Here is a 54,948-nt window from a genome sequence, read left to right as displayed (position 1 = left end):
TGATCGCGAAGTCGCGCCCCCCCACCCCAAGCGTGCCGCTGCGTTCCGCGACCAGTTCGGGCGCGACCTCGTCGCCGGTCGTTTCCGCCGCCACGTCCTGCACGACCGGCACGTCGGCGCCATAGATGCGCAGGCTGATGCGGCTGCCCTTGGGCAGGTCCAGCACCTCGCCCTCGGGCAGGGCGTTCAGATAGATCGCGGGACGGCGGGTATAGGCGGGGGGCTCGGCCCATCCCTCCCATTCGGGGCCGGTGGGTGCGGCATCGGTCAACGCGGCGCGGGGAAGGACGGTCGCGGCCATGGCGCGGATGCCCTGCCCCATCTGGTCGGCACCGCCGAAGATCAGCGCCATCGCAAAGGCCAGAAGCGCCGCCAGCCGCAGCGCGAAGGGGTCGCGGCGCGACAGGCCCGCATCGGGCGGCACGGCGCGGGCGCGGGCGGCAAGGTCGCGCATCTGGTGCAGGTGGGCCTGCCACAGCGGGCCCGCATCACCGATGGCGGGCCGGTCGGACAGCGCAGCCAGCGGGCGCCCCGGCAGGCTGCGGTCAAGCCGTTCGCGCGCGTCGGGCGCGCGCACGCGGCGATGGCGCAGCCCGCCATGCACGGCGGCGGCCAGCGTCGCGGCCAGCCACGCCCCGCCGATCCACGGCAGGGCGGAAGGCTCGATGCCCGCCACCAGCCCGCCCCACATCGCGGCGAAGGCAAGGCCAAGCAGGCAGGCCAGCGGCCAGAAGGCCGAAATCGCACGTTCCCAGACCAGCCCCATCCGGGTCAGGCGCAGGGCGCGGCGCAGGCGGGTATCGGGGGGAAATTCGTCATCGGTCCGGGGGCGCGCGGCCCCCGGCCCGTATCGGGCAGCAAGGCGCCGGATCAAAGCCATTCCGGGATCGTATCCCGGGCCAGCATCTCCTCATATGTCGGGCGGGCGCGGATAACGGCGAATTGATCGCCATCGACCAGCACCTCGGGGACGAGGGGGCGGGAATTGTATTCCGACGCCATCACGGCCCCATATGCCCCGGCCGAGCGGAAGGCGATCAGATCGCCCGCCTCCATCGCGGGCAGCTGCGCGCCCTTCTGGAAGGTATCGCCGGATTCGCAGACCGGACCCACCACGTCATAGGGCCGGACCTGCGCACCCACGTCCGGTTCGCGGACCGCGACGATGTCGTGATGCGCGCCGTACATGGCCGGGCGCAGCAGGTCGTTCATCGCCGCGTCCACGATCAGGAAGTCGCGATCCTCGCCGTTCTTGACATAGACGACCTCGCTCAGCAGCACGCCCGCATTTCCGACGATGTTGCGGCCCGGCTCGATCTCGATCTCGCAGCCCAGATGGCCGACGGCATCGCGGATCACCTGCCCGTATTCGATGGGCAGGGGCGGCGCGTTGTTGTCGCGGCGATAGGGGATGCCCAGGCCGCCGCCCAGGTCCAGGCGCGTGATCTCGTGCCCTTCGGCGCGCAGCATGGTCGTCAGTTCGGCCACCTTGGCATAGGCGGCTCGGAACGGGTCCAGATCGGTCAGCTGGCTGCCGATATGCACGTCCACGCCCACGACCTTCAGCCCCGGCAGGGACGCGGCCTCGGCATAGACCTCGCGCGCGCGGGAAATCGGAATGCCGAACTTGTTCTCGGACTTGCCGGTCGCGATCTTCTCATGGGTCTTGGCATCGACATCGGGGTTCACGCGGATCGCCACGGGGACGGTCGCGCCCATGCTGGCGGCCACCTCGGACAGGACCCGCATCTCGGGCTCGCTCTCGATGTTGAACTGGCGGATGCCGCCCTCGATGGTCTGGCGCATCTCGGCGCGGGTCTTGCCCACGCCCGAGAACACGATCCGGTCGCCCGGCACGCCCGCCGCGCGGGCCCGCGCATATTCGCCGCCCGAGACGACATCCATGCCCGCTCCCATGTCGCCCATCAGCTTGAGCACGGCGAGGTTGCTGTTCGACTTGACCGCGAAGCAGACGAGGTGGTCCGTCCAGTCCAGCGCCTGCCGGAACAGGCCGAAATGCCGCCGCAGCGTTGCCGCGGAATAGACATAGACGGGGCTGCCCACCTCGGCCGCGATGCGGCTCAGGGGCACGTCCTCGGCGTGAAGCGCGCCGTCGCGATAGAGGAAATGATCCATGGACTACTCGGTCGCGATGCCGATACGGGCATCGCCGCTGATGGTGATGCCGGATTGCGCCGGCTTGTCGGCGGGACGCTTCGGGGCGCCGTCGACGCCGCAGGCCGCAAGGGCCAGCAGCGCCATGATGCAGGTGATGCGGGTCATGCCAGCGTCTCCTTCCAGCGGGCGATCTGGGCGCGGACCTGGTCGGGTGCCGTCCCGCCATAGCTCTGGCGCGAGGCGACCGAGTTGTGGACCCCCAGCACGCCGAACACGTCCTGCGTGATGCCGTCATGGACGGAGCGCATGTCCTCCAGCGTCAGGTCCGGCAGGTCGATCCCGCGCGTCTCGGCCATGGCGACCAGCGATCCGGTGACGTGATGGGCGTCGCGGAAGGGCAGCCCCAGTTCGCGCACCAGCCAGTCGGCAAGGTCGGTCGCGGTGGAAAAGCCCGCGCTTGCGGCCCCTTCCAGACGGTCGCGATTGGCGGTCAGGTCGGTGATCATGCCCGACATGGCGGCCAGCGACAGCAGCAGGTTGTCGGCCGCGTCGAAGACCTGTTCCTTGTCCTCCTGCATGTCCTTGGAATAGGCCAAGGGCAGGCCCTTCATCACCGTGAACAGCGCGACCGTCCCGCCCAGGATGCGCCCGATCTTGGCGCGGATCAGTTCCGCGGCATCCGGGTTGCGCTTCTGCGGCATGATCGACGACCCGGTCGACCACTTGTCCGACATCGACACGAAGCGGAACTGGGCCGAGGACCAGATCACCAGCTCCTCGCTCAGGCGCGACAGGTGGACGGCGCAGATCGAGGCGCAGGACAGGAACTCCAGCGCGAAATCGCGGTCGCTGACGGCATCGAGGCTGTTGGCCATGGGACGGTCGAAGCCCAGGTCGCGGGCGGTCGCCTGACGGTCGATGGGGTATCCCGTGCCCGCAAGCGCCGCGGCACCCAGGGGCGATTCGTTCATCCGCGCCCGCGCATCGCGGAAGCGCGACAGGTCGCGGCCGAACATCTCGACATAGGCCATCATGTGGTGGCCCCATGTGACCGGCTGGGCGGTCTGCAGATGGGTGAAGCCCGGCATGACCCAGTCGGCGCCCGCCTCGGCCTGGCCCAGGCAGGCGCGGATCAGGGCCTGAAGCCCCTCGATGGCGGCATCGCACTGGTCGCGGACCCACAGGCGGAAATCGGTCGCGACCTGGTCGTTGCGCGACCGGCCCGTGTGCAGACGGCCCGCGGGTTCGCCGATGATCTCCTTCAGGCGGGCCTCCACGTTCATGTGGATGTCCTCCAGCGCGGTGCGGAAGGGGAAATTCCCGGCCTCGATCTCTGACAAGACGGTGAGCAGGCCTTCCCTGATGGCCTCGGCATCGGTATCGCTGATGATGCCCTGCGCCGCCAGCATCGCGGCATGGGCCCGGCTGCCACGGATGTCCTGGGCATAGAGGCGCCGGTCGAATCCAATCGAGGCGTTGATCGCCTCCATGATCGCATCGGGTCCGGCGGCGAAGCGCCCGCCCCACATGCTGTTGGCGGCGTCGTTGCTGTCGGGCCGGTCGGTCATCTGTCAGTCCTTCGGAGGTCCAATGCTGCGTTCCGTCCTGCTTTATACGGCACTGTTACTCGGTGCAAATGCCGCCTATGCCGAACCCGACTGGCAGGCCGCGAAGGAAGGCGGCCTGCCCAAGCTGGTCGTGGCCGACGATGCCCCCCCGGTCGGCGACACGGTCTTCACCGATCCCGATGGCGGCGAGCATCGCCTGGGCGACTGGAAGGGCAAGATCGTGCTGGTGAACTTCTGGGCGACCTGGTGCGCCCCCTGCCGCGAGGAGATGCCCGCGCTGGACAACCTGCAGAAGGAGCTGGGCGGCGATGATTTCGAGGTGGTGACCATCGCCACCGGCCGCAACGCCCCCGCGCGCATCGACGATTTCTTCGACGAGGTGGGCGTGACCGACCTGCCCGTCCTTCTGGATCCGCGCCAGCAGCTGGCACGGAAAATGGGCGTCGTCGGCCTGCCCGTGACCGTGCTGCTGGACCGCGACGGCAACGAGGTCGCGCGTTACCTGGGCGATGCGGAATGGGATTCGGACACCGCCAAGACCCTGATCGGTCAGCTTATCGAGGGCTGATCGCGCCGTGCCGGTGGCAGGTGGCGACATGGTCGTCCACCATGCCCGTGGCCTGCATGAAGGCATAGGTGATGACCGGCCCGCAGAAGCCGAAGCCCTCGGATTTCAGCGCCTTGGACATGGCCTGCGATTCGGGCGTCTGCGCGGGCACCTGCGACAGGTCGGCGGGCGAATTGCGGATCGGATCGCCGCCGACGAACCCCCACAACCACGGCGAGAAGCCGCGCTCGTCCTCGATCCGCAGGAAGGATCGTGCGCCACGGACGGCGGCCTCGATCTTGGCGCGGTGGCGGATGATGCCGGGATTGCCCATCGCGCGGTCGATGCGCGCCTGATCCCAGGCGGCGACGCTTTCGGGGTCGAAGCCGTCGAATTCCCGCCGGAACCCCTCGCGCTTGCGCAGGATGGTGATCCAGCTGAGCCCGGCCTGGAACGCCTCGAGGGTCAGCGCCTCCCACAGGGCGCGGGGGTCGCGTTCGGGCACGCCCCATTCGCGGTCGTGATAATCGACATAGAGCGGATCGTCCCCGCACCAGCCGCAGCGTTCAACCATGGGTTAACCCAGTTTCCAGATATCCCTGACGATTCACGCAAGGTTAAGGCATGGTGCGCAGACTGCAAGCCAGACGAAGGACATGAGGCGCACCGTGACCAGATACCCGGAAAACTCTTCGCCGCTGGAAGACGCGATCCGGCACCAGGACAGCCTGACGCTCTCGGCCGTGTCGATGGCGGTGGATCGCGGCAGCGCGGTGCTGGCCTTCCAACCCATCGTCCAGGCGCAGCGCACCAAGACCCCCGCCTTCTACGAGGGGCTGATCCGCGTCATCGACGAAAGCGGGCGACTGGTCCCCCTGCGCGATTTCATGCCCCAGGCGGAAAAGACCGAACTGGGCCGCAAGATCGACTGCCTGTCGCTGTCCCTCGGGATGCAGACCCTGGCCGAGGATCCGGGCCTGCGCCTGTCGATCAACATGTCCGCCCGCTCGATCCTCTATCCCCGCTGGATGGAAACCCTGCGCCGCGGCATATCCGAGGATCCGACCATGGGCGAACGCCTGATCCTGGAGATCACCGAAAGCAGCGCGATGGACATGCCGCAGGACGTGCAGCGCTTCATGTCCGAAGTGCAGTCCCACGGCGTCAGCCTGGCGCTGGACGATTTCGGCGCGGGCTATACCTCGTTCCGCTATCTGCGCGACTTCTGCTTCGACATGATCAAGATCGACGGGCAGTTCATCCGCCAGATCGCGGGCAATCCCGACAACCAGGTCCTGACCCGCGCGCTGCAGTCCATCGCGCATCACTTCGACATGTTCACCGTCGCGGAATCGGTCGAGACCGCCGAGGATGCGGCCTTCCTGATAGATATCGGGGTGGATTGCATGCAGGGCTACTATTTCGGGGCGCCGACCATCGCGCCCCCGTGGAAGAAGCCGCCCTCGCTGGCCACGCGCTAGGCGATCCGGGCCGTCATCCAACTGTTGCCACACAGCGCTTGACGTGGCGTCGGCAACCCGCATCCTGACCCCATCAGCCGGCACCGCCCGGCAACGAAGGGAAGGAGCCCGCCATGACCAAAGCCGTAATCGTATCTGCCGCACGTACCCCCGTCGGCAGCTTCATGGGCGCATTCGCCAATGTCCCCGCGCATGATCTGGGCGCCGCAGTCCTGCGCGAAGTCGTGGCCCGCGCCGGTGTCGACCCCGCCGAGGTCAGCGAGACGATCCTGGGCCAGGTTCTGACCGCCGCGCAGGGCCAGAACCCCGCGCGCCAGGCGCATATCAATGCGGGCCTGCCCAAGGAATCGGCAGCTTGGCTCATCAACCAGGTCTGCGGCTCGGGGCTGCGCTCGGTCGCGCTGGCGGCGCAGCAGGTCATGCTGGGCGATGCGCAGATCGTCCTGGCGGGGGGCCAGGAGAGCATGTCGCTGTCGACCCATGCCGCCTATCTGCGCGCGGGCCAGAAGATGGGCGACATGAAGATGATCGACACCATGATCCGCGACGGGCTGTGGGATGCCTTCAACGGCTATCACATGGGTCAGACCGCCGAGAACGTGGCCGACCAGTGGTCGATCAGCCGCGACCAGCAGGACGAATTCGCCCTCGCATCGCAGAACAAGGCCGAGGCCGCGCAGAATGCGGGCCGCTTCGATGACGAGATCGTCGCCTATACCGTCAAGGGCCGCAAGGGCGACACGGTCGTCGACAAGGACGAATACATCCGCCACGGCGCCACGATCGAGGGCATGCAGAAACTGCGCCCGGCCTTCACCAAGGAAGGCTCGGTCACGGCGGGCAACGCATCCGGCCTGAACGACGGCGCCGCGGCCGTCATGGTCATGTCCGAGGACGAGGCCGCACGCCGCGGACTGACGCCGCTGGCGCGCATCGCCTCCTATGCGACGGCGGGCCTCGACCCGGCGATCATGGGCACCGGGCCGATCCCCTCCAGCCGCAAGGCGCTGGAAAAGGCGGGCTGGTCGGTCGGCGACCTGGACCTGGTCGAGGCGAACGAGGCCTTTGCCGCGCAGGCCTGCGCCGTGAACAAGGACATGGGCTGGGATCCGTCCATCGTGAACGTCAACGGCGGCGCGATCGCCATCGGCCACCCGATCGGCGCATCGGGGGCGCGGATCCTGAACACCCTGCTGTTCGAGATGCAGCGCCGCGACGCCAAGAAGGGCCTTGCGACGCTGTGCATCGGCGGCGGCATGGGCGTCGCCATGTGCCTCGAACGCTGAACGACCGGCGCGTGCGCAATTTAATTGCGCGCACGCCCCCTGCAAAGTAGCAATGTTTTACGATAACGAATGAAGGGGGGAATCATGTCCAAGGTAGCACTGGTCACCGGCGGATCGCGCGGCATCGGCGCCGAGATCTGCAAGGCGCTTCAGGCCGCAGGCTATACCGTCGCCGCGAACTATGCCGGCAATGACGACGCGGCCAAGGCCTTCACCGAGGAAACCGGCATCAAGACCTACAAGTGGTCGGTCGCCGATTACGATGCCTGCAAGGCCGGCATCGCCCAGGTCGAAGAGGATCTGGGCCCGATCGCCGTTCTGGTCAACAATGCCGGGATCACCCGCGACGCGCCCTTCCACAAGATGACGCCCGAGAAGTGGAAGGAGGTCATCGACACCAACCTGACCGGCACCTTCAACATGACCCATCCGGTCTGGCCGGGCATGCGCGAACGCAAGTTCGGGCGCGTCATCAACATCAGCTCGATCAACGGGCAGAAGGGCCAGTTCGGGCAGGCGAACTATGCCGCGGCCAAGGCGGGCGACCTGGGCTTCACCAAGTCGCTGGCGCAGGAAGGCGCGCGCAACAACATCACCGTCAACGCGATCTGCCCCGGCTATATCGCGACGGACATGGTGATGGCCGTTCCCGAACAGGTCCGCGAGGGGATCATCGCGCAGATCCCCGTCGGCCGCCTGGGCGAGCCGTCCGAGATCGCGCGCTGCGTGGTGTTCCTGGCCTCCGACGATGCGGGCTTCGTCACCGGCTCGACCATCACGGCGAATGGCGGCCAGTACTACATCTGATCGAAGGCCCCGGAACGAAGCAGGCCCGCGCTGAACGCGCGGGCCTTTTCATGTGGCTGTCACCGTCGAAGGGATCAGTGGCCGTATCTGGAGATCTGTTCCTTCAGACGCAGTTTCTCGCGCTTCAGCGCCGTCAGCTCCAGGTCGCTGGAGCCGGGACTTTTCTGAGCCCTTTCAACTGCATCCGAAAGCTTTTGATGTTTGCGGCGAAGTTCCTCGACATGCGAAGCAACCGACATCACGTCCTCCATAAGAAGTGGTTCGAACAGGGTCAGTGCAGCACGCTTTGGCGATTCTGTCACGAGACTTTCGCAAATCAAATCGTGATCGGCAGTCCGTCGCGAAGAACCGCCTGCGCGGCGGGGGTCAGGTCCTCTCGGTCGACGTCATGGCGGGGGGCGTCGTGCATCACGAAGGGGGCCAGCAGGCGCAGCGGCGCGCGTGCGCCCTTGCGGGCGGCAACGATGACGCGCCCTGCCTCTCGGCCCTGGCGCGCGGCGACGGGCAGGATGGATATCGCACCCGCCCGCCCCTGCAATGCCGCGATGATCCGGTCCAGCCGGTCGGCGCGCTGGATCACCGTCAGCCAGCCCTTGGGGTTCAGCCGCCGCAGTCCCGCGTCCAGCCAGTCGTCCAGCGGCGTCTCCTCGGTCCGTGCGGTCGCGCGGCCCGGATCGGGCGCGGGAGTGCCCCCAAGGAAATAGGGCGGGTTCATGATGACGTGGTCGAAGCCCCTGCCCCGCAGCCCTGCCGGCGGATCCGCCAGATCGCCCGTCAGCACGTCCAGCGGCAGCCCGCATTCCTGTGCGTTCCGCAGGGCCAGCGCGGCATAATCGGGCTGACGCTCCAGCCCCATGCAGCGCAGCCCCGGCACGCGCGCGGCCAGGCACAGGCTGGCGACGCCCGCCCCGCATCCCAGTTCCAGCACGCTGTCGCCCGGCCCCGCGCGGCAGGCGGCGGCCAGCATCACCGCATCCGCGCCCGACCTGTAGCCGCGCGCGGGCTGCCACAGCTGCAGCCGCCCGCCCAGGAACCCGTCGCGGCGAAGATCACTCATCCAGGCCCGCGTCGCGCAGGATGGCGCGGGCCATGAACTCGTCCCGGTCGGCCACCATGACGCGCTGCGCCAGGATGCCGATCGACCCTTCCAGCACGCTCATGTGCTGGTCCATCTGGAAGGTCGCGATCCCCTCGGCTTCCAGCAGGCTCTGGGCCGCCGAGATGCGCACGGGATCGTTGCTGCGGAAAAGCTCTTTCATGGCCGCGACGTTATGCGGCGGTTGCGCATTTGTCGATGGCATGGCAATGCGAGGGCGCAGACACGGGATGATGTGATGAACGTGCAGGAAGACGTCCGCAAACCACTGGACCGGCTGGCCGAGGCGCTGGCACCCGAGATGGAGGCCGTGAACGCGCTGATCCGCGAACGCATGGCCAGCCGGCATGCGCCGCGCATCCCCGAGGTGACCGCCCACCTGATCGAGGCCGGCGGCAAGCGCCTGCGCCCCATGCTGACCCTGGCCGCGGCCAGGCTGCTTGGCTATGGCGGCCCCTATCACGTGCATCTGGCCGCGACGGTCGAATTCATCCACACCGCGACCCTGCTGCATGACGACGTGGTCGACGAAAGCCGCCAGCGCCGCGGGCGTCCGACGGCGAACCTGCTGTGGGACAACAAGTCCAGCGTGCTGGTCGGCGATTACCTGTTCGCGCGCAGCTTCCAGCTGATGGTCGAACCCGGCAGCATGCGCACGCTCGAGATCCTGTCGAACGCCGCCGCCACCATCGCCGAGGGCGAGGTGCTGCAGCTGACCGCGGCGCAGGATCTGGCCACGAACGAGGACATCTATCTTCAGGTCGTGCGCGGCAAGACGGCGGCGCTGTTCTCGGCCGCGACCGAGGTGGGCGGCGTCATCGCGGGCGTCCCCGATGCGCAGGTCCGCGCGCTGTTCGATTACGGCGACGCGCTTGGCATCGCCTTCCAGATCGTGGACGACCTTCTGGATTACGGCGGCACCGCCGAGGCGATCGGCAAGAATACCGGCGACGATTTCCGCGAACGCAAGCTGACGCTGCCGGTGATCAAGGCCGTGGCCCGCGCCACCCCCGAGGAACGCGCCTTCTGGTCGCGCACCATCGAGAAGGGCGACCAGCAGGACGGCGACCTTGAACACGCGCTGGACCTGCTGGCCCGCCACGGCGCGATGGCCGATGCCCGCCGCGACGCGCTGGACTGGGCGGCCAAGGCCCGCGGTTCGCTGCAGATCCTGCCCGAGCATCCGATCCGCGACATGCTGTCGGACCTGGCCGATTTCGTGGTCGAACGGATCGCCTGACCCCCAGCCCCAAGAACGACGACGAAGGCCCGCCATCACGGCGGGCCTTTCGCATTTCTGGGGGCCCCGAAACGGAAGGGGCGGGCCGCATTGCGCGACCCGCCCCCTCTCCGGGAAGAGACCCGTTATGTCGCGGCGATCACTTCGCCTGGACGAAGTCCGGATAGGCTTCCATCCCCATCTCCGAGATGTCGAGACCGGTGATCTCGGCTTCCTTGCTGACGCGGATGCCCATGGTCGCCTTCAGGATCGACCAGATGATGAAGCTGACCACGAAGACGAAGGCGCCGATGGAGACGATGCCGATGGCCTGCGTGACGAACCTGGTATCGGGGTTCGTCGCCGGCACGATGATCGTGCCCCAGATGCCCGCCACCAAGTGGACCGGGATCGCGCCGACCACGTCGTCGATCTTCATCTTGTCCAGCATCGGGACCACGAAGCAGGCGATCGCACCACCCACGCCGCCGATCAGGATCGAGGCGAAGATCGTGGGCGTCAGCGGCTCGGCCGTGATCGAGACGAGGCCAGCCAGCGCGCCGTTCAGCACCATGGTCAGGTCGATCTTGCCATAGACCAGCTGCGTCACGATGACGGCGGCCACGGCACCGGCCGATGCGGCCATGTTGGTGTTCACGAAGATGCGGCTGACATCGGCCGCGTCATTGACCGACCCGATGGCCAGCTGCGACGCGCCGTTGAAGCCGAACCAACCCAGCCACAGGATGAACGTGCCGAGCGTCGCCAGCGCCAGGTTCGAACCGGGCATCGGCTGCATGCGGCCGTCGGGACGGTACTTGCCGTGACGTGCGCCCAGCACGATCGCGCCTGCCAGTGCCGCGAAGCCGCCTGCCGCGTGGACCAGGGTCGAGCCTGCGAAGTCCGAGAAGCCCATCTCGCTCAGGAAGCCGCCGCCCCACTGCCAGCTGGCCTCGATCGGGTAGATGACGCCGGTCAGCACGACCGTGAAGATCAGGAAGGGCCACAGCTTCACGCGCTCGGCCAGGGTGCCCGAGACGATGGACGCGGTGGTCGCGCAGAACATCAGCTGGAAGAAGAAGTCCGAACCGGACGAGTAGCCGTCATCGGCCACGCCCGCGCCGACGGGGTCGATGCCCTTGGGGCTGAAGATCTCGCCGATGACACCCGGCATGGTCCATTCGCCCGGATACATCAGGTTATAGCCGATCAGCCAGTACATGATGCCCGCGATCGCGAACAGCGAGATGTTCTTGAACAGCTGGGTCGTCACGTTCTTGGAACGCACCAGGCCCGCCTCGAGCATGGCGAAGCCCGCGGCCATCCACATCACGAGGAAGCCGCCGATCAGGAACAGCAGGGTGTTGAAGATATAGACGACATCCGCGCTGACAGCGGCGGCCGCCTCCGCGGGCGCCGCGGCATCCTGCGCGGCAGCAGGATAGGCTGCCAGCGTCGCAAGTGTCGCGATGAGCGGAAGGGTCTTTTGCATGTGTTAAACCTCGCTTCGTGCCACAGCCGCCGGTCCGGCTGCCATCGCCCTTTTCATCGGCAATAGGGGCCAGCGGGCAAAGATGTGCCCGCAAGACAGGCCCACGGAATCGCGATCTGCCGCGATTATGGGCAGAATCCGCGCCCTTTGCCCGCCTTTCGGGCCGGATCGGTCTGATCTTTCCGCAGCGATGCCCGCCATCCGTGCAGCGGCGGCCCCTTGCGCGGCGGAATCCCGCGACCGGCGGGAATCCCCCCGGCCGCGGCGGCCCAGATCACGAATTGGCCAATGGAATTCCCCTGAGGGTCAAACTCATGTAGCTTGCGCACAATCACGCCGGCAGAACCGGCACTGGCAGTCACGCAGGCATCCTTGGCATGAAACGACCCACCGGAACCCCGCCCCGCAAGGGCAAGAGCCCCGTTGCCGAAAGGCGCGCCGCGCCCGAAGGCAAGCCCGCCGCGAAGAAGGTTCGCCGCCACAGGCCGCGCCGCGCGAACCGCGGGCCGGTCGGCTGGATTGTCGGCTTCGTGTCGCTGATCTGGCGGATCGTTTGGGGCTCGATCTGGCGCCTGGCCATGACGGTCGCGCTGATCGTGGGCGCCGCGACGGCCTATTTCTACATCAACCTCCCCGAAGCGCAGGAGCTGTTCGACGGCCGCGCGCGCGGGTCGGTGACGATGCTGGACCGCGACGGCCGCGTCTTCGCCTGGCGCGGCGAGACCTATGGCGCGGTCGACAGCACCGAGATCGCGCCCGTCCTGAAGCATGCCGTCATCGCCACCGAGGACCGCCGCTTCTACGGGCACCTGGGCGTCAGCCCGCGCGGCGTCGCCAGTGCCATCAAGATCAACATGGCCGAGGGCCGCGGCCCGCTGGAAGGTCACGGCGGCTCGACCATCACGCAGCAGGTCGCCAAGCTGCTGTGCCTGGGCGAGAACTTCGACCCCACCCAGTACAAGAACGAGGCCGAGTTCGAGGCCGCCTGCCGCGTCGGCAGCCTGTGGCGCAAGATCAAGGAAGTGCCCTTCGCCTTCGCCATGGAGGCGAAATACGGCAAGGACGACATCCTCAACATCTACATGAACCGCTCCTATCTGGGCGGCGGCGCGCGCGGCTTCGAGGCCGCAAGCCAGCGCTACTTCAACAAGCCCGCAAGCCAGGTGACCCCCGCCGAGGCCGCGATGCTGGCGGGCCTCCTGGTCGCGCCCAGCCGCTATGCCCCCACCGCCAGCATCGAGCGCGCGCAGGAACGCGCCAATGTCGTGCTGGGGCTGATGGCCGAACAGGGCTATATCGACGATCAGCAGCTGGCCGAGGCCCGTGCCAATCCCGCCACCCTGTCGCAGGCCGCCGATGCCCGCGCGGGCGGCTATTTCGCCGATTGGCTGATGGAATCCGGCCCCGGCTTCCTGACCAGCGAGACGACCGAGGACGTGACCATCCGCACGACCTTCGACCAGCGCATCCAGCGGGCCGCCGAACGCGCCCTGCAGCGCGTCTTCGACGAGAAGGTCAAGGACGGTTCCAAGGCCGAGGCCGCCGTCGTCGTCATGTCCGCCGATGGCGCCGTCCGCGCCATGATCGGCGGGCGCGACAGCACCGTGAACGGCGCGTTCAACCGCGCGACCCAGGCCAAGCGCCAGACCGGCTCGTCCTTCAAGCCCTTCGTCTATGCCGCGGCGCTCGAGGCGGGTTACGGTCCCGCCGACCGCGTGGACGACAGCCCGCTGACGATCCGCATTCCGGGCGGCAAGAACTGGTCACCCCAGAACTATACCCGCCGCTTCCACGGCACGGTCAGCATGACCACCGCGCTGGCGCAATCGCTGAACGTCGCCACGATCCGCCTGCAGGAACTGGCGGGCCGCGACCAGGTGATCCGCATCGCCCATGATTTCGGCATCGTCAGCAACCTGACCCGCAGCCCGTCCCTGGGTCTGGGCGCGTCCGAGGCGACGCTGCTGGAACTGACCGGCGCCTATGCGGGCATCCGCAACGGCGGCACCTCGGTCGCGCCCTACGGGGTGATCGACCTGACCATGCGCGGCGACGACCGACCCATGATGGGCCAGACCGGCGGCTTCGGCGAGCGTGTCATCAGCCAGCGCGCGGCGGGCCAGCTGATCTACATGATGCAGAAGGTCATCACCGAGGGCACCGGCGGCCGCGCCAGCCTGGGCAGCCGTCCCGTCGCGGGCAAGACCGGCACGACCAGCAGCTATCGCGATGCGTGGTTCGTGGGCTTCACCGAGCAGTATGTCACCGGCGTCTGGATGGGCTATGACGACAACACGCCACTGTCGGGCGTGACCGGCGGCGGCCTTCCGGCCGAGATCTGGCAGGCCGTCATGTCCGAGATCCACGAGGGTCTGCCGGAACTGGCGCTGTCCACCGTGTCGCCGGACGGCAGCGGCATCATCATGTCGCAGGGCGATTCGACGCCCAAGGTCGTCACCTCGGGTTCGGCGGACGATCCGCTGGCCGCGGCGCTGGCAGGCGTGATGAACACCATCGAGGCCGAGCGTCGGGGCGACCCCGCCCCTGCCGCGCCGACGCCCGCAAGCAACAGCGGCGCCAGCAGCGACGACGCGCTGTCGCGGGCGCTGAACGGGATCCTGGGCGGGAACTGACCCGCAGGTCCGGAAACGCCAGGGGGGCGGGCCATCGCGGCCCGCCCCCTTTTACGTTCAGCCCGCCTGCTGCAGGTCGGCCGTCAGCGCCGCCACGTCGCCGCCCCGGCGTGCCAGCATGGCCGCGATCTCGGCGCGTTCGCTCGCCAGCATGTTCACGCCCTCGATGATGATGTTGAAGAACAGGTCGCGCCCGGACTTGTCCGAGACGTGCCATTCCACCTCCATCGGCGCGCGACCGTTCAGGTAGGCGACCGAGGACACGGCATAGAAGCTTTTGAGCGGACGCGCGCCCGTAACCTCGATCCGGCTGCCGATGAACTCGCGGAAGCGCTTGCCGTACTTGCGCCCGATATAGCCCTGGAACGCCGCCTTGTAGGCCGCGAACTGCGCCGCATCGATCTGGCGCGCGACGGGGCCCATGGCCGACCGGGCGATCACGTCCACATCGGCATGGCGGGCAAAGATCGCCTCGAAGTCGCGATACATCTGCGCGGGGGCCTTGCCGGAATTGATCACGGCATAGACCTCGGCCAGGGACCGGTCGATCAGCGCGCGCGCGCCGTTCGAATCCAGCGCCCATGCAGGCGCGGCGACCAGCGCCGCCCCCGAGGCGATCAGCCCCAGAAAGCCGCGGCGGTCATTCATAGGGGTCGATGACGGCATCGTCGCCGTAGGGATCGATATCTGCACTCTCTTCTCCAAGCTCGTGGCGGCGGTTCATCAGCCAGATCAGCCGCGTCTGGGCATAACTGTCGGCGCTGCCCTGAAGGATCCCGTCGATCGTGTCGCCGAAACGGGCGCGATCTGCGGCCTTGGCCCCCACCCGCAGCGCGAAGGCCGCGCGGCGCTCGGGGGCGTCCAGCACCTGGCCAAGCGGATCGATCGCGATGTCGACCACCCGCCCCGCCGTGTCGCGCAGGGTCGAGGGACCGATCAGCGGCAGTTCCAGATAGGCACCCTCGGGGGCGCCCCAGACGGCCAGCGTCTCGCCGAAATCGGTGTCGCGCTCGGTCCAGCCGAAGCTGTCGGCGGCGGGATCGAACAGGCCCCCAAGACCGACGGTCGTGTTCGTCGCGAAGCGCAGCGCGTTCATCCCCGCATTGCCGGGGCGCCCCTGCAGCAGCCCGTTCAGCGCCTTGCCCGGCAGCGACAGGTTGCGGCCCGCATTGGCCATCATCCGCACCGGCCCGATCGGATCGCCCGGCTGCGGCGCGGGACCGGCATCCGCGCCGTCCCCCTTGAGGCGGTTCGCGACGGGGCCCACCACATGCGCGTCCACGCCCTTGTTGAAGGCGTGGACGCGGCGGTTCGCGGCCTCGTAAGGGTCGTCGATCAGCACGCCGTCGCGCATCTGCGGATCGCTGGCGCAGCCCGCGGCGGTCAGGGCGGCAAGAAGCGCGATGGGAAGGAGGGGGTTCACGTCCGGATGCGCCTTTCGATGCTGCCCGGCCTCGGTTCGCGGCCAATCCGCCGCCAACCGGACAAGACACGGTTTTTTAGTTCATCTCCGGTGATATGGTCGTGATCGATTTCAGACAAGCCCCGCACCCACGGGGCTGCGGACGGGACCGGAAAATGAGCCAAAGACCGCTGCCCCATGATGGGGACAAGGAACTGCGCGCCGCAAGGGCCACGGGCTGGAGGCTGTTCGTAGCGGTCGCCCTGTTCTCGGCGGTGGTGAACCTGCTGATGCTGACGGGTCCGCTGTTCATGCTGCAGGTCTATGACCGCGTCCTTGCCTCGCGCTCGGTCGAGACGCTGACCGCGCTGTTCGTGCTGGTGGCGGTCGCGGGTGCAGGCGCAGGACAGCAACGGGCGGGCGACACGTCCTCCGGGTTCACGGTGTTCTCGCGGACCTTTCAGTTGTTCTTGCAAAGCGCGATGCTGGCCACCGGCGCGTGGCTGGTGCTGCAGTAGCAACTGACACCGGGCGCGATGATCGCCAACTAGATCCTGATGGGGCGTGCGCGGTTTTTCGGGGGGCTGGCGGCCCTTCTGTTCCATCAGCCGGCGGGGAAATCTACGCTGGCCCGTGCGCGGGCCGATCATCGCGGGCACGCTGGCCGTGACGCTTCTGGTGGGCGGCTTCGTGACATGGGCGCTGGCGACCAACATCTCGGGCGCGGTCGTAGCCACCGGCCAGGTCGAGGTCGAGCAGCAGCGCCAGGTCGTCCAGCACCTGGACGGCGGCGTGGTCAAGGCCATCGCGGTCAAGGACGGCGCCAGCGTCGAGGCGGGCGACCTGCTGATCGCGCTGGACGGCAACCTGCTGCAGACCGAACTGGCCATCGTCGAGGGCCAGTATTTCGAGATCCTCGCCCGGCGTGGCCGGCTCGAGGCCGAGCGCGGCGATGCCGACACCGTCACCTTCCCCGAGGAGCTGGCCGAGGCGGCCGCCGATTCCGCAGAACTGCGCGACCTGATCGACGGACAGACCAGCCTGTTCGCCACGCGTCTGGACACGCTGTGCCAATCGCTGGACCAGCTGGCCAAGCAGTCCGAACAGATCGACAGCGAAGTGAAGGGCGTCGATGCCCAGATCGAGGCGCTGGCCACGCAGCGAGAGCTGCTCGGCCGCGAACTGGCCGACCAGCAAAGCCTTCTGGACCGCGGCCTTGCGCAGGCATCGCGCGTGCTGGCCCTGGAACGCGAAGCCGCGCGCATGGACGGCGAACTGGGATCGCTGCAGGCCAACCGCGCCTCGGCCGAGATCCGCAAGACCGAGATCGAGATCCAGCGCCTCGGCCTGTCCGCCGAACGCCGCGAGGTGGCCGAGACCGAGCTGCGCGACCTCGGCTATCGGGAACTGGAGCTGGCCGAACGCCGCCGCAGCCTGATCGAACAGATCAGCCGGCTTGAGATCCGCGCCCCGGCCTCGGGCATCGTCTACAACCTGCAGGTCACGACCCCGCGTTCGGTCGTGCGCGCGGCGGACCCGATCCTGTACATCATCCCGCAGGACCGCCCGCTGGTCATCGGCGCACGCGTCGCGACCATCAACGTGGACGAGGTGCAGGCCGGCCAGCCGGTCGTGCTGCGCTTCTCGGCCTTCTCGTCGCGCACCACCCCCGAGATCGACGGCAGGCTGGAACGCATCTCGGCCGATGCGCTGATCGACGAGGCCACGCAGGTGTCCTATTACCGCGCCGAGGTCTCGATCCCGCAGGACGAGATGTCGAAGCTGGGCGATCTGGCGCTGGTCCCCGGCATGCCGGTCGAGGTCTATATCCAGACCGGCGAACGCAGCCCGATGGCCTATCTGGTCAAGCCGCTGTCGGATTACTTCAACCGGGCCTTCCGCGAAAGCTGAGCGCCTTGCCTTCCCCCTTCGGTTGACGCAGCCTCGCCGCGAAAACCGAAGGGAGGAAACAATGCTGCGAATTCTGTCGCGACCCGCCACGCGCCTCATGGAGCGCTGGCTGCCGGACGCGTTCATCTTCGTGATCGTGCTGACGCTGATCGCCGCCGCCGCGGCCATGCTGACGCAGGGCACGACCCCCGATCAGCTGATCGAATACTGGGGCGGGGGTTTCTGGGAACTGCTGTCCTTCTCGATGCAGATGCTGCTGGTCCTGGTGACGGGCTACATCCTTGCATCCTCGCCGCCGGTGCGGCGGATCCTGGCGCGGCTGGCGGGGCTGGCCCGTTCGGCGGGCGGGGCGATCGTGCTGGTGACGCTGGTGTCGCTGGCGGCCAGCTGGATCAACTGGGGCTTCGGCCTTGTCGTCGGCGCGATCTTCGCCAAGGAGCTGGCACGCCAGATCCGCGTCGATTACCGCCTGCTGGTCGCATCGGCCTATTCCGGCTTCCTCGTCTGGCATGGCGGCCTGGCCGGGTCGATCCCGCTGACCATCGCGACGCCGGGCCATTTCACCGAAGGCCAGATCGGCGTGATCCCGACCTCGCAGACGATCTTCTCGGCCTGGAACCTGGGCCTGGTGGCCGCGCTGTTCGTTATCATGCCGCTGGTCAACCGCGCCATGCTGCCGCGCCGCGAGGAAGAGGTCCTGGTCGATCCCGCCATCCTGCACGACGACAGGCTTGAGCGTCGCCGCGCCGCCACCCCGGCCGAGCGGCTGGAGAACAGCCCCCTGCTGATGTACCTGATCGGCCTGCCGGGCCTTGCCTGGCTGGCGATGCATTTCATCGGCGGCGGGGCCATCAACCTCAACGTGGTGAACTTCCTGTTCCTGTTCGCGGGCATCCTGCTGCATGGCAGCCCGCGCAGCCTGCTGGACGCGCTGGACGATGCGATCCGCGGGGGTGCGGGCATCGTGATCCAGTTCCCCTTCTATGCGGGGATCATGGCCATCATGATCCAGAGCGGACTTGCGGCCTCGATGTCGGAATGGTTCGTGTCCATCTCGACCGCGAAAACCCTGCCCTTCTGGAGCTTCATCAGCGCGGGCATCGTCAACATCTTCGTGCCCTCGGGCGGGGGACAGTGGGCGGTGCAGGCACCGGTCATGCTGCCCGCCGCCGAGGCGCTTGGCGCGGATGCCGCGAAGGTCGCGATGGGCGTGGCCTGGGGCGATGCCTGGACGAACCTGCTGCAGCCGTTCTGGGCGCTGCCCATGCTGGGGATCGCGGGGCTGAAGGCGCGCGACATCATGGGCTTCTGCGTGGTGATGCTGCTGATCACCGGCGTGGTGATCGGCGGGGTGCTGTGGATGATCTGACGGGGCGCCGGGGGTTCGCGCCCCCGGCCACCCTGCTCAGCGCTTGCGGCGGCGCTTGGTCGCGCGCTTGACCTCGGCCAGCCGCGCCTTGGTGGACATGCGCCCAGACGGCCCGCGGCGACGCCCCTTCTGGGAACCGCGCGGCAGGCTGTTGCCCTCCAGCTCCAGCAGTTCCAGCGTCAGGCCGCCGGTCATCGGGATCGCCTCGGTCAGGCGCACGGTCACGCGCTGGCCGATGCCGATCTCCAGCCCCGTATCCGCGCCGATCAGCATCTGCGCGTCGGGGTCGAAGTGGAAATACTCGCGCCCGATGGTGCGGATCGGCAGCAGCCCGTCCGCGCCGCTGTCATCCAGCTTCACGAAGGCGCCGAATTTCTGGATGCCGCTGATGCGGCCCGTCATCTCGGCCCCCACCCGATCCGCCAGATAGGCCGCAAGGTATCGGTCGGTCGTGTCGCGTTCGGCCGTCATCGAGCGGCGCTCGGTCTCGCTGATATGCTTGGCGGTTTCGTCCAGGCGCTCGATCTGGTCGGGGTCCAGCCCGTCCTTGCCCCAGCCATGCCCCGAGATCAGCGCCCGGTGCACCACGAGGTCGGCATAGCGCCGGATGGGCGAGGTGAAATGCGCATAGCTTTTCAGCGCCAGGCCGAAATGGCCGTAATTCTCGGGATGGTAATAGGCCTGCGTCATCGACCGCAGCGTGCTGATGTTGATCAGCTCGTCGAAATCGGTGCCCTCGGCCTGGCCCAGAAGGCGGTTCAGGTGGCTGGTCTGCAGCACCTGCCCCTTGGCAAGGTTGAAGCCCGATGCCTGCGCCACTTCGCGCAGCGCGTCCATCTTTTCGAGGCTGGGTTCCTCGTGGACGCGGAACAGAAGCGGTCGCCCGCGCTGCGTCAGTTCCTCGGCGGCGGCGACGTTGGCCAGCACCATGAACTCCTCGATCAGCTTGTGCGCATCCAGCCGGTCGCGGAAGTTCACCGATTTCACGCGCCCCTCGGGGGTCAGCTCGATCCGACGCTCGGGCAGGTCCAGCTCCAGCGGCTGGCGGCGGTTGCGCGCATCGCGCAGCAGGCCATAGGCATGCCACAGCGGACGGATCACGTTGTCCATCAGCGGTTCGGTCTGCTCGTCCGGATTGCCGTCCGCCCCCGCCTGCGCCTGTTCATAGGCAAGGCTGGCGCGGCTGTTCATGATCCCGCGATGGAAGCGGTGGCTGATCTTGTTGCCCTGCGCATCCAGCCGCATCCGGACGGCGATGACGGCGCGATCCACGCCCTCGTGCAGCGAACACAGATCGGCCGACAGCGCCTCGGGCAGCATCGGCACCACGCGGTCGGGGAAATAGGTCGAGTTGCCGCGCTTCCACGCCTCGCGGTCCAGCGCGCTGCCGGGCGTGACGTAATGGGCGACATCGGCGATGGCGACCCAGATGGTCGCGCCGCCATCCTCTTCGATATGGGCGGCGACGGCATCGTCGTGGTCGCGGGCATCCGACGGGTCGATGGTGACCAGCGGCAGGTCGCGCAGATCCTCGCGGTTCTTTTCCGGGGCGGGCTTGGCGGCCTCGGCCTCGCGCAGGACGGCGTCGGGGAATTCGTCGGGGATGCCGTGCTGGTGGATCGCGATCAGGCTGACGGCGCGCGGGGCCGAGGCATCGCCCAGCCGGTCGGTGATGCGTGCCCAGGGGACGCCCATGCGGCCTCGCGGGCCGATCTGCTCGGCCTGGACCAGCTCGCCATCCTCGGCATGCTGGGTCGCGTCCTCGCGCACGCGCCATTCGCGGTCCTGCCCCTTGTCCACGGGCACGATGCGACCGCCCTGCGTTTCCTTGCGAAAGATGCCGGTGATGCGGTTCGGGCTGGCGGTGATGCGACGGATCAGGCGGGCCTGGTACTGGTGATCCTCGCCCGCGACCTCGATCAGGCGGCCAAGGAAGCGGTCGCCGCGACCCAGTGCCGGATCGGCCTCTCGCGGGGCGAACAGGATGCGCGGCGCGGGGGCGTCGCCGCGCCACTCGATCGGCTTGGCGAACAGGTCGCCCGACCCGTCGGGGGCCAGCAGTTCCAGCACCGTGACGGGGGGCAGCTTCTCGGCGTCCAGGTAATGCCTGCGGCGGCGTTCCAGCTGGCCTTCGGATTCCAGCTCCTTCAGCAGGCGCTTCAGCTCGATCCGGGCGGCGCCCTTGATGCCGAAGGCCTTGGCGATGTCGCGCTTGGAATTCGCCTCGGGGTGGTCGTTCACCCATTCGAGGATCTGGGCCTTGCTGGGAATCGTCTTCATCGCGTCATGCCTTCATCAGTCGCCAACGCGCCTGCGTTGTCAGAGTTCGCGGCTCATGTCACGATGGGGAATGCCGGCATCGTCGTAAACCGGGCCGTGGGCCGCAAATCCCAGTTTCTCGTAAAAGCCGATGGCATGCACTTGGGAACTCAGCTTGGCACGCACAACCCCCGGCCGTGCACGCAGCGCATCCAGCGCCGCCCGCATCAGCGCCGCGCCCGCGCCCGTCCCGCGCATCCGGGGCAGCACGCAGACGCGCCCGATCTTGCCGGTATCGCCCTGCACGAACAGCCGCGCCGTTCCCCAGGGACCGTCCGCATCCTGCCCCAGAAGATGGATCGCCTGGTCGTCCAGATCGTCCATCTCGTCGGCCTCGGGGACGGCCTGTTCGTCGATGAAGACCCTGCGGCGCAGCATGTGGCAGGCGGCAAGATCGTCGGTTTCTTCGATCCTCATGCGAAGAACCTTTCCAGCATGCGGCCATAGATGGTCTTGAGCTGGTTGACCTGGGCTGCGGGCACGCGTTCGTCGACCTGGTGCATGTAAAGGCCCACCAGCCCGAATTCGACCACCGGGCAGTGGTTCTTGACATAGCGCGCGTCCGAGGTCCCCCCCGAGGTGGACAGCACCGGCTGGCGGTTCGTTTCCTGGGTGACGACCTCGCGGATCATGTCGACGAAGGGACCGGGCGCGGTCAGGAACGCCTCGCCCGAGATGTCGGCCGACAGGTCGATCCGCACGCCGGTCTCGGACGTGATGCGGTCGGCATGGGCCTGCAGCCGCTCGGTCAGGGATGCGCCCGTGTGCAGGTCGTTGAAGCGGATGTTGACCACCGCCGTCGCGCGTTCGGGGATGACGTTCGATGCCGGGTTCCCGCAATCGACCGAGGTGACCTGCAACCCCGAGGGGTCGAAATGGTCGGTCCCCTCGTCCAGCGGCTCGGCGGTCAGTTCGAACAGGAACCGCGTCAGCGCGTGCAGCGGGTTGTTGGCCTTGTGCGGATAGGCCGCGTGCCCCTGCTTGCCCGTCGCGCGGATGTTGAAGGTCATCGAGCCGCGACGCCCGATCTTCATCATCTCGCCCATGACCTCGGGGTTCGACGGCTCGCCCACGATGCAGGCATCCATGCGTTCCCCGTTCGCGTCCATCCAGTCCAGCAGCGCGGGCGTGCCGTCCTTCGAGGGGCCTTCCTCGTCGCCGGTGATGGTCAGGATGATCGCGCCCTCGGGCGGCGTGTCGCGGACGAAGTCGATGGCGGCGGCGACGAAGGCCGCGACCCCCGATTTCATGTCCGTCGCGCCGCGCCCCCAGATCGTGCCATCGGCATCGACATGCCCGGAAAAGGGCGGATGCGTCCAGGATGCCGGATCGCCGGTCGGCACCACGTCCACATGCCCGTTAAAGCCGATGGTCTTCGCCCCCTTCGCGCCCCACCGCGCGAACAGGTTCGGCGTGCCGTTGCGGTCCGCGCGGTGGCACTCGAAGCCCGCCTCGGACAGCAGGCCCTCCAGCAGCTCCAGCGCCTCGTGCGCGTCGGGCGTCACCGAGGGGCAGCGGATCAGGCGGGCGGTCAGGTCGGCGGCGTCAATCATCACATGCTCCAGAGTTCAAGCGCGCGGCGGATCAGGTTCAGGCCGGTCAGGATCAGAAGGACCAGCGTCCAGCGGCGAAACTGCCCCACATCCAAGCGGTCCTGCAAGGCGAAGCCCAGCTTCATGCCGACGAAGCCCGGCAGGCACAGGATCAGCGACAGGGGCACCGTCTGCGCGTTCAGCACCCCCGAGAACAGATGCGCCACCGTCAGCACCACCGCGCCGATCAGGAAGACCACGCCCTGCACGCGGACCTGTTCCTTCTTCTCGATCCCGATGGACAGCAGATAGACGATCAGCGGCGGCCCCCAGATCCCCGAGATCCCGCCATAGAGCCCCCCGATCACGCCCGACACGGCCTCGGCCCGCTTCTGGTGGCGCAGGCTCATGGTCATGGGGCGGCCCGACAGCTGCCACAGCGCGAACAGCGTGATCGGCAGGCCCAGGATCGCGTACATCAGCCATTGCGGGATGATGTTGGCAAACCCCGCCGAGACGCAGATGAAGACGCCCACCATCGCGATATGCAGCCGGAACCGCCGGATCGACCCGGCAGCCGCCGGCACCCCGTCACGCATCGCCTGCTGGATATTGGTGAACAGCGTAGGCAGGATCATCGCCGCCAGCGCCGTGGTGGCGGGCATGATCGACCCGAAGACCGAGATCATGATCATGGGCATGGCAAAGCCGATCGCCCCCTTCACGAATCCCGCGAACAGCGTGACCCCGAGGGCCGCGACGAATTGCCAAAGCTCTAATCCGAACATGCGCGCACGCTAAACGCGGGGTTCGGAAAGGAAAAGACAAATACGGCAGCGATTCCGTTGCGACATTTTAGAACCTTATGGGATCACTTGACGCATAATTGTTGCGCTGCGGATGCAAAGGCGCTACCCATGCTGCAACGCCGCAAAGGGGAAAGCGATGAAAGACATGCAGCACCGGTCCGAGGCCGTCCTGTCCGAGCTTGACGATCTGCAGACCCGCGCGACCGAGGCGCTGAGGGCGCTGGTCGCACCTTCGGGCAAACCCGATCCGCAATTGCTGGAGGTGCACCAGCACGCCGCCCACGCGCTGTCCTGGCTGGCCACCTATGTCGAATCCATCCGGCAGTTGCACGCATGGTCGGGCCGCGTCTCGGGCCGGGTCGAGGATCTGATCGCCGCCATCGGCATGGGCGAATACCTGACCCAGATCGCCCATGGCATCCCCATGAGCCAGACCGAGTTCGCCCGCCTGTCGGATCTTGGCATCGACTGGACGCCGTCGGACGCCGCGCGCGACCTGATGGGCGGCAACACCCCCGCCGCGCGGGCCGAGCTTGCGCGCCTGATCGCGGATGCGCAGGGCGCCCCCACCTTCGGGGCCTCGGGCCTGGACGAGGATCTGGAGATGATCCGCGACCAGTTCCGCCGCTGGACCGAGGACAAGGTCGTCCCCCATGCCCATGACTGGCACCTGAAGGACGAACTGATCCCGATGGAGGTGATCGAGGAGCTGGCTGGGCTGGGCGTCTTCGGCCTGACCATCCCCGAGGAATTCGGCGGGCTGGGCATGCCCAAGGCCGCGATGGTCGTCGTCTCCGAGGAACTGTCGCGCGGTTATATCGGCGTGGGGTCCCTTGGCACCCGAAGCGAGATCGCGGCCGAGCTGATCCTGTGCGGCGGCACCGATGCGCAGAAGGCCCAGTGGCTGCCGCGGCTTGCCAGCGGCGAGACGCTGCCCACGGCGGTCTTCACCGAGCCCAATACCGGCAGCGATCTGGGGTCGTTGCGCACCCGCGCGGTGCGCGACGGCGACGACTGGGTCGTGACCGGCAACAAGACCTGGATCACCCACGCGGCCCGCACCCATGTCATGACGCTGCTGGCCCGCACCGACCCCGACACGACGGATTATCGCGGCCTGTCGATGTTCATCGCCGAAAAGACCCCCGGCACGGATGCCGACCCTTTCCCCACCCCCGGCATGACGGGCGGCGAGATCGAGGTGCTGGGCTATCGCGGGATGAAGGAATACGAGCTGGGCTTCGACCGCTTCCGCGTGGCGGGCGACAACCTTCTGGGCGGGCAGACGGGCCAGGGCTTCAAGCAGCTGATGCAGACCTTCGAATCCGCGCGCATCCAGACCGCCGCCCGCGCCATCGGCGTGGCGCAGAACGCGCTGGAGCTGGGCCTGCGCTATGCGCTGGACCGCAAGCAGTTCGGCAAGCCGCTGGTCGAGTTTCCCCGCGTGGCCGACAAGCTGGCGATGATGGCTGTCGAAATCATGATCGCAAGGCAGCTCACTTATTTCAGCGCGTGGCAGAAAGATCACGACCGCCGCTGCGACCTCGAGGCCGGGATGGCCAAGCTGCTGGGGGCCCGCGTGGCATGGTCGGCGGCGGACAACGCGCTGCAAATCCACGGTGGCAACGGTTTCGCGCTTGAATACCAGGTCAGCCGGGTGCTGTGCGACGCCCGCATCCTCAACATCTTCGAGGGCGCTGCGGAAATTCAGGCACAGGTCATCGCGCGGCGTCTTCTGGGATGAACGGGATCGGACTGGAACGGGAAATGGTTTAAGGATAATCCGTTCCGGTCCGCTTTCCGCCAAGGAGTTCTGCCATGTTCCGTTCCGTCTTCCAAACGCGCCGCAAGATGCCGCTCGTCGCGCTCGGTGCCGCCGCGTTGACGCTTGCCGCCTGTTCCTCGGAACCTGCGGGCGATCCGATGGGCGGCCTGCCCGCGAACGACTACGTGCTGGTCGGCATCGGCAACGGCACCGTGCCGCTGCGCAACATCACCCTGACGCTGCGCCCCGAAGGCGTGTCGGGCCGCGGCCCGTGCAACGGCTATGCCGCCAAGAACACCGTCCAGCTGCCCGCCGTCGCGTTCGAGCCGCTGCAGACCAGCGGCGTCACCGACTGCAAGGACCTGGCCGTCGAGCAGCGCTTCTTCGAAGCCCTCCAGAACGCGACCGAGATGGAGTTCTATGGCGGCGTGCTGAAGATCAAGGGCCCGACCTGGCTGATCTTCGAAAGCGGTCGTCCCGCCGATCAGGTGACCGACGCGCTGTCGGCCGCGCGCGGCAACCAGTAAGCCCTAGCCCCTCGCGCGGGTCAGCCGTCCGACCAGACGGCCCCGCGCGGCAGGAAGCGGCTTGCCGACCAGGTCCTCGGCCAGCCGCGATTGCAGGAAATGGCCCGTCAGGGCCAGCCCCTCGGCCAGATCGCGCCCTCTGCCCGGTTCCTCGCCACCCATCAGCGGCGGCAGGGGCAGCAGGCGCGGCGCGTAATCCCCCGCCCCATCACGCGACACCGCCCGCCCCGAACGCGGGCTGACGAAGGCCAGCCCATCGGCGGCCCCCGTCACCGCGCAGGCCGACAGGTCCAGCCCGAAGCCCATCTCGTCCAGCAGCGACATCTCCCACAGCAGATAGCCTGCGGGCCAGTCGGGATTGCCCGCCTCGATCGCGTCCAGAAGCGTCTCGGTCCGGGCGGCCAGCGCGGGATGCGGATCGCGTTCGGGCAGCGCGAAAACCAGAAGCGCACAGATCGCGTTCAGCCCCGCCAGCCCCGCCGGGTCGGACATCAAGCCCGACCGCATGCGCACGGGCTCGATCGCGAAATTGCCCAGCTGATCGGATTGCCGCGCGCGCCAGCGCAGGTCCAGCCGCGTGCCCGGTTGCAGCATGGCCGCGCGTTTCGACGACGCGCCCCCCGGCACGATGCCCGCATGGCGCCCGTGTTCGGCGGTCAGCACGTCGATGATGACGGCGGTTTCGCCATGCGCGCGGCGCGCGATGACGGTGCCCTGTGCCTGCCACTCCATCAGCCGGTCCCCCTTGCCATCACGGCAGGATGCGGGAAGCGCCGCGAAGATGCCAGATCACTGCATCCGGCGCGTGGCCGCCAGCCTGCGGTCGCGCCGCCTGCGCCCAGCCTGCCGCAAGAGCGAGGCGGTATAGATCGCAAGCGCCGCCCAGATCATCGGGAAGGCCACGAGGCGCGCACCCTCGAAGGGTTCGCCGAAGACGATCACGGCGCACAGGAAGATCAGCGTGGGCGTGACGTATTGCAGGATGCCGATGGTGGACAGCCGGATCAGCTTGGCCCCGTTGGCATAGAACAGCAGCGGGATCGCCGTGACCGGCCCGCAGCCCAGCAGCAGCGCCCAGGTGCTGGCATCATAGGACAGCCCCTGCCCCGTCGCGCCCATCCAGCCGAGATAGATCAGCGCCAGCGGCATCAGCAGCAGCACCTCCAGCGTGAAGCCCTGGTTCGGCCCAAGCGGCAGGCGCTTCTTGCAATAGGCATAGGTCCCCCAGGACAGCGTCAGCCCCATCGCGACCATCGGCAGGCGCCCCGCCTGCACGGTCAGGATAACCACCGCCCCCGCCGCCAGCGCGATCGCCAGAAGCTGGCTGCGCGACAGCACCTCCTTGAGGACGAGCGACCCTAGAAGCACGCTGAACAGCGGGTTGATATAATAGCCGAGCGCCGCGTCCAGCGCGTGGTCATGCGTGATCGCCCAGACATAGATCAGCCAGTTGGCCGAGATCAGCACCGCCGTCAGCGCGGCCATCGCCAAGAGGCGCGGCTGGCGCAGCGCGGCCAGCACCTGGTCCTGCCGCCCCTGCCAGATCAGCACCGCCGCCGCGATGGGCAGCGACCAGATCACGCGATGGGCGATGATCTCGGCCGCGGGGACATCCGACAGCGCCTTCATGTAGATCGGCAGCGCGCCCCAACACAGATAGGCGGAAAGGGCATAGACGAGGCCTATGGGCGAATCGGTCTGGGGATCGGGTGCGCTGCTCATGGGAATTGCATAAGCTGCAGCCCCGCTCCGCGCCAGAGGCTTAGAACAGCCCCTCCTGGTCCAGAAGGGTCGCGCCGTCGCGGCTCTCGATCTCGATCACCCACAGGTCGGGGTCGCTGGCGCGGGCGCGCGCGATGGTCGCGTCGATCTCGGGTTCGGGGCCGGCATCGGTGGCGATCCAGGGGCGGGTGTCGGTCTCGAAGTCCCATTCCCGCCGCCACAGGGTCGCGCGCCCGTCCAGATGGGCGCATTTGACGGCGATGGCGCCCGCCGTGTCGTCGCCGCGCGCCATCACATAGGCCGGGATGTTCGCCAGCCCCAGCCGCGCAAGATAGGCGCCGACCCAGAGGCCGGCGGCCAGCCGTGCCTCAGCCATCACCGTCGCGGAAGTTCAGGCCCATCTCGTCATAGCGTTCGGATTCGTTCAGCCAGTTCTCGCGGACGCGGACCTGCAGGAACAGGTGCACGCGGCGGCCCATGAACTCTTCCAGCTCGGCGCGGGCGGCCTGGCCCACGGCCTTGATCGTCTCGCCGCCCTTGCCCAGCACGATGCCCTTGTGGCCTGGACGCATGACATAGACGACCTGCTCGACCCGCGCGCTGCCGTCGCCCTTCTCCTCCCACTGCTCGGTCTCGACCGTCAGCTGATAGGGGATCTCCTCGTGAAGGCGCAGGGTCAGCTTCTCGCGGGTGATCTCGGCGGCGATCATGCGCATGGGCAGATCGGCGATCTGGTCTTCGGGATACAGCCACGGGCTTGCGGGCAGGCTGGCGGCCAGCCAGCCGCGCAGTTCTTGCGTGCCGTAACCCTTCTCGGCCGAGATCATGAAGGTCTCGGCAAAGGGGAACGCCTCGTTCGCCTTGGCCGACAGGGCCAGCAGGGTCTCGGCCTTGACGCGGTCGATCTTGTTGATGATCAGCGCGACGGGACGGTTCTGAGCGCTTTCCTTCAGCTGCTCGATGATGGCCATGGCGCCTTCGGTCAGGCCGCGATGCGCCTCGATCAGGAACAGCACCAGGTCGGCATCGGACGCCCCGCCCCAGGCGGCGGCGACCATGCTGCGATCCAGGCGGCGACGCGGGCGGAAGATGCCCGGCGTGTCCACGAAGACGATCTGGCTGTCACCCTCCATCGCGATGCCGCGGATGCGGGCGCGGGTGGTCTGCACCTTGTGGGTCACGATGGACACCTTGGCGCCGACCATCTGGTTCAGCAGCGTGGACTTGCCAGCATTGGGTTCGCCGATCAGCGCGACGAAGCCTGCGCGGGTTTGGGTTTCGTCGGTCATTCCTGTCCTTCCAGACGTTCCAGCAGCGCCTTCGCGGCGGCCTGTTCGATGCTGCGCTTGGTCCCCGCGCCACGGGCCTCGGCCTTGCGCCCATCGGCAAGGCTGACGGTGATGTGAAAGACCGGGGCGTGATCCGGCCCGGTCCGGTCGGTCTGGTCATAGGACGGGGGCGGCATGCCCTGCGCCTGCGACCATTCCTGCAATGCGGTCTTGGCGTCCCGCGCGTCATCCGCGACCGAGGACAGCCGCTGCTTCCACAGGCGCAGCACGACGCCGCGCGCGGCCTCCAGCCCGGCATCCAGGTAGATCGCGGCAAGCACGGCCTCCATCCCGTCGGCCAGCAGCGCATCCTTGCGCCGCCCGCCCGACAGCATTTCCGAACGGCCCAGCTTCAGCACCTCGCCCAACCCGATGTCGCGGGCGATGGCGGCGCATGTCTCGCCCTTGACCAGTGCGTTGAAGCGCGGGGCAAGCTGGCCCTCGCTGGCCTCGGTATCGGCCTGGAACAGTGCCTCGGCCATGATCAGCCCGAGGACGCGGTCGCCCAGGAATTCCAGCCGCTGGTTGTCGGGCCGCGTGACCGAGGCGATCGAGCCATGGGTCAGCGCCCGCACCAGCAGTTCGGGTCGGGTAAATTCATGACCCAGCCGGGTCATGAAGGCGCGTATGTCTGCAGAGGGGGTCAATTCACCGCCTTGAGGAAACGATCGGGACGCCAGGTCCAGAAATACAGAAGCGAGCGACCCGCCGAGGAGAACATGATCCGGTCCGCGCGCCCGATCAGGTATTCGGCGGGCACGAAGCCCAGGCCGCCGATCTCGGTCGGGAAGCGCGAATCCTCGGAATTGTCGCGGTTGTCGCCCATGAAGAAGTAATGCCCTTCTGGGACCGTGTAGGTCGGCGTGTCGTCCGCGACCCAGCCATCCGTGATGTTCAGCACGTCATAGCTGTGGCCGCCGGGAAGGGTCTCGGTCGTGCGGGTCTTGACGCAATCGCCGCCCGCATCGACGGGGTCGTTGACGCAGCGCGGGATCAGGCCCTGCGGGCCCTGCTGTTCCTTGGTCTCGACGAAATCGCCGGCGGGGGTGGTCTGGACCTCCTCGCCATTCAGGAACAGGCGTCCGCCGCGCATCTGCACGGTATCGCCCGGCAGGCCGATCACGCGCTTGATGAAGTCGACGTTGCGGACCGGGTGGCGGAAGACCACCACGTCACCGCGTTCGGGGTCCGACCCCAGGATCCGCCCCGAGATCGGGCAGGCCGAGAAGGGGCAGCTGTGCTGGGAATAGCCGTAGGCCATCTTGTTGACGAACAGGAAGTCGCCGATCAGCAGCGTGTCCTTCATCGAGCCCGACGGAATCCAGAAGGGCTGGAAGAACAGGGTGCGGAAGATGCCGGCGATGACCAGCGCCCAGAAGATCGTCTTGATCGTCTCCCAGATGCCATCCTTCTTCTTCGGGGCTGCGCTTTCGGCCATACCGCGTCATCCTTTGCAATCGCAGGGGGCCAGCGGCCCCGGTCGGGCGTTCATGGTCCCGCATGCGGGCCAAAGTCAAGCTTTGGCACCCGCCTCGGGCAGGGCCTCGATCACGACGAAGGCCTGTGCCCAGGGGTGATCGTCGGTCAGCGTCACGTGGACGACCGCCCGGTGCCCCGGCGGGGTCATCCCCCGCAGGCGGTCGGCGGCCCATCCCGTCAGTTCCATCACCGGCTGGCCGGAGCGCAGGTTCGATACCGCCATGTCCTTCCAGGCGATGCCCATCGCAAGCCCCGTTCCCAATGCCTTCGAGCACGCCTCCTTCGCGGCCCACCGCTTGGCCAGCGTCCCGGCCTCGTCGGCGCGGCGGGCGGCCTTGGCCAGTTCGCGCTCGGTGAAGACCCGGTTGCGGAAGCGGTCGCCGAAGCGGTCCAGCGTGCCCTGGATCCGGTCGATATTCGCCAGATCGGTGCCGATGCCCAGGATCATGCGCGCGCCATGTCCATGCGGCGGCGCATCTCGCGGATGGCTCCGTCGAGGCCGAGGAACACCGATTCCCCGATCAGGAAATGCCCGATGTTCAGCTCGGCCAGCTGCGGGATCGCGGCGATGGGACCGACGGTGCCGAAGGTCAGCCCGTGGCCCGCATGCACCTCGAGGCCCAGATCGGCGGCCAGGCGCGCGCCCTGCTGCAGCGCCTGCAGTTCGGCATCGCGTTCGTCATGGCGCCCTTCGGTGTCCAGATCGCAATAGGCGCCGGTATGCAGCTCGACCACGGCGGCGCCCACGCGGGCGCTGGCGCGGATCTGTTCAGGCTGATGGCCGATGAACAGCGACACGCGGCAGCCGGCCTCGCGCAGGGGGGCGATGAAGGCCGCCAGCGCCTCCTCCTGCCCCGCGACGTCGAGCCCGCCTTCGGTCGTGCGTTCCTCGCGCTTCTCGGGGACGATGCAGACGGCATGGGGGCGGTGGCGCAGCGCGATGGCCTGCATCTCGGGGGTGGCGGCCATCTCGAAGTTCAGCGGCAGGGTCAGCCGCGCCATCAGCGTGTCGATATCCTCGTCGCGGATGTGGCGGCGATCCTCGCGCAGATGGGCGGTGATGCCGTCCGCGCCCGCGGCCTGCGCCAGTTCGGCCGCGCGCATCGGGTCGGGCCAGGGCGTCCCCCGCGCATTCCTAAGGGTCGCGACGTGATCGATATTGACGCCCAGACGAAGCATGAGAGAGGCCCTTTGCAGCAATTTCCCGCAATCTAGCGCCGCCGCCCGGCGGATGCCAGTTACGAGGCGTCGCAGCCCGGTCGCTTATTCGGACGCGGTGTCGCGGACATCGGGCAAGGGCGCATCGTCGGTGTCGCCGCGCGCGGCTTCCTCGGCCAGGACGCGATCCAGCCCGCGATCCAGCTTGGCGCGGATGCGGTCGGGATCGACATCGCCGGTGTCGGTCGGCTCCAGCGACAGGGCGCGCTGCCACTGGATCTCGGCCTCGCGCTGGCGGCCCACCTTCCAGTAGATGTCGCCCAGGTGATCGTTCACCAGGGGATCGGCCGACATGCTGGCGACGGCTTCCTCCATGGGGGCGACCGCGTCCTGATAGCGGCCCATGCGGAAATAGGCCCATGCCAGCGAATCGAGGATGTAGCCGTCGCCGGGCGACAGCTCGACCGCCTTCTGGATCATCGCCAGCGCGCGATCCAAGTTCTGGTTCCGGTCGATCCAGCTGTAGCCGAGATAGTTGAGGCAGCTTGCATGTTCGGGCCGGATTTCCAGCGCGGCAAGCAGGTCCTTCTCGGCGCGGTCGAACTGGCCCGCGCGTTCCAGCGCGATCCCCCGCGCATAGAGCGGGAACCACCGCGCCCCCTCGGGCGCATCGGCCAGAAGCGACAGGGCGCGGTCATAGGCCGGCACGGCGCTGTCGAACTTCTCCTGCTGGCGCAGCACGTCGCCAAGCGCGATCCAGGCCTGCGCAAGGTCGGGATAGGCGGCGGTCAGGGCCAGCGCGGCCTGCTCGGCCTCGGGCTTGCGATCGGCGCGGGACAGGGCGTCGATGCGCGTCATCTCGGCCACGGGGCGCATCTCGCCCATCTGGCGGACGGCGGCGAACTCGGCCTCGGCCAGGTCCAGCTGCTGGCGTTCCTGCAGAAGCTGGGCGACCATCAGCCGCGCCTCGGCATCCTCGGGGGCGATCCAGGACGCGATCCGCGCGTGGATCAGCGCCAGCGGTTCGGGATCGGGGCTGGAGGCCAGCGCCGAGGCGAAGGACAGCAGCAGATGCGCGATCCCGTCGCCGGGGCCGCCGACCACGTCGAAAGGCACCGGGGCGTCCGATTGCAGCGCGTCGCGCAGGGCGACCAGCTGCGGTTCGGCCTCGATCTCCTGCACCTGATCCAGCAAGGCCAGCGCCTCGTCGCGACGGTCGAGCTGCGCAAGGACCTGCACGCGGGTGACAAGACCCATCAGATCGGCAATCCCGTCCGATTCCTCCAGCAGCGTCTCGGCGGTCTCGTAATCGCCGACCAGCGCGCGCGCCAGGGCCAGGTGATAGTTCACCACCGGCGCAAGCGAGGGGTCGTCGGCCAGCGCCTGGAACGCGGCCAGCGCGTCCTGCGCGCGCCCTGCCCCCAGCAGCGCCCAGCCGCGCATGATGCCGTCCATCAGATCCTCGTTGACGGGGGCGTCGGGATCGCGATGCGCGTCGATCAGCGCCAGAAGCCCCTGCCAGTCGCCCGCGCGGATCAGCTGCCCGCGCCGCACGAGGGCCGCAAGCTCGGTCTCGTTTCCGTCGTCGAACAGGTCGTCGGTGATCTGTCCGGCCCGGTCCAGCCGCCCCGCCGAGATCAGCGCGAGGATGGCGTTGTCCTGCAGGTAAACGTCGTCGGGCAGCGCATCCGCCGAGCGGGCGAAATATTCCGCCGCCGCGCTGAAGTCGTTCTCGACCGTGGCAAGCCGCGCGGCCAGGTAGGGACCCGCCAGCCCGTGGGTCAGCGGCGCTGCCATCTCGTGGGCGGGGCGCGGCTGCGGACGGCTGTCCTGCGCATGGGCCGCACCCGCCATCAGCATGGCGATCAGCGCGGTCTTGAGGGGGCCGGCAATGGGCAGGTCGCTGTGCAGGATGTTCACGTCAGAAATGTCCGCTGGTCACATTCACGTTTGGTCCAGCCTAGACCAGGGAAGGCGGGGGTCGCAACGCCCCCCGCCGAACCCGTCATCACATGTTCGGGTAATTCGGCCCGTCACCGCCCTGCGGCGTGGTCCAGACGATGTTCTGGCTGGGATCCTTGATGTCGCAGGTCTTGCAGTGGACGCAGTTCTGGAAGTTGATCTGGAAGCGCGGCCCGTCCGCATCCTCGATCACCTCGTAGACGCCGGCCGGGCAATATCGCTGCGCCGGTTCGGCATATTCGGGCAGGTTGACCGCGATCGGCACCGAGGGATCGCGCAGCTTCAGGTGGCAGGGCTGGCTTTCCTCGTGGTTGGTGAAGCTGAAGGCCACGTTCGTCAGGCGGTCGAAGGACAGCTTGCCGTCGGGCTTGGGGTAGTCGATCACCGGGAAGTCCGCGGCCTTGCCGGTCGCCGCGGCGTCGGTCTTGCCGTGCTTCCACGTGCCCATCGGGTTCCAGCCGGTCAGGTTCGACACCCACATGTCGATGCCGCCCAGCATCAGGCTGGCGGTCAGGCCCATACGCGACCAGATCGGCTTGACGTTGCGCACGCGCTTCAGGTCGGTGCCGACCGCGCCGTCGCGGACAGCGGCGTCGTAATCCTGCAGCCGGTCGCCCTCGCGGCCCGCCTTCAGCGCGGCGGCCGCGGCCTCGGCGGCCTCGATGCCCGAATGCATGGAGTTGTGGTTGCCCTTGATGCGCGGCACGTTGACCATGCCCGCGCTGCAGCCCAAGAGCACGCCGCCCGCGAAGGACAGCTGCGGCAGCGACTGGAAGCCGCCCTCGCTGATGGCGCGCGCGCCATATGCGACACGCTTGCCGCCCTCCAGCAGTTCCGCGACCATCGGGTGGTGCTTGAAGCGCTGGAACTCCATGTAGGGATACAGGTGCGGGTTCTTGTAGTTCAGGTGCACCACGAAGCCGACCAGCACCTGGTTGTCCTCGAAGTGATAGATGAAGCTGCCGCCGCCCGCGTTCTTGCCAAGCGGCCAGCCCATCGTGTGGACGACACGGCCCTTCTTGAACTTCTCGGGGGAAACCTCCCAGATCTCCTTCATGCCGATGCCGTATTTCTGCGGCTCGGATCCGGCATCGAGGCCCAGCTTGGCGATGATCTCCTTGGACAGGCTGCCGCGCACGCCCTCGGCGATGAAGACGTATTTGCCGTGCAGCTCCATCCCGGGTTCGTAGCCGTCGCCGATCGTGCCGTCGGGATTGCGCCCGAATTCGCCCGCGACGACGCCCTTCACGCGATCGCCGTCCCAGACCAGCTGGCTGGCGGCCATGCCGGGGAAGATCTCGACGCCCAGTTCCTCGGCCTGCTCGGCCATCCAGCGGCAGACATTGCCCATGCTGACGACATAGTTGCCGTGGTTGTTCATCAGCGGCGGCATCGGCCAGTTCGGCACGCGCACCTGACCGCTTTCGCCCAGCACGAAGAAGTTGTCGTCCACCACCTCGGTGTTCAGGGGGGCGCCCTTCTCCTTCCAGTCGGGGATCAGGCGGTCGAGACCCGACGGGTCCAGCACCGCGCCCGACAGGATATGCGCGCCGACCTCGGAACCTTTTTCCAGGACCACGACCGAGATCTCGGGGTCGATCTGCTTCAGCCGGATCGCCGCGGACAGCCCCGACGGGCCCGCGCCGACGATCACGACGTCGTATTCCATTGATTCTCGTTCGATCGTGGCGTCCTCGGTCATCGGCTCGCATCCTCCCGTGATGTCTGGCTTTGGACAAATTGGTAGCTTGACGGGATGCCGGGGGCAATCGTGACGCCGCGAAGAAATCCGCCGATGGGGCGACTGCCCACCAAGCAGGCTTGCAAAGGTCGCGGAATTGGGTTCACGATGAATGCCTGATGCCGACCACGCCCCTGCCATCCCCATGGCGGGGGCGTTGGCTTGGCAGCGAATGACCAAGAACCGCATCCCATGAAGGACAGGGCAGCGATGGATAAGATACCGATGACCCGGAAGGGCTTTCAGGCGCTGGAACGCGAGCTGACCGATCTGAAGACGAAAGAGCGCCCCGCCGTCATCCGCGCCATCGCCGAAGCGCGAGAGCATGGCGACCTGTCCGAGAACGCGGAATACCACGCCGCCCGCGAGAAGCAGGGCTTCATCGAGGGCCGCATCAAGGAACTGGAGGGCCTGCTGTCGCGGGCCGAGGTGTTCGACCCCGAGAAACTGTCGGGCAGCATCAAGTTCGGCGCGACCGTCACCATGGTCGACGAGGATACCGACGAGGAACGCACCTACCAGATCGTGGGCGAGGCCGAGGCCGATATCGAGCGCGGCCTGCTGAACATGCGTTCCCCCCTGGCCCGCGCCCTGATCGGCAAGGACGAGGGCGACAGCGTCGAGGTGAAGACCCCCGGCGGCGAGCGCAGCTACGAGATCCTCTCGATCAAATACGTCTGATCCCATGTCCGTGATCGCCAAGATTGCAAGCCTGTCGCGCCGGGACCGCATCTCGTCGGTGGGCTATGCCCTCAGCGGGGTGTGGCTGTTCCTCGTGGCGCTGTTCTGGATGCTGGCCCCCGGCGGCGAAGGCGGGGGCGGCGGGATCGCGCGGCTGATGGCCGTGGTGGGCGTGGCGCTGCCGCTGGCGCTGATCTGGCTGGCGGTGTCGCTGGCCCGCAGCATCGCCGTCCTGCGCGCCGAGGCCGAGGATCTGCGCGCCACGCTGGCCCGCATGGGGGGCGACATCCCCGAGGCACCGGCCCCCGCGCCGAAGCCGCTGCATGGCGGCATCGCGCCCGCGCCCGACGCACCGCGCCCGCAATCCCGTCCGCGCCTGCCCGAACCGCCGCGCCCCGATGCGCCGCGCCCCGATGCCCAGCCCTCGATGGCGCTGGACGCCCCGCCGTCCCAGTCGGTCGATGCGGCGACCCTGATCCGGGCGCTGAACTTCCCCGACGGGCCCGACGATCACGAGGCGATCGACGCGCTGCGCCAGGCCCTGCGCGACACGACCAATTCGCGCGTGCTGCGCAGCGCCCAGGACGTGGTGACCCTGCTGGCGGGGCGCGACATCTACATGGACGACCTGCCGCCCGACGCGGCGCAGGCCGATGCGTGGCGCCGTTTCGCCGCGGGCGAACGTGGCAGCGCGGTCGCCTCGCTCGGGGCGGTCCATGACGACCAGGCGCTGGAGGCGGTCTCGGCGATGCTGCACGATGACGACGTGTTCCGCGACACGGCGCATCACTTCCTGCGCAATTTCGACGGGTTGCTGGCGCGGCTGGTTCCGGAACTGGACGACCTGCAGATCGCCGTCATGGCCGACAGCCGCTCGGGTCGGGCGTTCATGCTGCTGGGGCGCGTCGCGGGCGCCTTCGGCTAGGCTGCGTCGCGGCGCAGCACCAGGACCTGCCCCCACCAGGGCAGGCCGAACCTGCCCCGCGTTTCCTCGTGAAACCCCGTCGCCGCATAGAAGGCGCGCGCCGGCGCGTTCGAGGCCCGCACCTCGACCCGCAGGCCGGGACGCCCCCGCAGGACGGCCTGCCGGTCGGCCTCGGCCAGAAGCGCGCGACCGATGCCGCGCCGCCCCTGCACCACCGCGATGCCGTCGACGACCAGGTCGCCCGTCGGGGGCGCCGCGCGGAACAGGTGCCGCAGCAGGCCGCCGCGTTCGGGCGCAAAGCCTCCGCCCGCATCGCGCAGACCCGCCACGCCCAGCACGCGCCCCGCATCGTCCAGTGCCACGACGCCCCGTTCGGCGCGGCAGGGACCGACCCCACCCCAGCCGCCGAAATGGCGCCACCAGAGTGCTGCGGCATCCTCCAGCGCGTGGGCCGGAATGGGGCTGGCCATGCGGATGTCACGGTCTTGTGTCGGGTTGCGCATCATGCAAGCAAGGTGGCGCGAAGCGAAGCTGGACGAAAGCCTCATGTCACCGACACCGGAACCACGCCCGGATCCCGCGCAGGAAACCGCCGATCCGATCACCGCACGCGCATTGGCGCGCACGCCCCTGCAGGCCTTCTGGCACGGGATGTGGCAGTCGCTGCCCTTCCTGATCGTCATCGTGCCGTTCTCGTTGCTGTTCGGGGTCGTCGCCTCCGAGGCCGGGCTGGACCTTGCGCAGATCATGGGCTTCTCGGTGCTGGTGCTGGCGGGGGCGTCGCAATTCACCGCGGTGCAGCTGATGTCCGACAACGCGCCCGCCATCATCGTCATCCTGTCCAGCCTTGCGGTGAACCTGCGCATGGCGATGTATTCGGCCTCGCTGGTGCCGTGGCTGGGCGATGCGCCCGCCAAGCACAAGGCGTGGCTGTCCTACGTGCTGGTCGATCAAAGCTATGCGCTGTCGATCCAGCATTACGAACGCCACCCGCGCCTGAGCATGACGCAGCGGCTGGCCTATTTCGCGGGCTGCGCGGTGCTGATCTGCGTGCCCTGGATGATCGCGACGGCGGTGGGTGCGATCATCGGGCAATCCATGCCCGAGGGCATCGCGCTGGATTTCGCCATGCCGATCACCTTCCTCGCGATGATCGCGCCGATGCTGCGCACGGTCGCGCATATGGCGGCCTGCTTCACCTCGATCGTGCTGGCGCTGGTTCTGGCGGGGCTGCCCTCGGGGCTGGGGCTGCTGATCGCATCGCCCCTGGGCATGATTGCAGGCGCCGTCGTCGAGGCGCGCATGGCACCGAAGGAGGCCTGAGATGCCGGTATCCGACCTGACCATCTGGATCGTCATCCTGATCCTCGGGGTCTTCACCTATCTGATCCGGTGGTCGTTCCTGGGGGTGCTGGGCGGTCGCGACCTGCCCGAATGGGTGCTGCGGATGCTGCGCTATACCCCGGTGGCGGTGCTGCCCGCGCTGGTCGCGCCGCTGGTCGTCTGGCCCGCAGCGACCGGGGGGCAGCCCGATCCGGCGCGCATGGCCGCCGCGCTGGCGACGGTCATCGCGGGCCTGTGGACCCGCAATGTCCTCGCCTCGATCGCGGCGGGGGCCGCGACCCTGGCGCTGATGCTCTATCTTCTGGCGTAGCCGGTGATCTGGCCGTCCTTCTGCTGCAGAAGGACGTCGTGATTGTTCGCCGGATCGCCGTCCTGGTGCCGCTTGGACACCACGCCCGGGCGCGACAGGAACCAGTCGCGCAGCCGCAGGGGCGAGAAGCCGCGCGGTGCATCCTCGAAGCCCGGAACGCCCTGCAGGACGCTGCCGACCGACACCGCGCAGAAGCTCTTGTTGGCGGGGCCGTGGGCCTCGGCGCGGCGGATGGCGATATCGGCCACCTCGCGCGTGACGGGGATGCTGTCCTCGGCCACCCACCAGGTCGAGCGGGCGTGATAGTCGATGTAGAAGTTCTTGTAATTGTCCGTGATCCCGTACAGCACGTCGTGCCGTTCGGGGATGCGCGGATGGTTCCAGCTGCCCGCCGGGTCGAAGACCACGCGCTGGCTGCCGTTGATCATCAGCGCCGAATGGCCGCCCTGCCCGCGTGGAATGCCGATCACCGTGAACAGCGTGATCGAGGGCGGCTGGTCGGACACGAAGCGCGCCGCGCGCACCGTCTCGTCGGGCGCCCAGACATTGTCGGCGCCGCATGCCGCAAGGGCCGCCGGAAGCGAGGCGGCAAGGAATGTCCTGCGTTTCATCGCCGGCTCAGATATTCGTCAGCGCCATGAAGATCAGCACCACGAGCGAACCGATGGTCACCCAGGTGATGCCGCTCATCAGGCCGGCGAAGGCGCGCTTCTGCGCGGTCACGTCCATGGTGCCCTGAGTGGCTTCGGGTTTGTTGTCGAGATCGGCCATTCCTGCCCCCTTGGTCAGTATCCTGTCCTTGCGATAGCCCAAGCGCGTTGCCCTGTCACGCCCCCCACAGCACCGCGCCGTCCCTTTCGCCCACGGGTCTTGCACGACCGTCACGCCCCAGCCGGTTCAGGTGGGCGACGGCCTCGACCAGGGCCAGGCCGAACTCGCCCTCGCCGATGCGGCGGCGGAACAGGATGTCGAAGCAGTCGACCGCGCTGCGGGGCGTTTCGGCCAGCGCCGCGGCCAGGCGGTCCAGCGCGGCGCGGTGATTCTCGATCAGCTGGCGCAGGCGGAAGGGCAGCCCGACAAAGGGCAGCTTGTGCCCCGGCAGGACCAACTGGTCGTCGCGCGACAGGGGCAGCAGGCGTTCGCAGCTGTCCAGCCATTCGCCAACCGGATCCGCGCCGGGTTCCGTCGGATAGACCCCCAGATTGGGCGAGATCGAGGGAAGAAGCTGATCGCCCCCGATGACCAGCCCGTCATCCTGCGACCAGAAGGTCGCGTGGCAGGGCGCATGGCCATGCCCCATCGCGATGCGCCAGTCGCGCCCGCCCATGCGGATCACCTGCCCCTCGGACAGGCGGTCGAAGCCAAGGGGCAGCGGATGCACCACGTCGGCGAAGTTGAACGGACGTTCGGCGGCGCGCTTGGCCAGCAGATCGGCAGGCATCCCCGCGCGGCGCCAGAAGTCCAGCGATTCCGCAGGCGGGCGCGGCTGGTCGTCCAGCACCAGCATCCGCGCCATCAGCCAGGCCGTGCGCGTCATCGCAAGCGATGCGCCCTGCGTGGCCATCAGCCAGCCCGCAAGACCGATATGGTCGGGGTGGTGATGCGTGCCGATCACGCGGGTGACGGGCTGCCCGCCAAGCGGTCCGGCCAGCAGCCCTTCCCAGATCGCACGGCCGCGCCTGCTGTCGAAGCCGGTATCGATGACCGTCCAGCCGTCCCCGTCATCCAGCGCGAAGACGTTCACATGGTCCAGCCGCATCGGCAGCGGCAGGCGCATCCACAGGATGCCGGGCGCGACCTCGATGGCCGCGCCTTCCTCGGGCGGGGTGTCGAAGGGCGTGCGGATCACGCGGCGAAATCGCCCGCCAGCGCCTCGTCCGCGATGCCGGTCAGATCGTCCAGCCCTGCCAGCGCCTCGGCCAGGTCGCCCGCGTTGCGGGGCAGCACGCGCGCCATGAAGACCCGCGCCAGCGCACGGTGCGATTCCCCGCCGCGCAGCGCCGCCCGCAGGTGATAATGCCCGCCAAGCACACGCGCGAAGGCGGTCAGATAGGGCACGGCCCCGGCAAAGCGCACGGGAAGGTCGCGATCCAGCAGCGCGATCGTCGCCTCGCGCAGGGTCTCGGCGGCCTGCCACAGCTGATGGGCCAGTTCGGGGTTGTCGGCCTGCGCGGCCTTGGCGCCGTCCAGCACCTCGTCCAGCAGGCGCATCGCGGCATCGCCGCCATCGGCCAGCTTGCGCCCCACCAGGTCCATCGCCTGGATGCCGTTCGTCCCCTCGTAGATCGAGGTGATACGCACGTCGCGCAGATATTGCGCGGCGCCCGTCTCCTCGACATAGCCCATGCCGCCATGCACCTGCACGCCCATGTCGGCCACGCGGATGCCCGTGTCGGTGCCATATGCCTTGGCGATCGGCGTCAGGAAGGCCGCGCGGGCGGCGTGATCGGCATCGCCCGTCGCGCGCTCCATGTCGATGGCCGTGGCGCAGGCCAGCCCGATGGCGCGGGCGGCAAAGACCTCGGCCCGCGCGGTGGCCAGCATCCGGCGCACGTCGGGATGGCGGATGATCGGGCCCATCTGGTTGCGGTCCTGCGCATAGGCGACGGCCTTCTGCAGCGCGGCCTCGGCCACGCCGACGCCCTGCATGCCGACGCCCAGCCGCGCGCAGTTCATCATCGTGAACATCGCGGCCATGCCCTTGTTTTCCGCCCCGACCAGCCAACCGGTCGCGCCGTCATAGGACATGACGCAGGTCGGGCTGCCGTGGATGCCCAGCTTCTCCTCCAGGCTGACGACCTTGAGATCGTTGGCCACGCCCGGGTTGCCCTGATCGTCGGGGATGAATTTCGGCACCATGAACAGGCTGATGCCGCGCGTGCCCTTGTCCGCCCCCGGCAGGCGGGCCAGCACCAGGTGGCACACGTTCGAGGTAACGTCGCTGTCGCCCCAGGTGATGTAGATCTTCTGCCCCGTGATCCGGTAGGTGCCGTCGCCCGCGGGTTCGGCCCGCGTGGTCAGCGCGCCCACGTCGCTGCCCGCGCCCGGCTCGGTCAGGTTCATGGTGCCCGACCATTCGCCGCTGATCAGCTTGGGCAGGTACAGGGCCTTCAGCTCGTCGCTGGCATGATGTTCCAGCGCCTCGATCTGCCCTTGGGTCAGCAGCGGGTTCAGCTGCAGCGCAAGGTTCGCGCCCGACATCATTTCCGCGACCGACATGTTCAGCGCCTGCGGCAGGCCCATGCCGCCATGTTCGGGATCGGCGGACACGCCGACCCAGCCCCCGTCCGCGATGGCCCGGAACCCGTCCGCGAAGCCGGGCGAGGATCTGACGACGCCGTTCTCCAGCACCGCGGGGCTGTGATCGCCGGCCATGTTCAGCGGCGCCAGCACCTCCGAGCACAGCTTGCCGGCCTCGTCCAGGATCGCGGTCGCGGTCTCGGGCGTCGCCTCGGCGAAGCGTTCGGTCGCGGCGACATCCGCGAAGGGCACGACATGGCGAAGGATGAAGTCGATCTGCGCGACCGGCGCCTTGTAGGACATCGGGGTCTCCTCCATGCGCCTTGGCATCCGGGGCCGGCGCGACTATCAAATGCGTTCAGCGGCATCTTGGGCCGCCAACGAAACCGGCTCAACCGAAACCCCGCGTCACGGATGAACACCCTCAGGCTGAACCCCGACGATACCGGCATGCAGTCGGCAGCGGATCTGCTGTCGGCGGGCGAATGCGTGGCCATCCCGACCGAGACCGTCTACGGTCTTGCCGCCGATGCGCGACAGGGGCAGGCGGTGGCGCGGATCTATGCCGCCAAGGGGCGGCCCAGCTTCAACCCGCTGATCGTGCATGTCCCCGATACCGACGCGGCCGCGGCCATCGCGGACCTGCCCCCGCAGGCGCGCGCGCTGGCCGATGCCTTCTGGCCGGGTCCGCTGACGATGGTGCTGCCCTTGCGCGCGGATCCAGGCATCGCCTCGCTGGTGACGGCGGGGCTGGACACGATCGGGCTGCGCGTGCCCGCCCATCCGGCGGCGCGCGACCTGCTGCGCCGCTTCGGCGGGCCGCTGGCCGCGCCCTCGGCCAATGCCTCGGGCCGGATCAGCCCGACCAGCGCGGATCACGTCCTGTCACCCGATGGCGGGCTGGACGGGCGCATCGCCGCGGTGCTGGATGCGGGCCCCTGCGCGGTGGGCGTGGAATCGACGATCATGGGCTGGCCCGAGGGCGTGGCGACGCTGCTGCGTCCGGGCGGCATCGCCGTCGAGGATATCGAGACCGTGCTGGGCGCCCCCGTCGCGCGGCATCAGGGCGACCCCTCGCGCCCCAGTGCGCCGGGTCAGCTGAGCAGCCATTACGCGCCGAACGCGGCCCTGCGGCTGGACGTGACAGAACCCCTGCCCCACGAGACGCATATCGCCTTCGGTCAGCCGGGGCCCTTCACCCTGTCGGCCAGCGGCGACCTGTCCGAGGCCGCCGCCCGCCTGTTCGACATGCTGCGCCGCGCCGATCTGGCGGGGCGTCCGATCTCGGTCGCGCCGATCCCGGAAGGGGGCCTTGGCGCGGCGATCAACGACCGCCTGCGCCGTGCCGCGGCCCCCCGCGACTGATCACAACCCGAGCGAGTTGTAGACGTTCGAGATCCGGCGGATCGCCACGACATAGGCGGCGGTGCGCATGTCGTCGACGCGCGGGTTGTTCACCCAGACCTCCTTCATCTTCTTGAAGCTTTCGCGCATCGTGTCGTCCAGACCCGAGCGCACCAGCTCCAGCTCGTCCGCGCCGGTCAGGAAGCTTTCCTTGAAGCCCTTGGACAGGGTCCAGTTCAGGCCGGTATCGGCGGACAGGCGCTCCAGCTCCTCGACGATCATGCGGGCGCGGGCCTCTTCGTGGCGACGCTCCAGCCGGCCGAGGCTGATCTGCGACAGGTTCTTGACCCATTCGAAATACGAGACCGTCACACCGCCCGCGTTGGCATACATGTCGGGGATGATCACGGTGCCCTTCTCGCGCAGGATGCGGTCGGCATCGGCGGTGACGGGACCGTTCGCGGCCTCGATGATCAGCCTGGCGCGGATGCGGTCGGCATTGGTCGCGTCGATCACGCTCTCGACCGCGGCGGGGATCAGGATGTCGCAATCGTCTTCCAGCGCGCGCAGGCCGTCCTCTGTGAAATCGCCGCCGGCAAAGCCCTTCACGCCGCCCGTCGCGCGGATATGGCCGCGCAGCGCGTCGATGTTGATGCCCTGCGGGTTGCGGATCACGCCGTCGCGCTCGATGACGCAGGTGACCAGCGCCTTGTCCTCGGCCGACAGGAACTGCGCGGCGTGATAGCCCACATTGCCCAGACCCTGCACGACGACGCGCTTGCCGCCCAGATCGCCGGTCAGCCCGGCCTTCTTCATCACGTCGTCATGGCGGAAGAATTCGCGCAGCGCGTATTGCACGCCGCGGCCCGTGGCCTCGACCCGTCCGTCGATGCCGCCCGCCGTCTTGGGCTTGCCGGTGACGCAGGCCTTGGCGTTGATGTCGTCGGGGTGCAGGCGCTTGTAGGCGTCGGCCATCCAGGCCATCTCGCGCTCGCCCGTGCCCATGTCGGGGGCCGGAACGTTCTGGCTGGGCGAGATCAGGTTGCGGCGCGACAGCTCGTAGGTGAAGCGGCGGGTGATGCGCTCCAGTTCGTCCTCGTTCCAGGCGCGGGGGTCGATGCACAGACCGCCCTTGGACCCGCCGAAGGGCACCTCGACCAGTGCGCATTTGTAGGTCATCAGGGCTGCCAGCGCCTCGACCTCGTCCTGGTTCACGTCCAGCGAATAGCGGATGCCGCCCTTCACGGGCTCCATATGTTCGGAATGGACCGCGCGATAGCCGGTGAAGGTGTGGATCTGGCCGCGAAGCCGGACCCCGAAGCGCACGACATAGGTCGAGTTGCAGACCCGGATCTTTTCCTCGAGTCCCGGCGACAATTCCATCAGGCCGGCGGCCTTCGTGAACATCTGATCGACCGAATCACGGAACGAAAGAAGGTTGTGGGCCATGATCGCTGTCCTCCTGGGTGGCGCGTATGTTGGTTATGGCGCCGCCAAACTAGGGTGATTCCAAGCCGTTAACCACAGGGGATCGACAGAGTTCTGCACATATTTTAATCACGTCGCCGAGATATCGGTGAAAACCTGCTTAAATTTGAATATACAAATATAGTCGGGAACGACACCCGATCCGAAACGATTATAGAACCCTGCAATATAACGAAGAAGACGATTTTCATGACGCCAGATCCGGACATCACCCGCGGTCGCAAGTTCGAGCAGGTTCGACGCGGCGCTTCGGCGATCTTCCTTCGGGACGGCTTCGCAGGTGCCAGCGTCGACGACATCGCCCGCGCGGCACAGGTCTCCAAGGCCACGCTCTATACCTACTTCACCGACAAGTCGGTCATGTTCCGCGAGGTCATGAGCGCCAGCGCGGCCGAGCTGTTCGACCCGCGGATGAACCTGGAACCGGTCGATCTGCCGCCCGACGGGCATTTCGCGGACATGCTGGACGACGTGCTGACCTGGGCGCTGGACCCCGAATGCCTGCGCCTGCACCGCCTTGCCATCGCCGAGGCCCACCGCTTCCCCGATTGCGTCGGCAACTATCTTCGCCTGCGCGAGGCCTGCATCGTCCAGCCGATCCGCGCGCAGATCGATCTGTGGATCAAACAGGGCAGCATCCGCGAACATGACAGCGACCGGTCGTCGCGGAACGTCGCCGCGATGCTGCTGGGCAATGCCATCCCGCAGGCGCTGCTGGGCCAGGTCCCCGACGAGGACCGCATCCGCGCGACCGCCCGCGACTGCGCCTGGCTGTTCACGCTGGTCCACGGCATCCACCAGGACATGACAGCCTGATCGTCCGTGTCTTTTCAGACGCCCCGACGCATCGTATCATCCCGCCATAAGCCGGACGCATCCAAGCGTCCCGAGGGCAGTATCGGCAGGAAGAGATTTCAGATGAACAGCCATGTTCTCATGGGCGGGGCGGCGCTGATCGCGCTTGGCGGATGTGCGGCACCCTTCTCGCGCACGCCACCCCTGGCCATCGACAGCTATCCCCAGGCGGTGGTGGACCAGCAGCAGGCGCAGGGCTATCAGCCTTATCCGGCGCAGGCAGCACCCACCTATGGCGATCCCTATGCGGGGACGGCTTATGCGCAGGGCGCGGCACCAGTTGCGACCCCGGTGCAGGCGACGCCCGCGGCCCCCGCAGCCGCCAGCGGCATCGAGGGGCTGGAGGAACGCAAGCCCGACCTGTGCAAGGCGCAGACCCATCGCGGCGCGATCGGCCAGCCCGGCAGCACGATCCCCTCGCTGGGGCTGGACCGGTCCTATCGGGTGGTCGAATATCGCGGGATCGAGCCGCAGGACTACGACCCCAACCGCATCGTCTTCCGACTGGACGAGGCGGGCAACATCTCCAACGTCGATTGCGGGTGACAGCATGAAGAAGATCGCTCTCCTCCTTCCCCTTGCAGGGCTGCTTGCCGCGTGCGAGCCCGTGGCACCCCCCGAACCCGAGGATGCCTGCGGCGCCGCCGGTTACCAGGGGCTGATCGGCCAGCCGCGCTCCGTGCTGGACAACATGAACTTTCCGCTCGGGACCCGCGTCATCGGCCCCGAGGATGCGGTGACGGCGGATTTCCGTCCTGATCGGCTGAACATCGAATACGCGCCGAACGACCGGATCGAGAAGGTCGCCTGCTATTGATTTGCGGCGGCGGCGCTGTCACCATTCCGACATGATGAACGCCACGCCGCCGTTTCATGCAGATCCCGATCGCGTCACCTTCGACCGCCGCGAGCTGGGCCTGATCCTGTCCACCTATGGCCGCTTCGTCGCTGCGGGCGAATGGCGCGACTATGCGATGTCCTTCCTCAGGGATGTCGCGGTGTTCAGCGTCTTTCGCCGCGCGACGGAACACCCGCTCTACCGGATCGAAAAGCGTCCACGCCTGCGGAACGCCCAGGGGGCCTATGCCGTGATCGGCATGGACGGACAGATCCTGAAGCGCGGCCACGATCTGGCCCAGGTCCTGCGCGTGCTGGACCGCAAGCTGATCCGAGGCGTGGACTAGGTCCCGCGGGGCTTGGCGCGGGTCGTGGGGTCGGCCTCGGTCGGGTCCTCGGGCCAGGGGTGGCGGGGATACCTGCCGCGCATGTCCTTCCTGACATCGCCATAGCTGCTGGCCCAGAAGCCCGGCAGATCCATCGTCACCTGCACTGGACGCCCGGCGGGCGACAGCAACGCGATCCGCAAGGGCCTGCCCCCGACGACCGGATGGCGCGTGACGCCGAACATCTCCTGCAGCTTCACCTCGATCGAGGGATCCTCGGCGTCGTAATCGATGGGCACGCGGCGACCCAGGGGGGTCGTGAAATGCGCGGGCGCGGCGCGGTCCAGCGCCTGCTGGCCGTCCCAGCCGACGCGGGCCTTCAGCGCCTCGGTCAGGTCCAGCGCGCGGATATCGCCGCGATTGCGGATGCGCGTCAGCCAGGGCAGCAGCCATTCGGGATCGGCCAGCAGGGCCGCGTCGTCCACCGGCCCCAGTTCGGGCACCAGCGCGATGCGGGCGCGCAGGCGGGCCGCGCCGCGCGACCAGGGGATGCCGTCCTGGCGCACCCCTTCCAGCGCGGCCAGCGCGATCTGGTCGTCCGGGGCGTCGGCCCACGCGCGATCCGACAGGACCAGCGCGCCCAGCCGTTCCTGGCTGCGGGCCATCACGCGCGCCTCGCGGCGGGACCATTCGCAGACATCGACGGCGACGATCCGGTCGCCATGCAGGTCGCGGATCTCGGGTTCGGTCAGGGGGGCGGCCAGCCGGATGCGGGCCTCGCGCTGATCGCCGTCGAGGTCCAGCGCCACGAGAAAGGGCACGCGCCCGGCCTGATCCTCGGGGGGAAGCGCCGCGCCCTTGCCGTCCGACAGGACATAGCGCGGCTGATCGCCCTTGCGCCGCTGCCCGATCCGGTCGGGATAGGCCAGCGATGCGATGGCCCCCATCGACAACGCATCCCCGCCCTTGCCCGCCATCCGGCGCAGGCGCGTGGATTCCTGCCTGATCCGCGCGACGGACTGGCGGTTCACCTCGAACGGGTGACGCCCCGAGGGATCGCGCAGGGCCGCCATGCGCAGCGCCAGGTCGGCGGGGGCGCCGCGCAGCGGGTCGCGGTCGGACAGCAGCGCGGCCAGATCGGCGGCCTGCGGGCCCGCCATCAGCAGCATATGCGCCAGCCGGGGATGCAGCGGCAGGCGGGCCAGCGACTTGCCGTGGGGCGTGATGCGGCCGCCCGGGTCCAGCGCCCCCAGCCCCGCCAGCAGGGATTGCGCCTCGGACAGGGCGCCTTCGGGCGGCGCGGTCAGGAACGCCAGGTCGCCGGGCGCGGCGCCCCATGCGGCCAGTTCCAGCGCAAGGCCGGTCAGGTCCGCGACCTCGATCTCGGGCGGGGCGAAGGCAGGGAAGCCCCCCTCCTCGGTCCGTGCCCACATGCGATAGCAGATGCCGGGCGCCACGCGGCCCGCGCGACCGCGGCGCTGCTCGGCCTCGGCGCGGCTGGCGCGTTCGGTGACCAGCCGCGACATGCCGCTGCCCGGATCGAAGCGCGCCCGCCTTGCGCGGCCCATGTCCACCACGACCCGCACCCCCGGTATCGTCAGCGAGGTTTCCGCGATCGAGGTCGCCAGAACCAGCTTGCGCCGGTCCCCCGGCGGGGCCAGCGCCGCGCGCTGCGCCTTGTGGTCCAGCGCGCCGAACAGGGGCGCGATCTCCAGCCCCTGCCCGTCCAGCTGGGCCGCGACGCGCCTGATCTCTCCCTCTCCGGGAAGGAACGCCAGAATGGTGCCGCCGGTCTCGTCCGTCTCGGACGCGGCGCGGGCGATCAGGGCGGCCATCTGGTCCAGTGGCCGCGCCGAGGCGGGCAGCGGGCGGTCCAGCCAGCGCGTCTCGACCGGGAAGCTGCGCCCGTCCGAGGCGACGATGGGCGCATCGTCCAGCAGCGCCGCCACGGGTCCGGCATCCAGCGTGGCCGACATCACCAGCACGGCCAGATCGTCGCGCAGCGCGCCGCGAGACTCCCACACGAGGGCAAGGCCCAGGTCCGCGTTCAGGCTGCGTTCGTGGAATTCGTCGAAGATGACGCAGCCGATGCCCTGCAATTCGGGATCGGACTGGATCATGCGGGTCAGGATGCCCTCGGTCACGACCTCGATCCGGGTGCCGGGGACGGATTCGCCGCGGATGCGGTAACCGACGCTGCGCCCGACGGGTTCGCCCAGGGTCTCGGCCATGCGCTCGGCTGCGGCGCGGGCGGCAAGGCGGCGCGGTTCCAGCATCAGGATGCGGCCCCGCACGCGGTCCATCAGCGCCAGCGGCACGCGCGTGGTCTTGCCCGCCCCGGGCGGCGCGGTCAGCACGGCCCGGCCATGCGTGGTCATCGCGTCCAGAAGCGCGGGAAGGGCGTCGTCGATGGGCAGTCGTGCGGTCATCACCGCGTGATAGCGCCCCTGCCGCGCGGCTTGCAATCACCCCCGCCCTATCAATACCGGCGGCGCGTACCTATTATCTGGAAAAGGCAGAACGAAAAGGGCAGGCATGGGCATCGGCAGCGACGTGATCGAGGGCTTGGGTCTGGGCGATCCGGTCCTGCGGCTGGGCGTGACGGGATTGTCGCGCGCGGGCAAGACGGTATTCATCACCTCGCTGGTCGCGAACCTTCTGGAACGCGGGCGGATGCATGCGCTGCGGGCGGCGGCGGACGGGCGGCTGAAGGCCGTCTGGCTGCAACCCCAGCCGGACGACACGATCCCGCGCTTCGACTATGAACGCCACCTGGCCGCGCTGACCGGACCCCAGCCGCGCTGGCCCGAAGGGACGCGCCATGTCAGCCAGCTGCGCCTGTCGCTGCGGCTGGAACCCTCGGGGCTGCTGTCGGGGCTGCGCGGGCCGCGCAACCTGCATCTGGACATCGTGGACTATCCCGGGGAATGGCTGCTGGACCTGCGCCTGATGGAACGCGATTTCGCGCAATGGTCCACCGAGGTGCTGGAGCGCCTGCCAAACCGCCCCGGCGCGCAGGCCTTCCTGGCCGCCATCGGGGCCGAGGATTCGGGCGCACCCTTTGCCGAACCGCGCGCGCAGGGGCTGGCCGATCTCTATACCGCGCATCTGATCGCCGCGCGCGAGGCGGGCTGGGCCGATTGCACGCCCGGGCGCTTCCTGATCCCGGGCGAGCTTGAAGGCTCGCCCGCGCTGACCTTCGCGCCGCTGCCCCCGCATCTGTTGGACGGCAAGCTGGGCCGCGAATTCCGCCGCCGCTTCGAATCCTACAAGTCGCGCGTGGTGCGGCCCTTCTTCCGGGACCACTTCTCGCGGATCGACCGGCAGGTGGTGCTGGTTGACGTGCTGGGCGCGATCCACCAGGGCCCGCAGGCGGTCGAGGACACGCGCCGCGCGATGGCCGACATCCTGACCGCCTTCCGCCCCGGCCGCGCGGGCTGGCTGGCGCAGATCCTGGGCACGCGGCGCGTCGAACGCATCCTGTTCGCCGCGACCAAGGCCGATCACCTGCACCACGTCCAGCATCCGCGCCTGACCGCGATCCTGACCGCCATGCTGCGCGAGGCCCGCGACCGCGCCGATTTCCAGGGCGCCCGGACCGAGGCCATGGCCATCGCCGCCCTTCGCGCCACCACCGAGGAGATGATCGCCCATCAGGGCGAGGATCTGCCCGCCGTGCGCGGGCGGCTGCTGGACGGGCGGCAGGCGGCTTTCCACGCGGGCGATCTGCCCGCCGATCCGGGGCAGTTGCTCCATCCCGCGCGTCAGGGCGCGACGGCATGGCTGGACGACGACTATGCCATCATGAACTTCGCCCCCGCGCCGGGCACCGCGCGTCCGGGCGACGGGCCGCCCCATGTCCGGCTGGACCGCGCCGCCGAATTCCTGATCGGAGACCGCCTGTGACGACCGACACGCCCAAGCGCCCGCGCGGCCCCGTCCTGATCGAGCTTGAGGACGGCCCCGCGAACCCCGCCGACGCGCCGCGCATCGATGCCGATGACAGCCCCCTTCCCCGCCCCCGCACGATGGAGATGGTGACCCGGCTGGTCGGGCGCCCCCCGTCCCGCCTGACGCGCCTGTTCGTCAATGCGGGCGCGGCGCTTCTGACCTTCCTGCTGGGCGTGGCCGCGCTGGAATTCATCGACGGGCTGCTGACGCGATACCCGCTGCTTGGCTGGATCGCCGTGGCGCTGTTCGCGACCTTCACCCTGGCCGCGCTTGGCCTTGCGTTCCGCGAATGGCGGGCCTTCCGGCGGCTGGCCAGGATCGACGGATTGCAGCGGCAGGCGGGCGCCGCGCTTGCGGACGAGGATCTGGCGGGCGCGAAGGTCGTGACGCGCGGCCTGCTGTCGCTCTATGCCGACCGCCCCGAGATGCAGTGGCAGCGCGAGCGTCTGGCCGAACGCCACGACGAGGGGTTCGATGCCGAAACCGTCCTGACCCATGCCGAGGCCGAGCTTCTGGCGGGCCTCGACCAGTTGGCCCGCCGGGAAATCGAGGCCGCCGCCCGCACCGTCGCGGCCACCACCGCGCTGGTCCCGCTGGCGCTGGCCGATGTCGCGGCCGCGCTGGCCGCGAACCTGCGCATGATCCGCCGCATGGCCGAGATCTATGGCGGGCGCGCGGGAACGATCGGCGGCTGGCGGCTGGCGCGGACGGTGATGACCCACCTGATCGCGACCGGCGCGGTCGCGGCGGGCGACGACCTGATCCAGACCGTCGCGGGCGGGGGCGTCCTTGCCAAGCTGTCGCGCCGCTTCGGCGAGGGGCTGGTGAACGGCGCCCTGACGGCCCGCGTCGGCATCGCCGCGATGGAGGTCTGCCGCCCGCTGCCCTTCATCGCGCAGCCGCGTCCCAAGGTCGGCAACCTCGTCAGTCGCGGCCTTGCGGGTCTGTTCGGCAGCGACGATCAGTCGAGGGACAGCTTGTAACCCACATGAGAGGGCTGGAACCCCAGCCCCTCGTAGAAGCGCTGGCTGTCGGCGCGCTGGCGGTTGGTCGTCAGCTGCACCAGCCCGCAGCCGCGTTCACGGCAGCACGCGATGGCCCATTCGATCATCTGCCCGCCGATGCCCGCCCCGCGCATCTCCGAGGCGACGCGCACGGCCTCGATCTGGCCGCGCGTCGTGCCCTGCAGCGACAGGCCAGGGATGAAGCTCAGCTGCAACTGGCCGACGACGCGGCCATCCGTTTCGGCCACGACCAGAAGCTGGTTCGGATCGGCGTCGATGCGGTCGAAGGCCGCTTGGTAGGCGGCCATGTCGGCACCCTCGCGGGTCGCGCCCAGGACATCGTCGCCCAGCATCTCGACCAGGCGGGGCAGATCCCCGGCCCGCGCCTTGCGGAATACGATCATGGCGCGGCGTCGTCGGGCAGGTCGGGTGCCGCAAGGTCGGGATCGGCCGCGCCCTCGGCATCCGCCGCGCCCTCGTCGGCCTCGATCAGGCGGTTGTCCTCCCAGGTGCCGGCGGCGACCTGGCCGGTGGCATATCGCATGACGCCCTGTCCCTGGCGTTTCCCCCCCGAGAAGGTCCCCTCGTAGACATCGCCATTGGCATAGGTCGCGACACCGCTGCCGTCGATCTCTCCGCCCTTCCAGCCGCCTTCATAGACGAAGCCGTCGGGCGTGGTCAGGCGGCCCTGCCCCTCGCGCAGGCCATCGACGAAGCCGCCGGTATAGACGGTCCCGTCGGGATAGGTCGCCTGACCTTCGCCGTGACGCTGCCCGTCCTTCCACGCGCCGGAATAGACATAGCCGTCGGGATAGGACATGCGGCCCTGCCCCTCGTTGCGGGCATTGCGGAAGCCCCCCTCGTAGACCATGCCGTTGGCATAGCTGGCCTTGCCGTCGCCCTGGATCACGCCTTCGGACCACTGGCCTTCATAGGTGGAACCGTCGGCATAGGTGATCTTGCCCGTCCCGTCGGGGCGGTCGGCGCGCATCTGCCCCGCATAGATCGACCCGTCGGGATAGGTGATCGTGCCGCGACCCTCCATCCGGCCCTCGACCCACTGGCCTTCATAGACATAGCCGTCGGCGCCGGTGAAGACGCCCTCGCCGTGGCGGCGGTCGTCCTTGAACTGGCCGTCATAGACATCGCCATTGGCATAGGTCGCGACACCCGCGCCCTGCCTGCGCCCGCCGCGCAATTCGCCCTCGTAGCGGTCGCCCGAAGGCTGGACCAGCACGCCGCGCCCCGACATCTGACCCGCCGCCCAGACCCCGTCATAGGTCAGCCCGTCGGTCATCGTCAGCTTGCCGCGCCCCGCGCGCTGCCCGGCCATCATGCCGCCCTCATAGGTCGATCCGTCGGGATAGGTGATCTTGCCCTGCCCCTCCTTCACGCCGGAATTCCAGTCGCCTTCATAGCGGTATCCGTTGGGCTGCGTCAGCACGCCCTTGCCCTGGTGCAGCCCGCGCGCGAACTGCCCGTCATAGACCGACCCGTTGGCATAGTTCGCGATGCCCTGGCCCGTGATCTCGCCCGCGACCCAGTCGCCCTCGTAGGTGCCGCCATCGGCATAGGTGATCTTGCCCTGCCCGTCGGGCTTGCCCGCGGCGAACTGGCCTTCATAGACGGACCCGTTCGGAAACTCGGCCCGGCCCTGGCCCATGATCTGGCCCTCGACCCAGTCGCCGTCATAGCGATAGCCGTTCGGCAGCTCGTAGCTGCCCTGCCCGTGCTGCACGCCGTTGCGGAACGTCCCCTCGTAGACGCCGCCATCGTCGTATTGCTTGGTGATGACCTGCGCCGCCACGGGGGCGGTCCATGCCATCCCCGCCAGCGCGATCGCGCCAAGGGCCGTCTGCGCCCGAGTTGCCCGCTTCATGCCTCTGCCCTCAAGTCGTTTGGCTTCGGGTTTAACCCATCGCCCTGCAGGGGCAAAGCCCGACTTTTCCTTTGGGGTCCGATCACCTATGTCGTTGGGTGACCCGCAGGGGCCCGCACGAAGGACGACACCATGACCGAACGTTTCCGCCTGACCATCGGCCAGCTGAACGCAACCGTGGGCGACCTGCCCGGCAATGCCGAGAAGGCGCGGCAGGCATGGCGGACCGCGCGCGACGCGGGCGCCGACATGCTGGCCCTGCCCGAGATGTTCATCACCGGATACCAGACGCAGGACCTGGTGCTGAAGCCCGCCTTCACCGCGCAGGCGATCGAGGCCGTGATGGCGCTCGGGGCGGAACTGACGGACGGCCCGGCCATCGGCATCGGCGCCCCCTGGGCCGAGGACGGCAAGCTCTATAACGCCTACTGGGTGTTCCGCGACGGCAGGCTGGTGGCGCGGGTGCTGAAGCACCACCTGCCGTTCCAGCAGCTGTTCGACGAGCTGCGCCTGTTCCAGTCCGGCCCGATCAGCGGCCCCTATGCCGTGGGCGGCGCCCGCATCGGCAGCCCCATCTGCGAGGACAGCTGGTATCCCGACGTGGCCGAGACCCTGGCCGAGACCGGGGCCGAGATCCTGGTCGTGCCGAACGGCAGCCCCTATCACCGCGAGAAGCTGGACCTGCGCATGGGCCACATGGTCGGCCGGGTGGTCGAGACCGGCCTGCCGCTGGCCTATGTGAACATGGTCGGCGGTCAGGACGACCAGATCTATGACGGGGCCAGCTTCGTTCTGAACCCCGGCGGGCGGAAGGTCGTCCAGCTGCCCGCCTTCGAGGAAGCGATCGCCCATGTCGATTTCACGCGCGGGCCCGACGGCTGGCAGGCCGAGCCCGGCCCGATGGCGGTCCAGCCCGACGCATGGGAACAGGATTACCACGCGATGATGCTGGGGCTGCGCGACTATCTGCGCAAGTCTGGCTTCAGGAAGGTGCTGCTGGGCATGTCGGGCGGGATCGACAGCGCGCTGGTCGCCACCATCGCCGCCGACGCCATCGGGCCGGAAAACGTGCGCTGCGTGATGCTGCCCTCGGAATACACCTCGCAGACCAGCCTGGACGATGCCGCCGACTGCGCGACGCGGATCGGCGCGCGGCTGGACACGGTGCGCATCGACGGCGCGCGCGACGCGGTGGGCGGCGCGCTGGCCCACCTGATGGAGGGGACCGAGCCCGACGTCACGGAAGAGAACATCCAGTCCCGCCTGCGCGGCCTGATGCTGATGGCGATTTCCAACAAGTTCAACGAGATGCTGCTGACCACCGGCAACAAGTCCGAGGTCGCGGTCGGCTATGCCACGATCTATGGCGACATGGCGGGCGGCTACAACCCGATCAAGGATCTCTACAAGACCCGCGTCTTCGAGACCTGCCGCTGGCGCAACGCCAATCACCGCGACTGGATGATGGGCAATCCGGGCGAGGTGATCCCCCC

General features: G+C 68.5%; 56 protein-coding genes and 1 pseudogene (2 of these 57 running past the window's edge). 23 read left to right on the top strand and 34 right to left on the bottom strand.

The window, feature by feature from the left end; all coding sequences use genetic code 11:
• The 4 genes in view from QMZ16_RS02595 to argH are tightly spaced (at most 3 nt apart) and all read right to left on the bottom strand, a layout consistent with a single transcriptional unit that may run on beyond the window.
• A protein-coding gene (locus tag QMZ16_RS02595; RefSeq protein WP_282602003.1) for a DUF4175 family protein crosses the window boundary here: on the bottom strand, positions 1–880 show its start. Its footprint begins 1,613 nt before the window's first position; 880 of the gene's 2,493 nt are visible here — the first part of the coding sequence; the start codon lies at positions 878–880; its stop codon lies beyond the left edge, outside the window.
• Positions 871–2,136, bottom strand: coding sequence for a diaminopimelate decarboxylase (lysA, locus tag QMZ16_RS02590; RefSeq protein ID WP_282602002.1), 1,266 nt, complete (start codon positions 2,134–2,136; stop codon positions 871–873). The genes QMZ16_RS02595 and lysA overlap by 10 nt, the downstream gene beginning before the upstream one ends.
• 3 nt (positions 2,137–2,139) lie before the next feature.
• Entirely contained in the window at positions 2,140–2,283 is a 144-nt protein-coding gene (locus QMZ16_RS02585) for a hypothetical protein (RefSeq protein WP_282602001.1), read from the bottom strand.
• A complete protein-coding gene (gene argH, locus QMZ16_RS02580; protein ID WP_282602000.1) occupies positions 2,280–3,686 on the bottom strand; it encodes an argininosuccinate lyase in 1,407 nt (468 codons plus the stop codon). Before argH ends, QMZ16_RS02585 begins: the two co-directional genes overlap by 4 nt.
• Positions 3,687–3,708: 22 nt before the next feature.
• Here argH and QMZ16_RS02575 point away from each other — a divergent pair, with 22 nt between their 5' ends.
• The gene (locus QMZ16_RS02575; RefSeq protein WP_282601999.1) at positions 3,709–4,254 is read left to right on the top strand and encodes a TlpA disulfide reductase family protein; all 546 of its coding nucleotides are present in this window, start codon (positions 3,709–3,711) and stop codon (positions 4,252–4,254) included.
• On the opposite strand, the gene QMZ16_RS02570 is transcribed toward QMZ16_RS02575, so the two are convergent.
• Positions 4,241–4,807 (bottom strand): DNA-3-methyladenine glycosylase I, encoded by a 567-nt coding sequence (locus QMZ16_RS02570; protein WP_282601998.1) that lies wholly within the window; start codon positions 4,805–4,807, stop codon positions 4,241–4,243. The genes QMZ16_RS02575 and QMZ16_RS02570 overlap by 14 nt on opposite strands.
• A gap of 82 nt (positions 4,808–4,889) precedes the next feature.
• On the opposite strand from QMZ16_RS02570, the gene QMZ16_RS02565 reads away from it, so the two are divergent.
• The 3 genes from QMZ16_RS02565 (at position 4,890) to QMZ16_RS02555 (ending at position 7,807) form a co-directional block, all read left to right on the top strand.
• Positions 4,890–5,714 carry an EAL domain-containing protein gene (locus QMZ16_RS02565; RefSeq protein WP_282601997.1) on the top strand — a complete coding sequence of 275 codons (825 nt, stop codon included), beginning with the start codon at positions 4,890–4,892 and terminating at the stop codon, positions 5,712–5,714.
• 113 nt (positions 5,715–5,827) lie between these two features.
• The gene (locus QMZ16_RS02560) at positions 5,828–7,000 is read left to right on the top strand and encodes an acetyl-CoA C-acetyltransferase (RefSeq protein ID WP_282601996.1); all 1,173 of its coding nucleotides are present in this window, start codon (positions 5,828–5,830) and stop codon (positions 6,998–7,000) included.
• A gap of 84 nt (positions 7,001–7,084) precedes the next feature.
• Positions 7,085–7,807: a beta-ketoacyl-ACP reductase gene (locus QMZ16_RS02555; protein ID WP_022705838.1), complete on the top strand. Its 723-nt coding sequence runs from the start codon at positions 7,085–7,087 to the stop codon at positions 7,805–7,807.
• A gap of 74 nt (positions 7,808–7,881) precedes the next feature.
• Here the strand turns inward: QMZ16_RS02555 and QMZ16_RS02550 are convergent, their stop codons facing one another.
• The 3 genes from QMZ16_RS02550 to QMZ16_RS02540 form a co-directional block, all read right to left on the bottom strand.
• Complete coding sequence (locus QMZ16_RS02550) at positions 7,882–8,046, bottom strand: YdcH family protein (protein WP_084686382.1); 165 nt, start codon at positions 8,044–8,046, stop codon at positions 7,882–7,884.
• 77 nt (positions 8,047–8,123) lie between these two features.
• Entirely contained in the window at positions 8,124–8,864 is a 741-nt protein-coding gene (locus tag QMZ16_RS02545) for a methyltransferase domain-containing protein (protein WP_282601995.1), read from the bottom strand.
• The gene (locus tag QMZ16_RS02540) at positions 8,857–9,066 is read right to left on the bottom strand and encodes a DUF2007 domain-containing protein (protein WP_282601994.1); all 210 of its coding nucleotides are present in this window, start codon (positions 9,064–9,066) and stop codon (positions 8,857–8,859) included. The genes QMZ16_RS02545 and QMZ16_RS02540 overlap by 8 nt, the downstream gene beginning before the upstream one ends.
• Positions 9,067–9,141: 75 nt before the next feature.
• Here QMZ16_RS02540 and QMZ16_RS02535 point away from each other — a divergent pair, with 75 nt between their 5' ends.
• Positions 9,142–10,143 carry a polyprenyl synthetase family protein gene (locus tag QMZ16_RS02535; protein ID WP_282601993.1) on the top strand — a complete coding sequence of 334 codons (1,002 nt, stop codon included), beginning with the start codon at positions 9,142–9,144 and terminating at the stop codon, positions 10,141–10,143.
• Positions 10,144–10,282: 139 nt separating this feature from the next.
• Here the strand turns inward: QMZ16_RS02535 and QMZ16_RS02530 are convergent, their stop codons facing one another.
• Positions 10,283–11,614: an ammonium transporter gene (locus QMZ16_RS02530; RefSeq protein WP_282601992.1), complete on the bottom strand. Its 1,332-nt coding sequence runs from the start codon at positions 11,612–11,614 to the stop codon at positions 10,283–10,285.
• Positions 11,615–11,991: 377 nt separating this feature from the next.
• Here QMZ16_RS02530 and QMZ16_RS02525 point away from each other — a divergent pair, with 377 nt between their 5' ends.
• Positions 11,992–14,247, top strand: coding sequence for a transglycosylase domain-containing protein (locus tag QMZ16_RS02525; protein WP_282601991.1), 2,256 nt, complete (start codon positions 11,992–11,994; stop codon positions 14,245–14,247).
• Between the two features lie 57 nt (positions 14,248–14,304).
• Here the strand turns inward: QMZ16_RS02525 and QMZ16_RS02520 are convergent, their stop codons facing one another.
• Complete coding sequence (locus QMZ16_RS02520; protein ID WP_282601990.1) at positions 14,305–14,895, bottom strand: ABC transporter substrate-binding protein; 591 nt, start codon at positions 14,893–14,895, stop codon at positions 14,305–14,307.
• The gene (locus QMZ16_RS02515) at positions 14,888–15,670 is read right to left on the bottom strand and encodes a VacJ family lipoprotein (protein ID WP_282601989.1); all 783 of its coding nucleotides are present in this window, start codon (positions 15,668–15,670) and stop codon (positions 14,888–14,890) included. Before QMZ16_RS02515 ends, QMZ16_RS02520 begins: the two co-directional genes overlap by 8 nt.
• 155 nt (positions 15,671–15,825) lie before the next feature.
• Between QMZ16_RS02515 and QMZ16_RS02510 the strand changes: the two are divergent.
• From QMZ16_RS02510 to QMZ16_RS02500, 3 genes and pseudogenes are all read left to right on the top strand, one after another.
• Positions 15,826–16,164 (top strand): annotated as a pseudogene (locus QMZ16_RS02510) (hypothetical protein); the annotation flags it as partial.
• A gap of 118 nt (positions 16,165–16,282) precedes the next feature.
• Positions 16,283–17,560, top strand: coding sequence for an HlyD family type I secretion periplasmic adaptor subunit (locus tag QMZ16_RS02505; protein WP_282601988.1), 1,278 nt, complete (start codon positions 16,283–16,285; stop codon positions 17,558–17,560).
• 61 nt (positions 17,561–17,621) lie between these two features.
• Entirely contained in the window at positions 17,622–18,929 is a 1,308-nt protein-coding gene (locus QMZ16_RS02500; RefSeq protein ID WP_282601987.1) for a short-chain fatty acid transporter, read from the top strand.
• Between the two features lie 36 nt (positions 18,930–18,965).
• Here QMZ16_RS02500 and rnr read toward each other — a convergent pair whose 3' ends face one another.
• From rnr to QMZ16_RS02480, 4 genes are read right to left on the bottom strand one after another with little or no spacing between them, the layout of a single operon-like run.
• A complete protein-coding gene (gene rnr, locus QMZ16_RS02495) occupies positions 18,966–21,209 on the bottom strand; it encodes a ribonuclease R (RefSeq protein ID WP_282601986.1) in 2,244 nt (747 codons plus the stop codon).
• Between the two features lie 39 nt (positions 21,210–21,248).
• On the bottom strand, positions 21,249–21,665 hold the full coding sequence (locus QMZ16_RS02490) for a GNAT family N-acetyltransferase (RefSeq protein ID WP_282601985.1): 417 nt from the start codon (positions 21,663–21,665) through the stop codon (positions 21,249–21,251).
• Entirely contained in the window at positions 21,662–22,801 is a 1,140-nt protein-coding gene (dapE, locus tag QMZ16_RS02485; protein ID WP_282601984.1) for a succinyl-diaminopimelate desuccinylase, read from the bottom strand. Before dapE ends, QMZ16_RS02490 begins: the two co-directional genes overlap by 4 nt.
• A complete protein-coding gene (locus QMZ16_RS02480) occupies positions 22,801–23,568 on the bottom strand; it encodes a sulfite exporter TauE/SafE family protein (protein WP_022705853.1) in 768 nt (255 codons plus the stop codon). The genes dapE and QMZ16_RS02480 overlap by 1 nt, the downstream gene beginning before the upstream one ends.
• Before the next feature lie 166 nt (positions 23,569–23,734).
• Between QMZ16_RS02480 and QMZ16_RS02475 the strand changes: the two genes are divergently transcribed.
• Positions 23,735–25,333, top strand: a complete 1,599-nt coding sequence (locus tag QMZ16_RS02475; protein WP_282602049.1) for an acyl-CoA dehydrogenase family protein — start codon at positions 23,735–23,737, stop codon at positions 25,331–25,333.
• A gap of 74 nt (positions 25,334–25,407) precedes the next feature.
• Entirely contained in the window at positions 25,408–25,881 is a 474-nt protein-coding gene (locus QMZ16_RS02470; protein WP_022705855.1) for an META domain-containing protein, read from the top strand.
• A gap of 3 nt (positions 25,882–25,884) precedes the next feature.
• Here the strand turns inward: QMZ16_RS02470 and recO are convergent, their stop codons facing one another.
• The 10 genes from recO to QMZ16_RS02420 form a co-directional block, all read right to left on the bottom strand.
• The gene (gene recO / locus QMZ16_RS02465) at positions 25,885–26,613 is read right to left on the bottom strand and encodes a DNA repair protein RecO (protein WP_282601983.1); all 729 of its coding nucleotides are present in this window, start codon (positions 26,611–26,613) and stop codon (positions 25,885–25,887) included.
• A gap of 57 nt (positions 26,614–26,670) precedes the next feature.
• Positions 26,671–27,603, bottom strand: a complete 933-nt coding sequence (gene rarD / locus QMZ16_RS02460) for an EamA family transporter RarD (protein WP_282601982.1) — start codon at positions 27,601–27,603, stop codon at positions 26,671–26,673.
• A gap of 40 nt (positions 27,604–27,643) precedes the next feature.
• Entirely contained in the window at positions 27,644–27,979 is a 336-nt protein-coding gene (locus QMZ16_RS02455) for a DUF1491 family protein (RefSeq protein WP_022705858.1), read from the bottom strand.
• Complete coding sequence (gene era / locus QMZ16_RS02450; RefSeq protein ID WP_022705859.1) at positions 27,972–28,892, bottom strand: GTPase Era; 921 nt, start codon at positions 28,890–28,892, stop codon at positions 27,972–27,974. Before era ends, QMZ16_RS02455 begins: the two co-directional genes overlap by 8 nt.
• The gene (gene rnc / locus QMZ16_RS02445; RefSeq protein WP_022705860.1) at positions 28,889–29,578 is read right to left on the bottom strand and encodes a ribonuclease III; all 690 of its coding nucleotides are present in this window, start codon (positions 29,576–29,578) and stop codon (positions 28,889–28,891) included. The genes era and rnc overlap by 4 nt, the downstream gene beginning before the upstream one ends.
• Positions 29,575–30,369 carry a signal peptidase I gene (gene lepB / locus QMZ16_RS02440; RefSeq protein ID WP_282601981.1) on the bottom strand — a complete coding sequence of 265 codons (795 nt, stop codon included), beginning with the start codon at positions 30,367–30,369 and terminating at the stop codon, positions 29,575–29,577. Before lepB ends, rnc begins: the two co-directional genes overlap by 4 nt.
• Before the next feature lie 75 nt (positions 30,370–30,444).
• Positions 30,445–30,858 carry a holo-ACP synthase gene (gene acpS, locus QMZ16_RS02435; protein WP_282601980.1) on the bottom strand — a complete coding sequence of 138 codons (414 nt, stop codon included), beginning with the start codon at positions 30,856–30,858 and terminating at the stop codon, positions 30,445–30,447.
• Positions 30,855–31,589, bottom strand: coding sequence for a pyridoxine 5'-phosphate synthase (locus QMZ16_RS02430; RefSeq protein WP_282601979.1), 735 nt, complete (start codon positions 31,587–31,589; stop codon positions 30,855–30,857). The genes acpS and QMZ16_RS02430 overlap by 4 nt, the downstream gene beginning before the upstream one ends.
• A gap of 84 nt (positions 31,590–31,673) precedes the next feature.
• Positions 31,674–33,488 (bottom strand): tetratricopeptide repeat protein, encoded by a 1,815-nt coding sequence (locus QMZ16_RS02425; protein ID WP_282601978.1) that lies wholly within the window; start codon positions 33,486–33,488, stop codon positions 31,674–31,676.
• An 88-nt stretch (positions 33,489–33,576) separates the two neighbouring features.
• The gene (locus tag QMZ16_RS02420) at positions 33,577–35,232 is read right to left on the bottom strand and encodes an electron transfer flavoprotein-ubiquinone oxidoreductase (RefSeq protein ID WP_282601977.1); all 1,656 of its coding nucleotides are present in this window, start codon (positions 35,230–35,232) and stop codon (positions 33,577–33,579) included.
• Between the two features lie 249 nt (positions 35,233–35,481).
• Between QMZ16_RS02420 and greA the strand changes: the two genes are divergently transcribed.
• Positions 35,482–35,952, top strand: coding sequence for a transcription elongation factor GreA (greA, locus tag QMZ16_RS02415; RefSeq protein WP_028725458.1), 471 nt, complete (start codon positions 35,482–35,484; stop codon positions 35,950–35,952).
• A 4-nt stretch (positions 35,953–35,956) separates the two neighbouring features.
• The gene (locus tag QMZ16_RS02410) at positions 35,957–36,877 is read left to right on the top strand and encodes a hypothetical protein (RefSeq protein ID WP_282601976.1); all 921 of its coding nucleotides are present in this window, start codon (positions 35,957–35,959) and stop codon (positions 36,875–36,877) included.
• On the opposite strand, the gene QMZ16_RS02405 is transcribed toward QMZ16_RS02410, so the two are convergent.
• Positions 36,874–37,347: a GNAT family N-acetyltransferase gene (locus QMZ16_RS02405; RefSeq protein WP_282601975.1), complete on the bottom strand. Its 474-nt coding sequence runs from the start codon at positions 37,345–37,347 to the stop codon at positions 36,874–36,876. The genes QMZ16_RS02410 and QMZ16_RS02405 overlap by 4 nt on opposite strands.
• Before the next feature lie 76 nt (positions 37,348–37,423).
• Between QMZ16_RS02405 and QMZ16_RS02400 the strand changes: the two genes are divergently transcribed.
• On the top strand, positions 37,424–38,200 hold the full coding sequence (locus QMZ16_RS02400; protein WP_282601974.1) for an AzlC family ABC transporter permease: 777 nt from the start codon (positions 37,424–37,426) through the stop codon (positions 38,198–38,200).
• 1 nt (position 38,201) lies between these two features.
• Positions 38,202–38,531 (top strand): AzlD domain-containing protein, encoded by a 330-nt coding sequence (locus tag QMZ16_RS02395; RefSeq protein ID WP_022705870.1) that lies wholly within the window; start codon positions 38,202–38,204, stop codon positions 38,529–38,531.
• Here QMZ16_RS02395 and QMZ16_RS02390 read toward each other — a convergent pair.
• The 4 genes from QMZ16_RS02390 to QMZ16_RS02375 are packed head-to-tail and all read right to left on the bottom strand — an operon-like array spanning position 38,516 to position 42,074.
• Positions 38,516–39,142, bottom strand: a complete 627-nt coding sequence (locus tag QMZ16_RS02390; protein ID WP_282601973.1) for a hypothetical protein — start codon at positions 39,140–39,142, stop codon at positions 38,516–38,518. The genes QMZ16_RS02395 and QMZ16_RS02390 overlap by 16 nt on opposite strands.
• Positions 39,143–39,149: 7 nt before the next feature.
• Positions 39,150–39,302: an aa3-type cytochrome c oxidase subunit IV gene (locus QMZ16_RS02385; protein WP_022705872.1), complete on the bottom strand. Its 153-nt coding sequence runs from the start codon at positions 39,300–39,302 to the stop codon at positions 39,150–39,152.
• 55 nt (positions 39,303–39,357) lie between these two features.
• Complete coding sequence (locus tag QMZ16_RS02380; protein WP_282601972.1) at positions 39,358–40,380, bottom strand: MBL fold metallo-hydrolase; 1,023 nt, start codon at positions 40,378–40,380, stop codon at positions 39,358–39,360.
• Positions 40,377–42,074 carry an acyl-CoA dehydrogenase gene (locus tag QMZ16_RS02375; protein ID WP_282601971.1) on the bottom strand — a complete coding sequence of 566 codons (1,698 nt, stop codon included), beginning with the start codon at positions 42,072–42,074 and terminating at the stop codon, positions 40,377–40,379. The genes QMZ16_RS02380 and QMZ16_RS02375 overlap by 4 nt, the downstream gene beginning before the upstream one ends.
• Before the next feature lie 111 nt (positions 42,075–42,185).
• Between QMZ16_RS02375 and QMZ16_RS02370 the strand changes: the two genes are divergently transcribed.
• Positions 42,186–43,136 carry an L-threonylcarbamoyladenylate synthase gene (locus tag QMZ16_RS02370; protein ID WP_282601970.1) on the top strand — a complete coding sequence of 317 codons (951 nt, stop codon included), beginning with the start codon at positions 42,186–42,188 and terminating at the stop codon, positions 43,134–43,136.
• Here the strand turns inward: QMZ16_RS02370 and QMZ16_RS02365 are convergent, their stop codons facing one another.
• A complete protein-coding gene (locus QMZ16_RS02365) occupies positions 43,137–44,564 on the bottom strand; it encodes a Glu/Leu/Phe/Val dehydrogenase (protein WP_282601969.1) in 1,428 nt (475 codons plus the stop codon).
• 228 nt (positions 44,565–44,792) lie between these two features.
• Between QMZ16_RS02365 and QMZ16_RS02360 the strand changes: the two genes are divergently transcribed.
• The 4 genes from QMZ16_RS02360 to QMZ16_RS02345 all read left to right on the top strand — a co-directional run bounded on the left by QMZ16_RS02360 (position 44,793) and on the right by QMZ16_RS02345 (position 46,642).
• Positions 44,793–45,419 carry a TetR/AcrR family transcriptional regulator gene (locus QMZ16_RS02360; RefSeq protein ID WP_282601968.1) on the top strand — a complete coding sequence of 209 codons (627 nt, stop codon included), beginning with the start codon at positions 44,793–44,795 and terminating at the stop codon, positions 45,417–45,419.
• Positions 45,420–45,521: 102 nt separating this feature from the next.
• Entirely contained in the window at positions 45,522–46,004 is a 483-nt protein-coding gene (locus tag QMZ16_RS02355; RefSeq protein ID WP_282601967.1) for a hypothetical protein, read from the top strand.
• 61 nt (positions 46,005–46,065) lie between these two features.
• Positions 46,066–46,275, top strand: a complete 210-nt coding sequence (locus tag QMZ16_RS02350) for an I78 family peptidase inhibitor (protein WP_282601966.1) — start codon at positions 46,066–46,068, stop codon at positions 46,273–46,275.
• Positions 46,276–46,306: 31 nt separating this feature from the next.
• On the top strand, positions 46,307–46,642 hold the full coding sequence (locus tag QMZ16_RS02345; RefSeq protein ID WP_022705880.1) for a DUF2794 domain-containing protein: 336 nt from the start codon (positions 46,307–46,309) through the stop codon (positions 46,640–46,642).
• Here the strand turns inward: QMZ16_RS02345 and hrpB are convergent.
• Positions 46,639–49,050, bottom strand: a complete 2,412-nt coding sequence (gene hrpB, locus QMZ16_RS02340) for an ATP-dependent helicase HrpB (RefSeq protein WP_282601965.1) — start codon at positions 49,048–49,050, stop codon at positions 46,639–46,641. The genes QMZ16_RS02345 and hrpB overlap by 4 nt on opposite strands.
• A 106-nt stretch (positions 49,051–49,156) precedes the next feature.
• Between hrpB and QMZ16_RS02335 the strand changes: the two genes are divergently transcribed.
• Both QMZ16_RS02335 and QMZ16_RS02330 read left to right on the top strand, forming a co-directional pair.
• The gene (locus tag QMZ16_RS02335) at positions 49,157–50,527 is read left to right on the top strand and encodes a YcjX family protein (protein ID WP_282601964.1); all 1,371 of its coding nucleotides are present in this window, start codon (positions 49,157–49,159) and stop codon (positions 50,525–50,527) included.
• Complete coding sequence (locus QMZ16_RS02330; RefSeq protein WP_022705883.1) at positions 50,524–51,555, top strand: TIGR01620 family protein; 1,032 nt, start codon at positions 50,524–50,526, stop codon at positions 51,553–51,555. Before QMZ16_RS02335 ends, QMZ16_RS02330 begins: the two co-directional genes overlap by 4 nt.
• Here the strand turns inward: QMZ16_RS02330 and QMZ16_RS02325 are convergent.
• Together QMZ16_RS02325 and QMZ16_RS02320 are read right to left on the bottom strand one after the other, a co-directional pair.
• A complete protein-coding gene (locus QMZ16_RS02325; RefSeq protein WP_282601963.1) occupies positions 51,534–51,980 on the bottom strand; it encodes a GNAT family N-acetyltransferase in 447 nt (148 codons plus the stop codon). The genes QMZ16_RS02330 and QMZ16_RS02325 overlap by 22 nt on opposite strands.
• The gene (locus QMZ16_RS02320) at positions 51,977–53,401 is read right to left on the bottom strand and encodes a 2-isopropylmalate synthase (protein WP_282602048.1); all 1,425 of its coding nucleotides are present in this window, start codon (positions 53,399–53,401) and stop codon (positions 51,977–51,979) included. Before QMZ16_RS02320 ends, QMZ16_RS02325 begins: the two co-directional genes overlap by 4 nt.
• A 186-nt stretch (positions 53,402–53,587) precedes the next feature.
• On the opposite strand from QMZ16_RS02320, the gene QMZ16_RS02315 reads away from it, so the two are divergent.
• Positions 53,588–54,948: the 5' portion of an NAD+ synthase gene (locus tag QMZ16_RS02315; RefSeq protein WP_282601962.1), read on the top strand. It continues 298 nt past the right edge of the window; 1,361 of the gene's 1,659 nt are visible here — the first part of the coding sequence; its start codon is at positions 53,588–53,590; its stop codon lies off the right edge, out of view.

Source organism: Paracoccus sp. PARArs4 (genome assembly GCF_947311865.1).
Classification (GTDB): domain Bacteria; phylum Pseudomonadota; class Alphaproteobacteria; order Rhodobacterales; family Rhodobacteraceae; genus Paracoccus; species Paracoccus zeaxanthinifaciens.
The sequence above is the reverse complement of the archived record's forward strand: the minus strand, read 5'-3'. Positions and strand labels throughout refer to the sequence as shown.

Excerpts from the sequence above, each read along its gene's own strand:
- QMZ16_RS02585 (WP_282602001.1), bottom strand. The coding sequence starts at position 2,283 with ATGACCCGCATCACCTGCATCATGGCGCTGCTGGCCCTTGCGGCCTGC.
- QMZ16_RS02410 (WP_282601976.1), top strand. The coding sequence starts at position 35,957 with ATGTCCGTGATCGCCAAGATTGCAAGCCTGTCGCGCCGGGACCGCATC.
- QMZ16_RS02325 (WP_282601963.1), bottom strand. The coding sequence starts at position 51,980 with ATGATCGTATTCCGCAAGGCGCGGGCCGGGGATCTGCCCCGCCTGGTC.
- QMZ16_RS02365 (WP_282601969.1), bottom strand. The coding sequence starts at position 44,564 with ATGGCCCACAACCTTCTTTCGTTCCGTGATTCGGTCGATCAGATGTTC.
- QMZ16_RS02525 (WP_282601991.1), top strand. The coding sequence starts at position 11,992 with ATGAAACGACCCACCGGAACCCCGCCCCGCAAGGGCAAGAGCCCCGTT.
- lysA (WP_282602002.1), bottom strand. The coding sequence starts at position 2,136 with ATGGATCATTTCCTCTATCGCGACGGCGCGCTTCACGCCGAGGACGTG.
- QMZ16_RS02575 (WP_282601999.1), top strand. The coding sequence starts at position 3,709 with ATGCTGCGTTCCGTCCTGCTTTATACGGCACTGTTACTCGGTGCAAAT.
- QMZ16_RS02370 (WP_282601970.1), top strand. The coding sequence starts at position 42,186 with ATGAACACCCTCAGGCTGAACCCCGACGATACCGGCATGCAGTCGGCA.
- greA (WP_028725458.1), top strand. The coding sequence starts at position 35,482 with ATGGATAAGATACCGATGACCCGGAAGGGCTTTCAGGCGCTGGAACGC.
- QMZ16_RS02345 (WP_022705880.1), top strand. The coding sequence starts at position 46,307 with ATGATGAACGCCACGCCGCCGTTTCATGCAGATCCCGATCGCGTCACC.
- QMZ16_RS02565 (WP_282601997.1), top strand. The coding sequence starts at position 4,890 with ATGAGGCGCACCGTGACCAGATACCCGGAAAACTCTTCGCCGCTGGAA.
- QMZ16_RS02430 (WP_282601979.1), bottom strand. The coding sequence starts at position 31,589 with ATGCTTCGTCTGGGCGTCAATATCGATCACGTCGCGACCCTTAGGAAT.
- QMZ16_RS02560 (WP_282601996.1), top strand. The coding sequence starts at position 5,828 with ATGACCAAAGCCGTAATCGTATCTGCCGCACGTACCCCCGTCGGCAGC.
- acpS (WP_282601980.1), bottom strand. The coding sequence starts at position 30,858 with ATGATCCTGGGCATCGGCACCGATCTGGCGAATATCGACCGGATCCAG.
- hrpB (WP_282601965.1), bottom strand. The coding sequence starts at position 49,050 with ATGACCGCACGACTGCCCATCGACGACGCCCTTCCCGCGCTTCTGGAC.
- dapE (WP_282601984.1), bottom strand. The coding sequence starts at position 22,801 with ATGATTGACGCCGCCGACCTGACCGCCCGCCTGATCCGCTGCCCCTCG.
- QMZ16_RS02540 (WP_282601994.1), bottom strand. The coding sequence starts at position 9,066 with ATGAAAGAGCTTTTCCGCAGCAACGATCCCGTGCGCATCTCGGCGGCC.
- QMZ16_RS02535 (WP_282601993.1), top strand. The coding sequence starts at position 9,142 with ATGAACGTGCAGGAAGACGTCCGCAAACCACTGGACCGGCTGGCCGAG.
- QMZ16_RS02360 (WP_282601968.1), top strand. The coding sequence starts at position 44,793 with ATGACGCCAGATCCGGACATCACCCGCGGTCGCAAGTTCGAGCAGGTT.
- QMZ16_RS02500 (WP_282601987.1), top strand. The coding sequence starts at position 17,622 with ATGCTGCGAATTCTGTCGCGACCCGCCACGCGCCTCATGGAGCGCTGG.
- QMZ16_RS02395 (WP_022705870.1), top strand. The coding sequence starts at position 38,202 with ATGCCGGTATCCGACCTGACCATCTGGATCGTCATCCTGATCCTCGGG.
- QMZ16_RS02400 (WP_282601974.1), top strand. The coding sequence starts at position 37,424 with ATGTCACCGACACCGGAACCACGCCCGGATCCCGCGCAGGAAACCGCC.
- QMZ16_RS02375 (WP_282601971.1), bottom strand. The coding sequence starts at position 42,074 with ATGTCCTACAAGGCGCCGGTCGCGCAGATCGACTTCATCCTTCGCCAT.
- QMZ16_RS02320 (WP_282602048.1), bottom strand. The coding sequence starts at position 53,401 with ATGGCATGGACCGCCCCCGTGGCGGCGCAGGTCATCACCAAGCAATAC.
- recO (WP_282601983.1), bottom strand. The coding sequence starts at position 26,613 with ATGGAGTGGCAGGCACAGGGCACCGTCATCGCGCGCCGCGCGCATGGC.
- QMZ16_RS02550 (WP_084686382.1), bottom strand. The coding sequence starts at position 8,046 with ATGTCGGTTGCTTCGCATGTCGAGGAACTTCGCCGCAAACATCAAAAG.
- QMZ16_RS02455 (WP_022705858.1), bottom strand. The coding sequence starts at position 27,979 with ATGGCTGAGGCACGGCTGGCCGCCGGCCTCTGGGTCGGCGCCTATCTT.
- QMZ16_RS02490 (WP_282601985.1), bottom strand. The coding sequence starts at position 21,665 with ATGAGGATCGAAGAAACCGACGATCTTGCCGCCTGCCACATGCTGCGC.
- QMZ16_RS02555 (WP_022705838.1), top strand. The coding sequence starts at position 7,085 with ATGTCCAAGGTAGCACTGGTCACCGGCGGATCGCGCGGCATCGGCGCC.
- QMZ16_RS02405 (WP_282601975.1), bottom strand. The coding sequence starts at position 37,347 with ATGGCCAGCCCCATTCCGGCCCACGCGCTGGAGGATGCCGCAGCACTC.
- QMZ16_RS02335 (WP_282601964.1), top strand. The coding sequence starts at position 49,157 with ATGGGCATCGGCAGCGACGTGATCGAGGGCTTGGGTCTGGGCGATCCG.
- QMZ16_RS02355 (WP_282601967.1), top strand. The coding sequence starts at position 45,522 with ATGAACAGCCATGTTCTCATGGGCGGGGCGGCGCTGATCGCGCTTGGC.
- QMZ16_RS02530 (WP_282601992.1), bottom strand. The coding sequence starts at position 11,614 with ATGCAAAAGACCCTTCCGCTCATCGCGACACTTGCGACGCTGGCAGCC.
- QMZ16_RS02470 (WP_022705855.1), top strand. The coding sequence starts at position 25,408 with ATGTTCCGTTCCGTCTTCCAAACGCGCCGCAAGATGCCGCTCGTCGCG.
- QMZ16_RS02570 (WP_282601998.1), bottom strand. The coding sequence starts at position 4,807 with ATGGTTGAACGCTGCGGCTGGTGCGGGGACGATCCGCTCTATGTCGAT.
- QMZ16_RS02520 (WP_282601990.1), bottom strand. The coding sequence starts at position 14,895 with ATGAATGACCGCCGCGGCTTTCTGGGGCTGATCGCCTCGGGGGCGGCG.
- QMZ16_RS02420 (WP_282601977.1), bottom strand. The coding sequence starts at position 35,232 with ATGACCGAGGACGCCACGATCGAACGAGAATCAATGGAATACGACGTC.
- QMZ16_RS02545 (WP_282601995.1), bottom strand. The coding sequence starts at position 8,864 with ATGAGTGATCTTCGCCGCGACGGGTTCCTGGGCGGGCGGCTGCAGCTG.
- era (WP_022705859.1), bottom strand. The coding sequence starts at position 28,892 with ATGACCGACGAAACCCAAACCCGCGCAGGCTTCGTCGCGCTGATCGGC.
- QMZ16_RS02385 (WP_022705872.1), bottom strand. The coding sequence starts at position 39,302 with ATGGCCGATCTCGACAACAAACCCGAAGCCACTCAGGGCACCATGGAC.
- lepB (WP_282601981.1), bottom strand. The coding sequence starts at position 30,369 with ATGGCCGAAAGCGCAGCCCCGAAGAAGAAGGATGGCATCTGGGAGACG.
- rarD (WP_282601982.1), bottom strand. The coding sequence starts at position 27,603 with ATGAGCAGCGCACCCGATCCCCAGACCGATTCGCCCATAGGCCTCGTC.
- QMZ16_RS02475 (WP_282602049.1), top strand. The coding sequence starts at position 23,735 with ATGCAGCACCGGTCCGAGGCCGTCCTGTCCGAGCTTGACGATCTGCAG.
- argH (WP_282602000.1), bottom strand. The coding sequence starts at position 3,686 with ATGACCGACCGGCCCGACAGCAACGACGCCGCCAACAGCATGTGGGGC.
- QMZ16_RS02480 (WP_022705853.1), bottom strand. The coding sequence starts at position 23,568 with ATGTTCGGATTAGAGCTTTGGCAATTCGTCGCGGCCCTCGGGGTCACG.
- QMZ16_RS02390 (WP_282601973.1), bottom strand. The coding sequence starts at position 39,142 with ATGAAACGCAGGACATTCCTTGCCGCCTCGCTTCCGGCGGCCCTTGCG.
- rnr (WP_282601986.1), bottom strand. The coding sequence starts at position 21,209 with ATGAAGACGATTCCCAGCAAGGCCCAGATCCTCGAATGGGTGAACGAC.